Source organism: Flavobacterium tructae (assembly GCF_002217475.1).
Classification (GTDB): domain Bacteria; phylum Bacteroidota; class Bacteroidia; order Flavobacteriales; family Flavobacteriaceae; genus Flavobacterium; species Flavobacterium tructae.
In genome coordinates this window covers 1-57,671 of record NZ_MUHH01000026.1, presented here as the reverse complement: position 1 = coordinate 57,671, position 57,671 = coordinate 1, and the positions used below count along the sequence as shown (strand labels likewise).

Here is a 57,671-nt window from a genome sequence, read left to right as displayed (position 1 = left end):
GACCCCGTATGGAGTCTGAAGATGGCTGGACTTTGTTTATCATGAGGGTTCCTATAAAAAGTAACGATGTTAAGCTTCCTTTTCAAACCATTCCTTTAGGTTTGATTTTTAAAGATGATGTTTGCGTTACGATTAGTTTTTATGAAACCGAGATAGTTTCTGACTTTCTTCAATATACAAGACGAAAAAATATAGTAATCAAAGACAATTTTGATTTAGTGATGAGATTGCTCCTGTCGTCAAGTGTCTGGTATTTGAAATATTTAAAGCAGATCAATCAAAAGATAAAACTGGCCGAAGACAACCTGGAGAAATCGATCAAGAATGAAGAATTACAGGCACTTTTACAGATCGAAAAATGTCTGGTGTTTTTTATTACTTCCTTAAAAGGGAACGATGTTTTATTTCACAGAATAAAAAATTTAAAAGCTCAAAGAGAGCATTTTGATCCGGATTTGCTGGAAGATGTTGATATTGAATTAAGTCAGGCACAGGACACTGCAAATATTTACAGCAATATCTTGACAGGTATGATGGATGCCTATGCTTCAGTAATTTCCAATAACATGAATAATATAATGAAGCAAATGACTTCGATTTCTATTATTTTGATGATTCCTACTTTAATAGCGAGTTTGTATGGAATGAATGTGCCGAATGGTCTGGAAGAAAGCAAATATGGGATTTGGATTCTTCTCTTAGTGTCTGTTATCTTATCATCAGTCGGAGTGTTTCTATTCAAAAGAAGAAGATGGTTTTGATAAAAAACACAATTTCTCATATTAAAGAAAATCCCTTTCGTTTTATCGAAAGGGATTTTTTTATGCGAATATTTTAATAGTCTCCTCTTTTTTTAAATCGGGGATCGTGTTTCGATATAAATTCGGTTCTTCGTTTTGGAGCTTCCTCTTTTGGGAGACTGGCTTCCTCTGTTTTACTGGACGGTGCGATCAAATGATTCAGTTCTTTAATTTCAGCATCGGTTAAATCGCGATAACGACCCACCGGAACATCTAATGAGATGTTGATGATTCGGATACGTTTTAAAGCAGTTACATCGTATCCTAAATATTCACACATTCTACGGATCTGACGGTTCAGACCTTGTGTCAGAATAATTTTGAAGGTGTATTTACTAATTTGTTCTACTTTGCATTTTCGGGTAACCGTGTCCAAAATTGGAACACCATTTCCCATTCGCTGTATAAAACGATCTGTAATAGGTTTGTTAACCGTAACGGTATATTCTTTTTCGTGATTGTTTCGTGCGCGTAGAATTTTGTTGACAATATCACCGTCATTAGTCATGAAAATCAATCCTTCACTCGCTTTGTCCAAACGTCCAATCGGGAAAATACGTTTAGGATAATTGATATAATCTACAATATTATTTCGAACCTCGAGATTGGTCGTGCATTCAATTCCAACAGGTTTGTTGAATGCTAAATAAACCATTTTTTCGTTTTTCTCGACAATCAGCTTTCCATCAATACGTACTTCATCATCCGGTGAAACCTTCGTTCCCATTTCCGGTACGGCACCATTTATTGTTACGCGTCCTTCTTCAATAAGTTTATCGGCTTCACGACGAGAACAATATCCTGTTTCTCCTATAAATTTATTCAGACGTTTTAAATTCTCTTCCATAGTGCAAAAGTAGTCAAAATTTGGACTTCTTAGATTGTTAGATTCTTAGATTTTAACCTTAGAACCTTAGAACCTCAGTATCTCAGAATCTTAGAGCCTTTACTTCGCATGAAAATCTGAACTGTCTACAGGGGTTTCATTGCGGTCAAACATTCCGTAATCCCGAACTACGGCGGCAATTCGTAAGTGATAATCTTTAAAAATTTCTTTACGCCCTCTGGCTTGTGCGTGGCGATGCATTTCTAAATTTCTCCATTGTTGAACGCTTTCTTCGTCCTTCCAAAATGACAATGACAAAACTTTCTCAGGATCACTGAAACTCTGAAAGCGTTCGATTGATATAAAACCTTCTATCTTGTCTAATTCCGGTCGTAAACTTGCGGCAATAGACAGATACTCTTCTTTTTTTCCTTCGTTTGGAATTACTTCAAAAATTACAGCGATCATTTTTTTTAGATTTTTAGATGGTTGGACTTCTTGGATTTTTTAACCTTAGGATCTTAGCATCTTAGAACCTTAGCGCCTTTATTTAGCAGAAAACAAAAACTCAATAACCTTTTGATACAATTCATCGTCATGCATTCCGTGCCCCAAACCTTTAGTTTCGATAAACTGACTGTTTTTCCAATTACTGGCGATTTTTTTGCCCTCCTCAAAAGCAACAATCTTGTCTGAAGTGTCGTGTGCAATTAACCCCGAAACATTAAATTCTGAGGCAAATCGCTGTCCTGAAAAATCCTCTAGTTTAAAATTGAAACGATTCATGAATTTACTTTCCAAAAGCGAAAACATTTTGGTGTTCAGGCTTAACATTGAGATGTAATTGTCAATCAGTGTTTTTAGATCAGAGGGGGCTCCCAGAATGACCATTTTGTTGATGCTGGTGTTAGGGAACAAATACTGATGATAGACACATGCTGCGCCACCGATGGAATGACCAATAATAATGGCAGGCTGGTATTTTTCGACCGCTTTATTGATAAATTCAGCATATAGCGGAACGTTAAACTCTTTACCGCTGCTTTGCCCGTGTGCCGGAGCATCAATCGCAATAATGGTACTGCCTGATTTTTGAAGGTGCGGTAAGGTTTTTTTCCAACGCGAAGCATTACTTTCCCAGCCGTGAACAAGCAATATTTTAGTTTCGTTACCTTTCCAGATATACGTTTGAAAATGATGTTCATTATGATGAAACGTCTCTGTTTCTGTATTTCTTAATACTTTGGGCAGTGCTTCTTTTTTTAGTCTTCCAATTCTGGGTTGGCTAAAAAGAGCATAAGAAAGTTCCATCGCTTTTTGCGGACGAACATAGCTCAAAAAGTTAATATAAGACCCAACCGATTTTAAAGTGATAAAACGGATTCCTTTTTTAATTCCCAAAACTCAAAATTTATTTTAGTAAAGGTAAAAATATGATTTTAAACTTGCTGAAAAAATATTTGCCACAGATTTAAAAGATTAATACAGATTTAAAATCACTTAATGGTGAAATAAAATCCCTTTTGAATCTTTTTAATCTGTGGCCAAAATAAATGCAAAAAAAAGTCCCGATCAGATCGGGACAGTTATTTAGATTTTAGAGAACAATTGTTCCATTTTTTCTTTTTCTTCTTCAGCTAATGCGCTGTCAACCAGAATTCTTCCAGAATGCTCATCAGTGATGATTTTCTTTCTTGAAGCAATTTCCACCTGAGTTTGTGGAGGAATTGTAAAGAATGATCCCGCTGAAGCTCCTCTTTCGATAGATACTACCGCTAAACCATTACGAACACTGCTTCTGATTCTGTTGTAAGCAGCTAATAAACGCTCTTCGATTTGTGAAGCATACTCTGCTGATTTCTCAGTTAAGAAGATTTCTTCTTTTTGAGTTTCAGCCATAATCGCATCCAGTTCAGATTTTTTATGTTTTAAATGCGAACTTTTTGCGTCAAGTTTTTCTTTTAAATTAGAAATAACTTCTTTTTTATGTTCGATAGAAGCTTTCATTTCTTTGATTTGCTTTTCAGCCAATTGAATTTCTAATTCCTGAAATTCAACCTCTTTAGTCAAAGAATTAAATTCTCTGTTATTACGAACTGATTCTTGTTGTTTTGTGTATTTTTTGATCACCTCTTTGTGCTCATCAATGGCAATTTTCTTCCCTTTGATTTGCTCTTCAATCACTTCAAGTTCTCCTTTCAGTTTCTCTGAACGCGTGCTTAAACCAGCAACTTCATCTTCTAAATCTTCTACTTCTAAAGGAAGTTCTCCTCTTACGTTTCTGATTTCGTCAATTCGGGAGTCAATAAGCTGTAAATCGTATATTGCTCTTAACTTGTCCTCAACACTTAATTCTTTCGTATTCGCCATATTCTTATAAGTACTTAACTGGATTTGTATTTTCTTCTGATAAAATGATGGCAAAATTAAGGATTTTTTTTCGAAGATAATCAACAATATAGTTTTTTGTATACCGTTCGCTCTCAAAATGACCAATATCGGCTAAAAGAAGTCGGTTTTCTGCTTCGTAAAATTGATGGTATTTTAAATCGGCAGTTAAAAAAGCATCTGCCCCCGCCTGAATAGCATTTTTTATAGCAAAACTTCCTGAGCCTCCTAAAACAGCGACTTTCTTTATTTTTTTTCCTAAAAAAGCAGAATGACGAATTCCGTCTGCAATCATTTTGTCTTTTACGGAATGTAAAAAGTCTTTTTCATCCATTTCAGTTTCAAATTCACCAACCATTCCCAATCCAATATTTTGATGGGAATTTTTCAGATCATAAATTTCATAAGCTACTTCCTCGTAAATATGGCTGGCAAATAAAGCTTTTAAAATTTTCGACTGTAAGTGTTTTTCAAATATAACTTCGATTTTTATTTCAGTTCCCGTATGTAGTTTTCCTCTTTCACCAATTACAGGATTGCTGTTTTCATTTCCCTGAAAAGTAAAAAAGCCTTCGGTATTAAAGCTGCAGTTGTCATAATTTCCAATCGTACCCGCGCCGGCCTGAAACATGGCATTGCGAACTTTTTCTGAATTATCAGGGGTGGTGTAGGTAACCAACTTTTGAATGAAACTTTGTTTAGGTATTAAAACTTTAGTGTTGATCAGGCCTAAAGCATCACAAAATATTTTATTAACTCCCTGAGAATGGTTGTCTAATGCCGTATGAACGGCATAAATAGCGATGTCGTTTTTGATAGCCTTTAAAATGGCGCGCTCCACGTAGTTTTTACCGGTTATTTTTTTAATTCCCGAAAATAAAATAGGATGAAAGCAAACTACCAGATTACAGTTTTTGGCTATTGCTTCTTCAATTACAGTTTCTAAAGCATCATGGCAAACTAAAACTCCGGTACTTTCCGTTTCGGTATCACCGACTAAGAGTCCAACATTGTCAAAATCTTCGGCATAAGCCAAAGGAGCCATTTCTTCAAGAACAGCTAATATTTCTTTGATTTTCATTTTTTAGTTTTATTTCAGGTTTTAAGTCCTGCCTTGTGGTGTAAACTTGAAACAAATTAACGAAAAATATTATACTTTCGTAGAATGAATGTACTTAGAAAAATACTTTTTCCGTTTGCGATTTTATACGGATGTGTCACTGCAGTGAGAAATTTTCTTTTCGACAAAGGAATTTTAAAATCGACTTCATTTGATATTCCGGTTATTGCGGTTGGAAATCTTAGTGTTGGCGGTACAGGCAAAACACCACAAATAGAATATCTTATCCGATTGTTATCTCAGAAATATAAAGTTGCCACTTTAAGCAGGGGTTACAAAAGAAAATCAGAAGGTTATGTATTGGCGAGTGAGAGTTCTAATGCCGAAATTTTAGGCGATGAACCGTTTCAGTTTTATCAAAAGTTTCCCAATATTCAAGTGGCCGTTGATGCGAACAGAAGAAACGGAATTACACAATTGCTTTCGCAAAAAGAAAAACCCGAAGTGATTTTGTTAGACGACGCCTACCAGCACCGAAAAGTGAAAGCCGGGTTTTATATTCTGTTAAGCTCCTATGACGATTTGTATGCAGATGATTTTATGCTGCCAACCGGAAATCTGCGTGAGAGCAGAAGCGGAGCGGATCGTGCCAATATTGTAATTATAACAAAATGTCCAAAAGAATTGTCTGACGAAAAGCAGGAAGAAATCAGGTTGAAATTAAAGTTAAGGAGCTCCCAGCAGCTGTATTTTACTTTTATTAACTATGATGATTTTATTTATAATGAAGAAGAGCAACTTGCTGTAAAAGATATTAAATCAGAATCAAAATTGCTTTTAGCCGGAATCGCAAAACCTACACCATTTTTTGATTACTTGAAAAATGAAAAAGAGGACTATTTGACTTTTCCTGATCATCATCATTTTTCTGATGTAGATGTGGCAAATATTCTGGAAAAAGCCAATCATAGAAAAATCATTACAACAGAAAAAGACTATGTTCGACTAAAAGATTCCAAATTGATTTCACAATTGTACTATCTGCCAATAAAAAGTACCTTTATCAATAACAGTAAAAATTTCGATGCAACTATTCTGGAGTTCGTACAAAAAAACTTAGTAACTTAAAGCCTTAGCTCCTTAGTACCTTTCTAAAAAAACCGGGCTATAATACTGTAGAATTCGTCCGGAACAAATGGTTTTGTAATCACATCGTTCATTCCGTAAGACAACAGCATGTCTCTGTTTTCGTCTAGTGAAATAGCGGTAAGAGCAATAATCGGAGTGGTTTTGTCAAACTCTCTGATAAGTTTTGTAGCCGTTGTTCCGTTGATTCCCGGTAAGTGCACGTCCATGAGGATCATGTCAAAACGTTTTACTTTTAAAAGCTCAACCGCATCTTCACCATTGTCGATGATTTCGCAGCTGATGTTTTTATTTTCAAGCATTTTTCGAGTAATCATTTGATTGATTTTGTTGTCCTCGATTAACAGAATTGATTTGTTATTTAATTGTACGTCGTTGTATGGTTTTATTTCTTCAATCGTTTTCAATTGTTCTTTGTTGATCTTAAAATTTAGTTTGAATGTAAAAGTTGAACCTTTGCCAACTTCGCTTTTTAGTTTGATTTCTCCTCCTAAGAGCTCAATTAGTTTTTTGACAATCGTAAGTCCAAGGCCGGTTCCGCCATATTTTCTGTTTACTTCTATCGATCCTTGTGAAAAACTTTCAAAAACAGTCTGAAGCTTATCTTCCGGGATGCCAATTCCGGTGTCTACAATCTCGAAGTAGATGGTTGTGTTGTCTTCTTCCAATTCATATAATTTTGCAATTACATTGACATGTCCGTTTTGAGTAAATTTTAAAGCATTATTGATTAAATTCAGGATGATTTGAGACAGTTTTGTAGGGTCCCCAATTATATTATCCGGAATAGCCTCGTCTATTTCAAGGTTAAAGTAGTTTTTGTTGGCGGTAGCCAGTTCCTTTAATGAGCTCTGAATGTTAAAAAGAAGCTCTTTCAGGTTAAAGCTTATGTTTTCTATTTCGACCTTTGTCGAATCAATTTTATTAATTTCCAGAATCTCATTGATAAAAGTAGTCAGGTAATTTCCTGAGAACTTCAAGGACTCTAAATATTTTAGTTGTTTTTTCTTCGGGTTATCTTCCAGTAATAAATGAGTGATTCCGTTAATGGCATTTAAAGGAGTTCGCAGCTCATGACTTACTGTCGATAAAAACTCAGCTCGGGCTTTAGATGCCTTTTCAGCTTTATTTTTGGCTAAAATGAGTTCTTTGTTTTTCTCTCTTAACAGTAAATTATTCTGATTTCTGATAATGTTGTTTTTGTACAATGCTAAGCTCAAAAGAGATAAGATCGAAATAAGAGCAATGGCCAGAATACTTACCAGTTTAGAATATCGGTAGGTTTTTAACTGAATTTTCTCTTCGCTTTCCTTTTTAATACTGGCTTTTAAGGATTCGTTTTTCTTGAATTTTTCGAATTCATCGTGATCCGTTTGAGTGTTTTTTAGCTTTAAGACGTAATTCTCTAACTGATAATGTTCTTCCAGGTACGAGTAAGCAAGGTCAAATTTTTTATTTTGTCTGTAATACTGACTGATGGCCAGAACGATTTTTGATTTTTGGGCCAGATTATTTATTTTGGCATTATAATTTAAAGCGTTTTCAAAATAAACGATAGCCGAATCATTTCGTTTCAGTTGTGTTTCAATTAAGCCTAGTTGATAATACGAATCGGTTTTGGTTTTTAGGATCTCAGTATTGTCCGGCCGTTGTGTTATTTTGTGAAAAGTTTCAGCTGCTAAAGGCAGGTTTTTAGCAGTTTTTAAAGCTATTGCTTTTTGATAGTTTAGTATTTCGGCATGATCCTTAATCTTTAGCTGGTTTAAAAGCTCTTCGGCTTTTCGGTAGTAGATTGCCGCAGTTTCGTAATTGCTTTTTGTGGTATTGGTTAAGCCAATATAGTGCAATGCCAAAACTTTTGTGCAGGTTGGCTTTGTGTTTTCAAACAGAGCAACGCTTTTGTGAAAGTTTTTTAGAGCTTCTGCGTAATTTTTTTGCTGGTAATAAATTTTTCCAAGCTTAAAAGTCTGATTGGCCAGGTTTTCTAATTTATTGTTGGCCTCACAAAAGTCAATTGATTTTTCGGTGTAATAAATTGCCTTTTCGTATTTTTTATTGCTGAGATTGGTGTCCGTTAGTTTGTTATAATAGGAAACGCTATCCGTACTCTTTTTAGATTGAGAGTACAAAAACGAATTTAATAGACAAACAACAATAAAAAGATAGTGTTTCATGTATGGCAATGCTTTTACAATGAATCTTAGGTTTTTCTTATTAGTAAAATTAAATCGATCAATCTTGATGAGTATCCAATTTCGTTATCGTACCAACCCACAACCTTTACCATTTTGTCAATAACCGAAGTTAATTGAGCATCAAACAAACACGAATGTGTGTTGCCAATTACATCAACAGAAACGATTGGATCTTCTGTGTAATCCAGTATTCCTTTTAAATTTGTTTTTGAGGCTTCTTCAAATGCTTTATTTATTTCTTCAATCGTAACAGCACGTTTTACGTTAAACGTTATGTCTGTTAAGGAACCATCGGGAACAGGAACACGAATTCCGCATCCTCCGATTTTATGATGCAAGTTAGGGAAAATTTTTGTTAATGCCTTAGCTGCACCTGTAGTTGTTGGAACAATCGACTGGCTTGCACCTCTCGCACGACGTAAGTCCTTATGTGGTTGGTCATGAAGGCTTTGGTCTGTGGTGTAAGAGTGTATCGTTGTGATATAAGCCTGCTCAATTCCACACAGTTCATCGATGATTTTTATCATTGGAGCCGCATTGTTTGTCGTGCAGCTTGCATTCGAAACAATGTTTTCGCTTCCGTCAAGAATAGCTTCGTTAACTCCTAATACTACTGTTTTGATGGTGTCAACTTCTGATGGAGCCGAAAGGATTACCTTTTTTGCTCCGGCTTCAATATGGGCGTTTAGTTCTTCGTGCGTTTTAAATTTTCCTGTTGATTCAATTACAAAATCTATCTGGTGACTTTTCCAATCCAGATTAGCGATACTTTTTTCATGGAAAAAGAAAAAATGTTTTCCATCAACAATAATTCCTTCCTCGTCATGACTGACTTTAAAAGGTAAGACTCCATGAATACTGTCGTATTTTATCAAATGCGACATGGTTTTGTTGTCAGCAATGTCGTTAATGGCAATTACTTCAATTTCAGGATGGTTTAAAAGTAAGCGAAATAAATTTCGGCCTATTCTTCCAAAACCGTTTATAGCAATTCTTGTTTTCAAGCTTTTCGATTGTTTGTTACATCGTTTAATCGTCGACTGGTTTAACCGTACTTACGATTAAACGATTGAACAAATAAACGGTTAGACTTTTTTATAAAATGTGTTTTTGTGCTTTGTAAGAAGAACGAACCAGTGGTCCGCTTTCTACGTGACGGAAACCTAATTCAAGACCAAATTTTTCATAACGGGCAAATTGATCAGGTGTTATAAATTCTTTTACAGGCAAATGTTTTTTACTTGGTTGAAGGTATTGCCCAATAGTAACCACATCAACATTTGCATTTCGTAAATCAGTCATCGTTTGAAAAACCTCTTCTTCAGTTTCTCCAAGTCCAAGCATAATTCCGGATTTGGTTCTGTTGATTCCTTTTTCTTTCAGGTAACGTAAGACTTCCAGACTACGATCGTATTTTGCCTGAATACGGACTTCACGAGTCAAACGACGAACAGTCTCAACATTGTGTGAAACCACTTCAGGATTGGCTTCAACAATACGATCTATATTTCTTTCGATTCCCTGAAAATCAGGAATCAGGGTTTCAAGAGTCGTATTCGGATTCATTCTTCGGATTGCTTTTACCGTTTCAATCCAGATAATTGAGCCGCCGTCTTTTAAATCATCCCTGTCTACGCTTGTAATTACGGCATGTTTAATGTTCATAATTTTTATAGAGCGGGCTACTTTTTCAGGTTCATCCCAATCTACCGTTTCAGGGCGTCCGGTTTTTACACCGCAGAAACCACAGGAACGGGTACATACATTTCCCAATATCATAAAAGTAGCGGTACCTTCACCCCAGCATTCTCCCATATTTGGGCAGCTTCCGGAAGTACAAATAGTGTTTAGACTATACTTATCAACCAAACCACGAAGTTCAGTGTATTTTTGTCCAATAGGAAGTTTAACCTTTAACCATTTAGGTTTTCCTGTTGGTATATTTTCAGTGACTGTTTCCATATATCAAAATTCAAAGTACAAAGATAAGCAATGTAGTTTATTTGGAGATTCGTTTAAGATTTAATTTGGTACTGACAGACTTGGAGTTTTTATAACGCACTTTTGGTAATAATCGTGTAAGAGTGTTAAAATTTTATTTTTAAAGCATTGATGCGGAATAAAATGCCTCTTTTTTGTTTGCCAATTCGAGTTAGAGTGACGATTTTGTTTGACTGCTCATTTTTACTCATTTAAAATTTATATCTTTATTTGTTAAAAAATTAGTCGAAATGCAATTCAAACGGAATTGGGTTTGTACTACATTTGTTGTTAAATTGTAATCATTATAGAACATGAAAAAGAAATTTATAGTATTGGGAGTTTTGTTTGCCGCTTTTGGTTTTACAAAAATAAATGCGCAGATTAATTTTGGTGAAAAAGCATTGGGTGCTGTTCAAAAAGGAGTTAGCGGTTTTACTTTTAGCAATGCTGATGCCGCTGCTTTATCAAAAGCTGCTGTTGATAAAATGGATGCTGAAAATCAGGTTGCAGCTGCGACTGATCCGTATACTCTAAGATTGAACAGAGTTTTTGGAAAGCATACTGCGGGTGACGGTTACACTTTAAATTATAAAGTTTATAAAGTAAAAGAAGTTAATGCTTTTGCAACTGCTGATGGGAGTGTACGAGTATATTCAGGATTGATGGATATTATGGATGACAATGAATTATTGGCAGTAATTGGTCACGAAATTGGTCACGTAGCGAATCAGGATTCCAGAGACGCAATTAAAGCGGCTTATAGAAAAGAAGCTTTGTTAGAAGGAGCTGCTTCTCAATCAGCTACGATTGCAAGTGTTACCGACAGTCAGTTAGGTAAAATAGGTAGTGCTATTATCGACAGTAAGTTCAGCCGTAAGCAAGAAGCAGAAGCCGATTTGTTTTCTTATGAATTTTTAAAGAAAAACGGTTACAATGTAAATGCTGAAGAATCGGCATTTAGAATTCTGGCTAAGATGAGTGAAGGTAATGAAGCTTCCTTTATCGATCAGATGATGAGTTCACATCCGGATTCAAAACAAAGAGCTGAAGATGCTAAGAAAAGAGCTGAGAAAGATGGTTTGTATAAACCGTATGTACAGCAGAAAATTGTAAATACTGCTCCGGCTAAAAAAGGAACTCCTGCGAAGAAAGCTCCAGCTAAAAAGAAAAAATAATTTTATCTTGAGTCGCGTAAACTAAACCCGACAGGTTTTAAAACCTGTCGGGTTTGTTGTATAAGGTTTAACCTAAAACGTGAAATGCCAGTACTTTTTGTACATCGTACACGTTTACCGATTTGTTAAATTGTTTTACAATGCTTGGTTGTAATTCACTTGCTACCCAGATTTTTAGTTCGGCATCCAAATCAAAAGTTCCTGCTGTTTCTACACTGAAACGTGTAATACTTTTGTAAGCGATAGATTTGTATTCTGTTTTGCTTCCTGTTAATCCTTGTACATCAACCAGAATTAATCTTTTGTTGGTGAAGATAAAAGTATCGCGAAGCAGTTTAAAACCCATTTCGATTTCTTCTCTGTCTGTTAAAAGCTGCCCGTATTTTTTTACTAACTCCTCCTGGCTAACAGAGCCGGCATTACCTAGAATAGCTGAAAATATTCCCATTTTTTAGTTTTTAATTTTAATAGATTTGATTTTTCTCCTAAGGAGCAGTAAAAGTAACTTATTTTGTTATTTTTTTTTACTGCTTAAGGATTTAATTAAGAATGGGGAGGCACTTAATGAAATAAAAAAAGCAGAACCTAAATTCTGCTTTTTCGTTTTTTATTGTTATTCTGTTTTTATTGTGATGGGAAGGTTATAAGCAGTTCGAACAGGTTTTCCGTTTAAAATACCCGGGCTCCATTTTGTTTTTAATGATTTTAATACCCTGATGGCCTCTTTTCCGATTCCGTATCCCGGATCGTTTTTTACCATGATGTCTGTAATGGAACCGTCTTTTTCAATTACAAAAGATACATACACTCTTAAGGTTTTTTCAGCATCCAGTTCCGGTCTGTTGAAATTGTTTCCTACATAAGTATAGAACTTAGTCATTCCTCCCGGAAATTCAGGTAGTTTGTCTAAGATGGCTACATTAACAGGATCTTTACTTTCTCCGGTTAAAGCTGTAGTTTCTACGCCACCGCCACTTGCCGGTAATGCATTTACGGCATTTCCTGTTCCGGTGTTTGCATTGTCAACAACAGGATGATTGTCTGTGTTTACTGCAATAACATCGGGTGTGGCCTGAGTTGCGGCTGTTACAACCGGATTTACCAATTGTGTACTGGTAACGGGTGCTGCAGCGGCAGTCTGCTGAGGTGCTACAGGTGGAGCTGGTGGTTGTGGTTGTGCCGGAATTGGTATGTCTGTAGGTCTTATTGGAACCGAAAAAACAGTTGGTTCTGTTTCTACAGGGCCATGTTTCCCAAACTTATTAATCAACACCGACGCACTTCCTATACCTGCCAATAATAGCAATCCCATAAATAGTGCTGTAACTGTAGTTTTGGAATTTTCCTGGCGTAATTGATAAGCGCCGTACTCTTTGTGCTTGTTTTCGAAAACAAGATCGGTCCAATTGGTTTCGTAGATGTTTGATTTAGTCATGATTTTTGGATTTTAAGGTTAGGTAACGTTAAATCATAGGCAGTACGGTTTTGGTTTTAGCTAACAACGGAGATGTTGTTGTTTTAGTATGTGGATAAATAGGTTTTTTAAGAAAAAATACGTGGATATTTTATTCTTTACCTAAAGATAATAAATTATCTGTTGCGTTCGATGATTTCTGCTAGTAATTTTTTAGCACGAAGTAATTTTACTTTGACATTGCTCAAAGGTTCGTTGATTTTCAGCGCTATTTCCTGATAAGTCATTTCCTGGAAATAACGAAGCTGGATGACTTCCTGGTAGTGAGGTTTTAATTCTTTGATGCATTGAAGCAGGCGCGAAAGATTTTGTTCTTTAATTAAAGCATCTTCGGCAGAAGGAGTAGGGTCGGCAATATTGTAGGCCTGTTGGTCTTCGTTGTCTGTGATTTCTATAAAAAGACTGGTTTTCTTTTTACGTAACAAATCAATATAAACGTTTTTTGCTATAGCAATTAACCAGGTGTTGAATTGAAATTCAGAATTGTAACTGGCTATTTTGTCGAAAGCTTTAGAGAAGGTTTCGATGGTGATATCTTCGGCGATGGTTTCGTTTTCGGTACGCTTCAGCATAAAGCTGTACACTTCATTCCAGAAATAATCTAATAAAAAAGTAAAGGCGATCTGATCGCCTTTTTTAGCTTTTTCTATTTTAGAATTTATTTCCAATATACCGGTTTTGAAAAGATATTAGTTATAAAGATATTAATTTGCGTGAATATAAGAATGATTTCAACAACAGGAAACCAAACTTTCAGGTCATTTTCTTTTAATTTGCCCGCAGAAAATCCTATAACAATCCATGCTACAGTGTAACGTGTTGCTAAAATAGCCAATACAGCGATCCATTGAAACTGAAATGCTAGCAATACAATTGCTGATAAAAAGAAAAATAATTGTGAGGTAAAAAACAGCCCCAATTGCATTTTATCAAAAAATTTGTAATGTTCTGCGGTAGAAACATGTCTTCTTTTTTGAGTAAACCATTCTCTGTAAGTTTCCTTTGGTTTAGAATAAGTGAAACTTTCAGGGTTGTAAGCAATGGTAGTGTTGTTTTTAGTTGCGGCCTGATTGATAAACAAATCATCATCACCTGAACGAATCTGGATGTGCTCGATAAAACCGTTTACATTAAAAAATTCTTCCTTTTTATAGGCTAAATTTCGACCAACACCCATGTAAGGAAGTCCCAGTTTGGCCCATGAAAAATATTGAACAGCCGTTAAAACGGTTTCATAACGTATGATTTTGTTTAATAAAGAACGTTCTACTTTTTCATATCCGCCATAGCCTAAAACAATCGTTTTGTTCATGGTGAATCTTGAAGTCATTGCAGTGATCCATTCTGTTGAGGTTGGATAACAATCGGCATCAGTAAAAAGTAAGTAGTCTTTTTTTGAAGCTTTGATTCCTAAAGTTAATGCATACTTTTTGTTTCCCCAGAAAGCCTCATTGTTTTGCACTTTTACCAGACGAATATTGCTGTATTGTTGTTCGAATTCTTCAAAAACCTCCAGAGTTTCATCACTTGAGGCATCATCAATTAAAACAATTTCAAAATCAGGGTAGTTTTGTTCCGCAAGAAGGGGGATGAACTTTTTTACATTTTCTTCTTCATTTTTTGCGCAAACGATAACAGATACCGGAATTTTCTTTGGAGTTATTTCCTGAGGTTTGCCGAAAGCGAACTTTCCAAAAATCCCTAAGTAATAGAAAATCTGAATGAAAACGATAGCAATAAAGAAGTAAAATAAAGTTATAAGCATCTGATTTTAATGTCTTTTAATTTCTGAATCTTGCGAGTGCAAATGTACTCATGAAATCCTAATTTTCAATACTGAAAACGGATTTACTTTCGGCATTTTGCCATTTCTTTTGCAACAGCAATAGCCTGAGGGTTTTCGGTTTTTTCTAACTCCGAAATTATGTTTTTATAATTGTGATCGTCCCTGTTTTGGGAGAGTTTTTTAGTAGCCTGAATTTCGTCGATCTCAATTTCGAAGCCAAAAATACCTCTGGCTTCCCGCATGGTTTTGGCAGATAAATTTTCAACCCGAACCGGATTCACTGAATTCGCTTCGTATTTGTCGACTAATTTTTTTAGCTGTTCTATGGAAGTGGCTTCGTCGACAATTTTGATTCGGCCATAAACATGTACAGCTATATAATTCCATGTTGGAACATTTTCATGATCGTACCAGGACGATGAAATGTAGCTGTGCGGACCTGTAAAAACAGCTAATACCTGATCGTTTTCGGCAAAACCTTCTGCTTGCGGATTGAGTTTGGAAAGATGGCCTTGTAAAATTTCTTTTCCGTCCGAATTCACTTCAAGTTCTATCGGAATATGTGTGGCACATAATTTTCCGTGTGTCTGATTGATCAGGATGCCAAAACTGTTTTCTCTTAGAAAAGCCCGAATCGATTCCGGATCTTCGTTTTTGTATAAGTCGGGTGTGTACATTTCTTTCTTTTTTAGGTTCAAGGAGACAAAGAAGCAAAGGTTTAGAGGTTCGCCAAAGATACTGAGATACTAAGATTAAAATTAAACATCTAAGCATTTTAGAAGTCTAACCATCCAACAATCTAAAGATCCAATTTTTAAATCACATTTACTTCGGCTTCAATCTGAATTCCAAAAGTATCAAAAACAGTTTTTTGAACATCTTTGGAAACCGCCAGAATTTCTTGTCCAGTGGCATTGCCATAATTGACTAAAACCAGGGCCTGATTTTTGTGAATTCCGGCATCACCAAAACGTTTTCCTTTAAAACCGGCTTGTTCAATCAGCCAGCCCGCCGGAACTTTTACTTCGGTTTCCGAAACCTCGTAATATTTCATTTCAGGAAACTTCTGGTGTATTTTTTCGAAATCAGATTTTAGCAAAATCGGATTTTTAAAGAAGCTTCCACTATTTCCTAATTCTTTCGGATCAGGTAATTTACTTTGTCTAATCGCAATTACAGCATTGCTGACCTCCTTTAAGGTAGGAACAGTGATGTTGTTTTTAGCCAGTTCAGCGGTAATATCTCCGTATGAGATGTTGATTTTATGATTGCGTTTCGTTAGTTTATAAACGACTGAGGTAATGATATATTGGTCTTTTACCTCATTTTTGAAGACACTTTCTCTGTAGCCAAACTTACAGTCGGCATTGGTGAATGTTTTTATTTCCTGAGTGGCAATATTGATCGCTTCGCACGAAACAAAAGTGTCTTTGATTTCCGTTCCGTAAGCACCGATATTTTGTACCGGTGTGGTTCCCACATTTCCGGGAATAAGTGACATGTTTTCTAAACCTCCAAAATTATTGTCGATCGTCCAAAGTACAAAATCGTGCCAGGTTTCACCGGCTTGACTTTCTACCCAGACAAAATCATCGTCTTCTTTGAGGATCGTTTTTCCTTTTAAATCAATATGAATGACCAGAGCGTCGATGTCTTTGGTTAAAAGCATATTGCTTCCTCCGCCTAAAATAAATTTTTGTTCGTCTTTGTTTTCTCCTAAAATAGTTTTCAGTTCAGCAACCGTATGTACGGCAACAAATTGTCTGGCTTTGGCTTCGATGCCAAAAGTATTGTAGTTTTTTAAAGAAAAATTGGATTGGATTTCCATAAATAAAAGGCTTTTTTGAAGAATTAATTCTGACTCCAAAAGTAAGGATTATAATTTATTTGAATTGGATTTCTAAAAAATAACCAATATTAATTAGGATACAAAACAGCTGGGATCTTTTCTCTGATCTTATTTTAGGGCTTGAATAAATCGTTGCATTTCTTTCATGGTGCCTATGGTAATTCGGGTCCATTTGCCGTTTTCTTCGTAAATTCTTGTTCCTGATATGTTGTGGTCTTTCAATTGCTGGAAATAGTCCTTTTTGTAATTTTCTAATGAGAAGTAAATAAAATTAGAATAGGAAGGGATGCAGGTTAAATTAAGAAGATTCAGTTGTGTTATGGTGTATTTTTTTACTTCTTCATTGGAGGTGCGAACTTGGCGAATGAAACTTTCATCGTTTAGAGAGGCAATCGCTGCGGCAATAGAGACAACACTGACGGATAAGTTGGGTGACGATTTCAAAATGCTCAATTCTTCAATCGTGGCAGCATGTGCGAGAGCATAGCCAATACGGGCACCCGCCAGTCCATACATTTTAGAGAAAGTTTTGGTAATAATCAGATTTTTATTGGAGACCACTAAATCACTTAGCGATGGTTCGTCTGTAAAATCGATGTACGCTTCATCTACAAAAACAAGTGTTTTTTGAGTGGCTTCTTTGATGAAAGAAATCAGTTCTTCTCTTTGACATAGCGTTCCCGTCGGGTTGTTTGGGTTGCAGATGTAAACCATTTTGGTGTCATTATCAATGGCTTTTAGCATCGCAGGTAAATCATGTTTTTTATCTTTGGTTAAGGGAACAGCGATTTTTTTTATGCCTAGTTTCTCAGCAGGAGCTGTCCAGTAATCAAAGGTTGTTTCGGGGATTATAAAATTGCCTTTTTGCAATGCGGAATATTGAAGTACTAAATCTAAAATTTCGGTGGAACCGGCACCCAAAAGAATATTGTTTTCTGTAACTGTATTCTTTTTCGCAAGAAGCGAGATTAATTCCGGCGAAAGATTCCAGCCGTATCGATTGCTGATGTTGATACTTTTGGCCATTGCTTCCCGTGCCTTTGGTGACGGACCATAAGGGTTTTCGTTGGAACGCAGCAATATGGGTGAATTATCGGTATAGGATATTATAGGCTCAGTAGTGCCGTTGGCAAAGGTTTCAAAAGGGTAAAGTCCCAGTCCAATAGTTCCTAGTCCAATTTGTTTTAACCAAATTCTTCTGTTACTCATCTTTTTATCAGATTAAATTAAACAATTCAATGAAATAAGTAGGTCGTTTAGAGGTGAGAAAAGTTACGAGTTATTTTTTAGATTTTCTTTTGTAAGTTTGAATGAATTAAAGTGGTATCGTGATGCTCCAATCAATTTCTAAGAATAAAGTTGCAGTTTTTTTAGTTTTATTTTTCTCAATCGTTTCTAATGCTCAAAGTAATTTGTTTGGAGATTGGAGAATTGATAATATTATTGGAATTTCTAATATAAAGGAATATTCTATGGTGAAACAAGAGGAGAATAATCGTTCGGGGGATCTATTGACATTGAATCTGGATGGAACATTCGTAAGTAGAAATTTGCCTCAATGCGGGAATGATACCTCCTTGAGTGTTTTTGGTAATTTTATATTAATTGACGATACTCATATTCGCTTTATTTTGCGACAAACTTCCTCAAGGAATTATAATAAAGTTCATAATTTAGAATCAGATTTGAGTAGGGATTTGGGGATTTTTTATATTTATAAAGATTCAAAATCAGTTCGATTAATTGCAAGTAATGGAGTTTTGGAAGATGATAAAAATAAAGTTTTGTATAATAAACTGATGGATTCTTTTAATTGGTGATTGTATGATTTTGTTTGGAATAATACTAAAGGGAACAACAGGGAAGAAATCGTAAAAGATTGTATTGATTCAGAAAAGCGGATTGATTTTTCTCATTGCAAAGTTGTCTTTTCAAAAAAAGAAAATTATGGCGATGTTATTCTGGTGCAGGAAAACAGCAATTTCCACTTTGTGATTTATGATGACTTTAAAAAGAAGGTTTCTTTGGCTTATCCAAAGTAGATTTTTTTTGTCGTAAAGTCCGCATGGTTTTTTATGGATGTGATTTTACAAACCGCAAAGTTTTATATTGATCTTAGCTTTGTGAATTTTGTGTCTAATTTTTATGAGAATCCAGCAATTCATGATACCTGTCAGAAATAATTTTCATGTTGAGGTTGTAATTTGCATTTTCTTCCACAAATTTTCTATTTCGGATGATAGCCTGATTTCGTAATTCCGAATTTTCAAAAGACCAGATTAGTTCTTCGGCAAGCATTTCGATATGGTCAATTTCAATCAATTGCCCGTTTTTGCGATGTCTGATCCAGCTTTGGTTTCCGGGAATGCCCGAAACTACCGGGTAACAGTTGCAGGCCATGGCTTCAAATAAGGATGCCGATACTCCTTCGGTAATGGGCATGCTGATGTAAATGTTAGATTGCTGTAATAATTTAGGGAGTTCCGTATTGGGAATTCTTCCTGTGAAAATTACTTTATTTTCAATTTGCAATGCTGCGGCTAAGTCCTTCAAAGATTGTAGTCGGGTTCCTTCACCCACAATGGTTAATGAAAAGTCAATTCCTTTTTGATGTAAAATGCCAAAGGCTTTTAAAATGGAATCATGACGGTATTCGGGTTGCAAAGAACGTGTAACAATCGCTTCGATTTTTGTTGAGTTACTGATTGATGGCGTGAAAAGGGATAAATCAATTCCTTTTGGGAGCACTAAAACTTTGCTCATGTCTACACCAATTGCTTTCATCGAAATGGTCATAACAGGTCCCCAGGCGTGTATTAAATCTGCTTTTTTGAAGGCGTGTTTCTGAATGAATTTTTTAAAGGGGAGCAGGAGTGAACCTTCCGGCCACAAATCAGTTCGGCCTTGTTGTGCAATTGCAATAGGATGCATTCCTGAAATTGCTGCCAGAAAACCATAACTGGTGGTTCTTTCGGCAATAATCATGTCCGGTTTTTCCTGTTTTATTTTTTTCCGAATCGAAAGGGGAGAGAAGAGATATTCTAAAATACGTTTGAATCGGCTGAGTTTGGAATGGTTGGGTGTTTGAAGTTCCCAGGTGCAAATTTCAAAACCGCCAAATTCTTCAAGGCCTTTCATCCATGTAATGGCGTCAGCACGATAAGATTCTCCAAGAAAAAGTATTTTTCTTTTTTTCATTCGGCAAACTTAATTTTTTTGCCACAGATTAAAAGATTTTTAATGGATTTTTTAATTTGTATTAATCTCTAAAATCTGTGGCAAAACTTTATCTCGCATTTCTGGGGCACAGCATATCCCTTTTGAAGTTTTTTCGCCACGAATTCACGAATTAATTTAAAAAATTTGTGAATTCGTGGCGGTGTTTTTCTTTAAAATTCCTCAGTGTCTAAAGCGCGATTAAAGAATTCGTTTAAAGGTTTTAAAGCGATGAGTTTTTGGCTCATTTTCGAAATGAAGTCTTTTTGAGTCACTTCGTCGATGTTATATTTTTGGGTAGCGGTAAAGCTTTTTAATTTTAAAAACGCAATGGCAGGATGGTCTTTTTCATACCCTCTTGGCGGGTTTTTGAGAGTGCTGTTTTCGTTGACATCCAGACTGCCAAATTCCTTTTTGAAGTTTTTATCTGCCAGTATCGCTTCCAGATCTTCATGGAAAAAAGCAATTTCTTTGCGTATTTTTTTCAGATCTTCAGCTTCAGGTGAATAAAACCCTCCCGCAATAAAACTGGCTCCTTTTTCAATATGAACATAATATCCGGCTCGGTTGAGGCCTTTGACGGCTGAAGACATCCAGATTCCTAAATGTGCTTTGTATGGCGATTTGTCTTTAGAAAACCGAATATCACGATTGATCCTGAAAGTACAGTTTTTGACTTCTAATAGTTCCAGTGCAGGATCCAGAGGTTTCATCGCATCCAGTAAATCACTAACTAATTGGTGATAATCTTTTTTGAAAATTTCATATCGCTTCTTGTTCTCCAGAAACCAATCCCGATTGTTGTTCTTTTTTAAATCGTCTAAAAATTGCAATGATTCTTTCGTTAACATATCTTCTCTGTTATTGCAGTTGTTTTTTTAAGTCTTCTTCTTTGATGAAGCCGATGTTCTTCCATTTTTCGGCTTTGTTTTCGTACAAAATCATAGTAGGAAGCTGTTCGATTTTCATCTGAGTTGCTAAAGTTTCGTTTTTGTCCACATCAATACGAATGATAACCACTTTGTCCGCCATTTCTTTTTGCATTTTCAAAAGGTACGGTTCCATTTGTTTGCAGGGACCACACCATTCCGCATAAAAATCTACCAGAACTTTTTTGTCTGTCTTTAGCAAATTGTTAAACTCATCCATGGTCATTCCTGCGTTAGCTGTTGAAGGTTTAGAAAATCCTTCTGCATTCCATTTCATGATACCGCCTTCTAATTCATAGATGGTGGTAAAGCCCAATTCATTAAGTTTTGCAGCTGCTTTTTTGCTTCTTCCGCCACTTAAACAATAAACAAAAACAGGTTTCGTTTTATCGTAAGTTGCGACTTTGGTCTCAAAATCATCACCGTTCCAGTTAACATTTACCGCATTGTCAATATGATTAGATTCAAATTCTTCCGGAGTTCGAACATCCAATATTTGAGCGTTTTCGGTTGTTTTAATTTTTTCAGCAAAATCCTTCGGAGTAATTTCTTCAATAATACCGGATTTTTTTTCGTTGCAGGAAATGAATACGACCGAAAGTATAAGGAATAGAATTTTAGTGAACTTCATAAGGTTGTGTTTAAAAAATAGAATTGCTAAAATAATGATTTTTAATTAGTCAATTAGTTAATGAGATAAATCAAAATCATTATTTAATTATCTCATTGACGTAATTGTCTAATTTAAATATTTTGTAACTCTGATGCGTCGATTTTACAATAGCTTCGGTACGTTCAGGATGCGTGTCTGAGATAAAAAGCTGTCCGAAAGTTTCGCTGTTAACCATTTCGATAATTTTAGCCACACGGGTTTCATCTAATTTGTCAAAAATATCATCAAACAACAGCAGCGGTTTTACGCCGCTTTGTTTTTTTAAAAACTCAAATTGAGCCAGTTTCAAAGCAATCAGGAAAGATTTTTGCTGTCCTTGAGATCCGAATTTTTTAATAGGATGTGAATCAATTTCAAAGGAGAGGTCATCTTTGTGGATGCCTACGCTTGTGTACTGTAATGCGCGGTCTTTGTTGATGTTCTCCTTAAGCAGAGTCAATAAGTCTTTTTCGAACAAATTACTTTCGTAAACCAACTGTACGGTTTCTTCTGATCCGGTTATGGCCTGATGGTGTACATTAAATATAGGTATAAATTGTTCCAGGAAATCTTTTCGTTTCTCGAATATCGATTGACCAAAAGTATTCAGCTGTTCGTTGTATATGGATAAAGTATCATTGTCAAAAGTATGGTTCAATGCAAAATATTTCAGCAGTGCGTTACGCTGTACAATTACTTTCTGATATTGAATGAGCTGATGCAAGTAAGTGGAGTCCAATTGCGAAATCACACTGTCCATAAACTTACGGCGCGTTTCGCTTCCTTCCACAATTAAATCACGGTCGGCCGGAGAAATAATAACGAGCGGAATAAACCCGATATGATCAGAGAATTTATCGTAAGCTTTGCCGTTTCTTTTTAAAACCTTTTTCTGTCCTTTTTTTAAACTGCAGACAATCTGTTCGGTCCTGTCGTTTTTTTCTAATTCGGCATCGATTACAAAAAACTCTTCTCCGTGTTTGATATTTTGAACGGCCAAAGGATTGAAGTAACTTTTTCCGTAGGCCAGATGATAAATCGCATCAAGCACATTGGTCTTTCCAATTCCGTTTTTGCCAACAAAACAATTGATCTTGTGGTCGAAATCAAAATTGATTTCGGAGAAGTTTTTATAATTGAATAAAGAAATTTTGTTTAAATACATTTTTTTGGAAACTCTAAGGGAAAAATAGGATGTTTATTAATTAGACCTCGCGTTACTGGTTTCTTCTGCCACAGATTAAATGATTTTTAAAAGATTTCTTTGTTAAATCCAGCATGATAATTTTGTAATCTGTGAGAATCTGTGAAATCTGTGGCAAAAAATCTACCTAATAGCCAAGGAAAATCCTGTTTTTGAACAGCAAAAATTTGAGGGTGCAAATTATCGAAAATTATCGATATAAAAGGCTTTTGATCGGTTTGAAGCGGAATTATTTTCCGCTTGAGGAGGAAGGACTTGCTGTTGATGAAATTATTTTTTTTAAAATAGTGATAAAATTGATTTTTTTTACGTCGGTTTCAATAAAAATTTTATTTTTGCCGTTCACTAAATTAATTTTAAATGGCAACTTACAATAAAAGAGGATATAAAGCACCAAAAGAGAAAGAAGTTAAAGAAGTAAATGAGGAAACACAGGTAGTTATTGACGAGAAAGACAGTACAACAGCAGGTGTTTTTTCAAAGTTAGATGAAACTGCTTCAAAAACTGAGGATTGGGTAGCTAAAAATCAAAAAATCATTATTGGTTTAGTTGCTGGTATTGCAATTGCTACTATAGGATATTTAGCGTATCAGAAATTTGTTGAAAATCCTAAGCAGGATGAGGCTGCAAGCGAAATGTTTGTTGCTCAGCAAAACTTCGAAAAAGCGACTAATGGTGTAGCAAGTGATTCTCTGTACAAATTGGCTTTAAATGGTTCTGAAGGTAAATTCGGTTTCGTTAAAATCGCTGACGAATATTCAGGAACTGACGCCGGAAATTTAGCGAACTATTACGCGGGTATTGCTTCTTTGAACATTGGTAAATACGATGATGCAATTAAATATTTAGGAGAATTTAAATCAAAAGAAGCTATTGTAGGAGCTTTGGCAATTGGCGCTATTGGAGATGCTTATTCTCAAAAGAACCAACAAAAAGAAGCTTTAGACTATTACGTGAAAGCCGCTGAATCTAATAAAAATGATTTCACTACTCCTCGTTTCTTACTAAAAGCAGGTAAAACAGCTTTGGCTTTAGGTCAAAAAGAAGATGCTTTGAAGTACTTAACAGATATCAAAGACAACTACGACGCAACTCCGGAAGCTGCTGCTGTTGATGTATTGATCGGATTAGCACAATAATTTTAATTGCAGAGTTCAGATTTAGATTTTAGATTCGTATTTTAGCAATCTAAAATTTATACTCTAAAATATACAGATGGCTACTCAAAATAAAAATTTATCAGAATACGATAAAAACACAATCCCAAATGCGAAAGATTTTCGATTTGGGATTGTTGTTTCTGAATGGAATGAAACGGTTACCGAAGGACTTTATAATGGCGCTTTTGACGCTCTAACTGATTGTGAAGTTCCGGCTCATCAAATTATCCGCTGGAATGTTCCGGGGAGTTTTGAGCTTGTTTATGGTGCCAAGAAAATGCTGCAAACGCAAAACGTTGATGCGGTAATTGTAATTGGATGTGTGATTCAGGGAGAAACAAAACACTTTGATTTTGTATGTGAAGGTGTTACTCAGGGCATAAAAGATTTGAATGTTCAGACTGATATTCCTGTTATTTTTTGTGTTTTAACAGACAATAACATGCAGCAGTCCATTGACAGAAGTGGAGGAATTCACGGAAACAAAGGAACTGAAGCGGCAATCGCAGCAATCAAAATGGCTTATATTCGCCAACAGGCTTCTATGTCACACCCGTTCAATCAACCATTGTTGTCTTCAGGAGCACTTCAGATCGAAGATAAGCCAAGAAAAATTGAGAACGAATAAAACACAATTGTTTTAATAATACTAAAACCTATACTGTGTAAAATAGTATAGGTTTTTTGTTTTTTTTATGATAGCTGTTGTTTAAAAAGCCAACAGAAATTCATTAAATTTGTACACCTTGGTTTCAAAAACCAGAATTGAAATAATAATATTACCCTGAGATTTTACGGATTATTTTCGATAAAAATCGATGGACAACCTTTAACCCAAATTTTTTAATGTCGAGTATCATTCAATTACTTCCTGATCACGTTGCGAATCAAATTGCTGCCGGAGAGGTGGTTCAAAGACCTGCTTCGGTTGTAAAAGAGCTGTTAGAAAATGCTGTTGATGCGAAAGCAACTGACATTAAATTGATTATTAAAGATGCCGGAAAATCATTAGTTCAGGTTATCGATAATGGAATGGGGATGAGTGTAACTGATGCACGTTTGTGTTTTGCACGTCATGCTACTTCAAAAATACGCCAGGCCGAAGATCTTTTTTCACTTCATACTAAAGGGTTTCGTGGAGAAGCATTGGCTTCTATTGCGGCGATTGCGCACATGGAAATGAAAACGAAACAGGATCAGGAAGAACTGGGGACGCATATTGTAATTGAAGGAAGTAAATTTGTGTCGCAGGAAGAAGCTGTTTTGCCTAAAGGAACTTCTTTTGCGGTTAAAAATTTATTTTTTAATATTCCTGCACGTCGTAATTTCTTAAAATCGGATACGGTGGAATTTCGTCATGTTATGGACGAGTTTCAGCGTGTGGCAATGGCGCATCCTAATATTCATTTTACCTTTTACCACAATGGAAGCGAATTGTATAATTTGCCAGCGGCAGGTTATCGTCAGCGAATTGTGGGAATTATGTCCGGTAAAACCAATGAAAAATTGGTTCCGGTAAGTGAAGATACAGAGATCATTAACGTTCAGGGATTTGTTTGCAAGCCAGAGTTTGCGAAGAAAAGCAGAGGAGAGCAATTCTTTTTTGTAAACGATCGTTTCATTAAAAGCGGGTATCTGCATCATGCAGTAATGGCGGCTTATGACGGACTTTTGAAAGACGGTTCGCAGCCAAGTTACTTTTTATATTTGAAAGTTCCGCCCAATACGATTGATATCAATATTCATCCTACCAAAACAGAAATTAAGTTTGATGATGAGCAGGCCTTGTACGCCATTTTAAGAGCCTCTATAAAACACAGTTTGGGGCAGTTTAATGTCGCACCGGTTTTAGATTTTGAGCGTGACGCCAATTTAGATACTCCGTATCATTATAAAGATTTAGAAGCCGAAACGCCAACGATTCAGGTTGACGGGACTTTTAACCCGTTTACAGATGATAAAACCAATCAGCATTATGCAAAATCGGGATCAGGTTCCGGTTTTAGTTCGGGTTCTGGTTTTAGCTCAGGATCTGGTTCGGGGTCAAATTCAGGTTCAGGTTCAGGCTCAAGTTATAGCTCAGGAGCAAATTCTTATTCCGGTTATTCTAAAAGAGTCGAGCCAACGGCAAGCTGGGAAAGTTTATATACTGGTTTAGAGACAGAAAGTATCGAAAGTTCACCGTTTACCTTCGAAAACGAAGAAGTCACCTCCTCATTATTTAACGATAATGAAATTGAACAAGCGAGTCAGGGAACGTATCAGATTCATAAAAAATATATAGTCTCACCAATTAAGTCCGGAATGGTGATTGTCGATCAGCAAAGAGCACATCAGCGTATTTTGTACGAGCAGTTTTTGTTGAATATGACCGTTAATCAGGCCTCTAGTCAGCAATTATTGTTTCCGTTGAATTTATTTTATTCTTCGGCCGAAATGAAACTGATCGAAGAACTGAAACCTTCTTTAGAAACAACCGGTTTCGTTTTTGATGAAGCTCAAACTGATCATATTGTGATTTCCGGAATTCCGGTAAACATTACCGAAAGCGAAGTCTCTCTGGTTATCGAACAATTATTAAGTGATTTGCAGGACGGAATTCCGGCCAACAGTTACAGTCAGAATGATACTATTGCCAAGTCGATGGCTAAAAGTTTAGCGGTTAAAACCGGATCGTATTTAACCGAAAAAGAACAGGACAATCTGGTTAACGGATTATTTGCCTGCAAAGATCCAAACATTTCACCTTTTCAAAAACCTACCTTCATCACCATGCGTGTAGAAGATATAGATAAAAAGTTTGCCTTATGATGAACAACATGACTCCTGTAGTAAAACAACTGCTTATAATTAATATCATATTTTTTATAGGGGCTCAGTTAGTACCAGTTTCCGAGCAGTTTTTTGCATTATTTTTTCCGGAAAGCGATTTTTTTAAACTCTGGCAGCCCATAACACACATGTTTATGCATGGCGGTATTTTGCATATTGCCTTTAATATGTTTGCGATGGTTTCTTTCGGATCGGCCTTGGAACATTTTTGGGGAGGAAAGAAGTTTATTTTCTTTTACATCTCCTGTGGATTAGGTGCCGCTTTATTGCAAATAGGGGTAAATTATTTGCAATTCCAGGCAGCTTTAGAGCCGGTAAGAAGTTTAGGGTTATCAGATGCGACATTACATCAGATCTTAAATGTAAATTTTAGTGACGGGTCGGGTTTTAGATCCGATTTGTTTTTTGATCAAATTAAGCCAATATTGGAAGGGGTTGGAAAGACCAATCTTACTGAAGAAGGGTTTAAAGGATTATTTAATGCTTCTGTAATTACTCAGGTACCAATGGTAGGAGCTTCCGGAGCTATTTACGGACTTTTGGTGGCTTTTGCTTTTATGTTTCCAAATGCTGAGCTTGCATTGATGTTTATACCAATTCCGATTAAGGCGAAATATTTTGTACCAGGAATTTTAGCAATTGATTTGTTTTTAGGTTTCAAAGGAGATTCTATATTTGGAGGAGGAGGTACAGGAGTCGCTCACTTCGCTCATATTGGAGGTGCGGTCATTGGGTACTTCATGATGTGGTACTGGAAAAAAAATCAGTTTAATAACAATCGTTGGAATTAATTTTTAACTTTAATATTGCAAATAAAAACTAAAGAAAGCTTTTATGAACATTCTGGATGATTTAAAATTACAATATCGATTAGGCGGAATAGCCATGCGTGTTATTTTTTGGAACATTGGTTGTTTCCTGATTTCATTAGTGTTATTCTATAACTTTTCTACAGCTCAGTTTGCTTTTCCGAACTGGCTGGCATTGTCATCAGATCCTGCCGTTTTTATGTTCAAGCCCTGGACATTTTTAACGTATGCTTTTTTTCATTATGGCTTTCTGCATTTATTGTTTAATATGATGGTGTTGAATTTTGCAAGTCAGTTGTTCCTGACTTTCTTCACCCAAAAACAATATCTCGGACTGTATATTTTAGGAGCCATTTTTTCAGGGATTGTTTTTGCACTGAGTTTTTATTTTTTAAATATTTCAGCGCCTATAGTTGGAGCTTCGGCTGCAATCATGGCAATCCTGATGGGTGTTACCACTTATCAGCCATTGATGAATGTGCGTTTACTGCTTATAGGCAATGTAAAGCTTTGGCACATTACAGCTGTGATTTTGGTTCTTGATTTAATGCAGTTTCGTTTAGACAATACCGGAGGACATATCTCGCATTTGGCAGGAGCTTTCTTTGGATTCCTTTTTATCAAGCTGCTTCAAAACGGTACAGATCTTAGTAAAATTGTTTCCAGAACATTAGATTTCTTTGCCAATTTGTTTAAAAAATCTCCATCGACCCCATTCACAAAAGTTCATAAAAATTACAAAAAACCTACTGAAAAAGTGACGTCAAGAATTGTTACGAAAGACAAAACGCAACAACAAATTGATGAAATTTTAGACAAAATCAGCCAGTCCGGCTATGATTGTCTGACAAAAGAAGAAAAAGAGTTTTTATTTAAAGCTGGAAAATAATCGTTTTAGGCCCGCAATATGAAAAACCTTTCATGGTTTAATAAAATAATGTTCTTTTTGAATATAGTGCTAACTGTACTGACCTTTAGTATTTATATTTTACCATTTCTGGCACCAAAGAGTTTTCCGCTTCTATCGGTCTTAACGCTCTTTATGCCGGCTTTCTTCGTTCTCAATGGTTTGTTCTTTGTCTATTGGGGAATTCAGTTTAAAAAACGTCTTATTTTATCCGGTTTGGTATTGTTAACCGGAATTACTTTTATCAGTAAATTTTATAAATTCTCGACAAAAGAATATGTTAGGGACGAGAGAGATTTCTCGGTAATGAGCTATAATGTGCGTCTTTTTAATGTCTTTAAATGGCTCGACCGCGACGATATTCCTTCCAATATAAAAGCTTTTATCGACGAAAAAGATCCGGATATCCTGTGTATTCAGGAGTATTCCAACTCGGCTCATCTGGATTTGAAAGTGTATCCGCATCGTTACATTTTCATCGAGGGAAATAAAATTAAAACCGGTCAGGCGATCTTTTCAAAATTTCCTATTATTAATCAGGGAAATATCATCTTTCCCAACTCAGATAATAACGTAATCTATGCCGATATTAAAAGAGGTAAAGAGGTTATTCGTGTGTACAACATGCACCTGCAGTCTATAAAAATTTCGCCGGATGTAAGTGATATTTCAGATAATATTGATCATGTTAATCAGGAAAAATCGCAGTTAATTTATACCCGAATCAGTAAAGGATTTAGACAACAACAGGAGCAAGCCGAGATCTTTAAAGAAAATATCAAACAATGCAAAAACCCGATTATTATTTGTGGAGACATGAACAATAGTCCGTTTTCATATGTTTACCGAAATATCAAAGGAAAACTCAAAGACGCCTTTGAAGAAGCCGGAGAAGGATTTGGAGCCACCTATAAGTTTCGTTATTATCCGGCACGTATTGATTATATTTTTACGGATAGTAAAATGAAAGTCAAACAATTTGAAAGTTTTTCCGACTTCGAAAACTCAGATCATTATCCTATTATGACGAGGCTTTCTATTGAGTAGCGTTTTTAGGATCGCGTAAGGAGCGAGAATGTTTAACCGCAAAGGACGCGAGGAATTTTTACTTATTAGATTTTATATAAACGCAAGGTTCGCANNTGCGAACCTTGCGTTTATATGTGTAAACTTAGACAAAAAAACTTTGCGTCCCTTGCGGTTAAGCCACAGTAAACTACTTATAGATTCAGTTTTCGGTATTGCAATGGAGAGGTCTGTTTGAGTTCTTTAAACTTTCTGTTGAAATTGGAGATGTTGTTAAAGCCGCATAATTCGGCAATTTCGAGAACCGAAAGTTCACTGTTGTTGGCCAGCAGTTTGGAAGCGTGTTCGATTCGCACTTCGATTAAAAACTGGAAAAAGGACTTGTTGGTCCGGACTTTAAAATACCGGCAGAACGCATTTTTAGTCATATTGGCAATAGAAGCAATCTCATCCAGGTTAATGTTTTTTTGGTAGTTGGTCATAACATGTTCGAATACCGTCTGCATTCGTTTCCCTTCATTATCTGTGATTTTTTTATCGTACAAATGGTTGGAGAGCTGTTCTCTCTCGCTGTTAGAAAGCCACTTTATGATTTCCAGAAACAAAATGAAGCGTTCGTAGTTGTCTGATTTGTTTAGTTTTTTAAAAGATTTGACGATTTTTTTAGGGGGATTGTGGGTGATAAATCCATTTTTGCTGTTTTCTAAAAAAGGCTGGATGTTTTTGAAAGTGGTTAGCGAGAAAAAATCTTTTCCAAATGAGTTTGTGGTAAAGAATAAGGTACGCATAATGGAAGATTCATTATCATATACTTCACTTCTGAAAACATGAGGTAAATTGCTTCCAATCATTAAGATATCGCCTTCGCGGTAATGCGAGATGGTATCTCCGGCAAATATGGCACCCTGTCCTTTTTCGATAAAACTAATTTGTATTTCTTCGTGCTGATGGAGTTTGTCGTAAAACACGATCTCTCTATCCTCTTGATATATAAGAGGATCTTCTCCCGATTTAGGGATTTTAAATGGAAAAACTTTCATGGTTGGTCAAGGTTAGTTCATTCAAATATATTTTATTTTGTCAAAAAAATAGCAATATATTAATTGGTTTTTTGTGTAATCAGTTTATATAGGGTAATATAGTATTGTTTTGAGGTAATTTTTAAGCCTCTTGCTTTGTTCAATATAAATAATTTTGGTTTTAATTAAAATCGATATTATGAGTATTCAATGGAAAGGCGTTATGCCGGCAGTAACAACCAAATTTACTGCAGATGATAAATTAGACTTCGGAATGTTTGAAGTTAACTTAAAAGCACAATTAGAAGCAGGTGTTGAAGGAATAATTCTGGGCGGAACATTAGGAGAAGCCAGTACTCTTTTGGAAGAGGAAAGAAGAGAATTGGTAAAAAATACGGTTAGCCTGGTAAACAATCAGGTACCAGTAATTATGAATATTGCAGAGCAAACTACACGTGCCGCAATTTTAGCAGCCAATAAAGCCGAACAAGATGGAGCAAAAGGTTTAATGATGCTGCCTCCAATGCGTTACAAAGCTTCTGATTTTGAAACGGTAACGTATTTTTCTGAAGTCGCAAAAAATACATCACTTCCAATAATGATATACAATAATCCGGTAGATTATAAAATTGAAGTTACACTGGATATGTTTGAAGAACTGTTGAAGTTTGATAACATTCAGGCAGTAAAAGAATCAACAAGAGATATTTCTAATGTTACCAGAATGATTAACCGTTTCGGTGACCGATTAAAGATTTTATCAGGAGTAGACACTCTGGCTTTAGAAAGTTTATTGATGGGGTCTGACGGATGGGTTTCAGGTCTGGTATGTGCTTTTCCAAAAGAAACTGTTGCAATATACAAATTAGCCAAAGCCGGAAGAATTGATGAGGCTTTGAAAATATACAGATGGTTTCTTCCTTTATTAGAATTAGACATTAATTCATTTTTAGTACAAAATATTAAGCTTGCAGAAGTAGCAACAGGTATCGGGACAGAATATGTTCGCGCACCAAGATTACCGCTTCAGGGAGCTGAAAGAGAAAAAGTTTTAGATATTATTGCCAAATCCTTAGCATCAAGACCAACTTTGCCTGATTATAAAAACTTGTAACAGTAAGTAAGCTGATACAATTGGTTTTACAAATTTCTTCTTTTAAGAATTGTAAAGTATTTATTCAAACAACAAAAAAAGAAATATGATTACAGGAAAAAATTACGTGGGAAGTACACTAAAAGCTGGGGGCAATAAAACATTTAAAACATTTAATCCGCAGCAGAATGTCGAAAATCCCTGGGTTTTTACAGAAGCAACTCATGAAGAAATTGAAGAAGCAGTTGCTTTGGCTCATCAGGCATTTGGAACGTATAAAAAATGTTCCGGTTTAGAAAGAGCCGGTTTTTTGAATGCTATCGCTGACGAAATCGTAGCTTTAGGAAATGATTTGTTAGTTCAGTATTGCAGTGAATCCGGCTTTCCAATGGGCAGAGCGGAGGGGGAGCGCGGAAGAATGGTTGGTCAACTACGCGCGTTTGCCCAAATGCTCATTGAAGGGAGCTGGGTTCAGGCTGCAATTGATACGGCAATAACAGACAGGGTTCCTGCACCAAAAGAAGATTTGCGTAAAATTTTGGTACCCCTTGGCCCGGTGGTGGTTTTTGGGTCCAGTAATTTTCCGTTTGCATTTTCAACAGCTGGTGGAGATACCACTTCAGCATTAGCGGCGGGTTGTCCTGTGATTGTAAAAAGTCATTCGATGCATGTGGGAACAGGCGAAATGGTTGCTTCGGCTATTATAAAAGCAGCACAAAAAACAAATATGCCGGAAGGTGTTTTCTCCAATCTTATTGGTGGGGGAACAACTCTTGGAACTGCATTGGTGAAACATCCGTTGGTAAAAGCAGTTGGTTTTACCGGAAGTATCCGTGCCGGAAGAGCCTTGTTTGATCTGGCAGCACAGCGACCGGAGCCAATTCCGGTTTTTGCCGAGATGGGAAGTGTAAATCCTGTGGTGCTTTTGCCAAATGCTGTAAAGGTAAACAGTCAAAAATGGGCTACAGCTTATGCAGGATCTATCACGCTTGGAGCAGGTCAGTTTTGTACCAATCCAGGATTACTGTTTGGAATTAAAGGAGCTGAGTTAGATAAATTCTCAGAAGAATTAACTCAGGCCATTGAAAAAATAGAAGCATTTTGTATGTTGCATCCTTCAATGAAAGAAGGTTTTGAAGAAGGATCAGCAACTATGCTGGCACAGAAAGGTGTTGCAAAAATTGCAGAATACAAAGGTGACGCGGCACCAAATTACGGAGTACAGAAAGTTTTAACCGTAGACGGGAAAACTTTTTTAGAGAATAAAATCTTAAGTCATGAGGTTTTCGGACCTGTTTCGGTACTGGTGCAATGCGATGATGAACAACAATTGCTGACGATTATCAATCAATTGGACGGGCAGTTGACAGGTACTATTATTGGAGAGCCTGAGGAATTGAAAAATCAGGACGAATTAATTGCAGCGATGCAGAGTAGAGTGGGACGATTGATTTTTAACGGTGTTCCTACAGGAGTTGAAGTTTGTCCTTCAATGATTCACGGAGGGCCTTACCCTGCTTCTTCTGATTCGAGATTTACTGCCGTTGGAATTCATGCGGTTTATCGCTGGGTTCGACCGTTTAGTTATCAGAATTGGCCCAATGAATTATTACCTGCAGAATTGCAAAACGAGAATCCATTACAGATTTTAAGAACCTTAAATAATATTCAAACAAAATCCCAGATAGCATAAATGGTAAAGAAGACTTTTTTTTGTGTAGATGCACACACTTGCGGGAATCCTGTAAGAGTGGTGGCAGGCGGTGGGCCTAATTTGACTGGCGCTAACATGAGCGAAAAACGTCAGCATTTTTTAAAAGAATTTGACTGGATCCGTAAAGGACTAATGTTTGAACCCCGCGGACATGATATGATGAGCGGAAGTATTTTATATCCGCCAAGCGATCCTGCAAATGATTTTGGAATTTTGTTTATCGAAACTTCCGGTTGCCTGCCAATGTGTGGTCACGGAACCATTGGTACCATTACCATTGCCATTGAAGAAGGTTTGATAACCCCAAAAATACCGGGAAAAATAAGAATGGAAGCTCCTGCCGGTCTTGTGAATATTGAGTACCAGCAAACCGGAAACAAAGTCGACTGGGTACGTCTGACCAATGTAAAGTCCTATTTGGCAGCAGAAGGATTAACTATTGATTGTCCTGAACTGGGAGAAATTACTTTTGATGTGGCATACGGAGGGAATTATTATGCGATTGTGGATCCACAGGAAAACTTTTCAGGTATTCAGAATTTTTCGGCAGGTAAAATTATCCAGTTGAGTCAGGAAGTTCGAAAGAGAATTAATGCCAAATATCCGGACTATTTTATCCATCCGGAAAATGATACCATTCGTGATGTGAGTCATATGCTTTGGACGGGAGAGCCTTTAGATCCGACATCGTCAGGTCGAAATGCTGTTTTCTATGGAGACAAAGCCATCGATCGTTCTCCTTGTGGTACCGGAACATCAGCAAGAATTGCACAGCTGCATGCCAAAGGGAAACTTAAAGTAGGAGAAGATTTTATTCACGAAAGTTATATTGGCAGTAAGTTCATTGGAAAAGTGGTGGAGGAAACTTCAATTGGAGAGATTCCTGCGATTGTACCAAGTATTCAGGGCTGGGCAAAAGTATACGGTTACAACACCATCATCATCGATGAAGCAAATGATCCGTATGCTCATGGTTTTCAGGTAATTTAAAAAATATTAAAAATTTAGATTCATTGAAGGAGGATAAGATTCTTCTTCAATGAATTTTTTAATTTCGTACAAATGAAAAGAATAAGTATAGTTGGAGGAGGTATAATAGGCTTGTGTACCGCTTATTATCTGGCTAAAGAAGGATATGAGGTAACTATTTTTGATCAGTCTCCTATGGATGACGGTTGTTCTTATGGAAATGCCGGAATGATTGTTCCGTCGCATATTATTCCGTTGGCACAGCCCGGTATGATTGCTCAGGGAATCAAATGGATGTTCGACAGTCAGAGCCCGTTTTATGTAAAACCGAGATTAGATGCCAATCTGATGAAATGGGGGCTGCAGTTTTACAAACACGCCAATGAGAAACACGTCGCAAATGCAATGCCGGCACTGCGTGATTTGTCACTGTTAAGTAAAGAATTGTATCAGGATTTTGCCAGAGAAAACAATTCGTTTTTCTACGAAGAAAAAGGACTTCTGATGTTGTATAAAACGGATAAAGTAGCACATGAAATGTTTCATGAAGGACGAGAAGCCGAAAAACTGGGTTTAAAAGTAGATTATCTTTCTGCGGCAGCAGTTGCAAAATTAGAGAACGGTACTAAAACCGATATTTTAGGAGGGATACATTATAAAGGCGATGCCCATTTATACCCACAAAAATTCATGCAGTTTATCAAAGAAGAATTAAAACGTTTAAAAGTAGAAATTTACTCCGGTACAACAGTACAGGATTTTACTTTCGATCATCATAAAATTACAAAGGTCGTAACAGATAAAGGTGCATTTAACACAGATGAAGTTGTGTTGGCGGCCGGTTCCTGGAGTCCTTCATTGGCTAAAAAACTCGGGATTTCAGTTTCTATTTTACCGGGAAAAGGATACAGTTTTACACTGAAGGATCAAGATCATAAACCTTCGATTCCTTCGATTCTATGTGAAGGAAAGGTGGCTGTAACCCCTATGAACAATGATATTCGTTTTGGGGGAACTATGGAGATTACCCATACCGGAGATACCAAAATCAATAAGAACAGATTACAGGGAATCATAAACAGTATCAATGAGTTTTATCCCGATATGCAGGTAGGAATGCCTGAAAATAAGGATACCTGGTTTGGTTTCAGACCTTGTACACCTTCGGGAATGCCAATCATTACGCGTGCCAAAAAAGTTGTAAATTTGACTTTCGCCACCGGACATGCGATGATGGGTTTAAGCCTTGCACCAGCCACCGGAAAAATAATCACAGAGATTATTTCAGGCAAAAAAACTTCGGTTGATACTAAAATGTTTCAATTATAAATTATGAGATACGATTCAATTCCGGCTTCTTTATTCGAAAATAACCGTAAGAGGTTTATCGAAAAAATGCAGACTAACAGTTTGGCTATTCTTACTTCAAACGATGTGATGCCCAATAATACAGATGATGTTATGGGGTTTGCGCAAAATAATGATTTGTTTTATCTGTCCGGAATTGAGCAGGACGAAACCATTTTGGTACTTTATCCCGATGCTTTTAAAGAAGAAAACAGAGCTATTTTATTTGTAAAAGAAGTCACTGAACATACATTAATCTGGGATGGAGATTTCTTGACCAAAGAAAAAGTTACGGCGCTTTCCGGAATTAAAAATGTAAAATGGATACACGAATTTGAAAAAGCCCTACAGCTGTTTGCCTTTGAGGCCGATGCCATTTATCTGGGGCACAACGAGCACATTAAAAGAATAACTTCGGAAATGAATACCCGTCAGGATCGAATGATTCAGTGGTGCAAACAAAAATATCCGTTGCATCACTACGAACGTGTAGCCAAAATAACAAGAGAGCTGCGTCCAATAAAATCAGCAGAAGAAATTGCTTTAATTCAAAAAGCAGTGGTAATAAGTATCGAAGGATTCAAAGCATTGTTAAAAGCAGTAAAACCTAATGTAAAAGAATACGAACTGGAAGCTGAGCTGGCGTACCATTACATCAAAAACGGAGGAAATCGTCATGCCTTCAAACCTATTATCGCTTCGGGTAAGAATGCCTGTGCTTTACATTACAATACCAATGATTCGGTTTGTCAGGACGGCGATATGCTTTTGGTCGATTTTGGGGTTTGTTATGGCAATTATAATTCCGATACTACGCGCTGTCTTCCGGTAAACGGAAAATTTTCTCCTCGTCAGAAAGAAGTTTACCAATCCGTTTTGCACTGTTTGAAAGAAGGATCAAAATTTTTAAAACCGGGTGTTTTATCGAAAGAATACGAATTGCAGATGGCAAGTCTGGTGGAAGCCGAACTGGTAAAATTAGGTTTGATTACTTTGGAAGAAATTGAAGCGCAAGACCCCGAAAATCCTGTGTACAAAAAATACTTCATGCACGGAACGGCTCATTTTTTGGGACTGGATGTTCATGATGTGGGATTGTATTCCAAACCTTTTGAAAAAGGAATGGTGCTTACCTGCGAACCCGGAATTTATATTCGGGAAGAAGGAATTGGCTGCCGACTGGAAAATGATTATTTGTTAACCGAAGACGGAAACATTAATTTATCTGAAGGATTGCCTATTGAAATTGAAGAAATAGAACAGCTATTAAATACTAAATAAACCATGATTAAAAAACACTTCTTACTGCTTCTTTTGGTTTGCTCGGGCATTTGGGCTCAAAAGGATATTGATATTAACGAACTAAAGTGGCTGCCCAATTCACATTCGTTTTGGGTAAATTCCGGAAAGGATATTTTGGTGTATGATGTGGATAAACTCAATCAGAATACCACTGTTTTAACCCAACAACAGCTCACAACAGCAGGTTTTAACGGAGAAGTAGAAGAATTAGTCTGGAACCAGAATAAAACTAAAGTTCTGGTGTATACCAACTCAAAAAAAGTATGGAGAGCCAATACAAGAGGCGACTATTGGTTTTTTGACTTGACGACCGGAAAAGGAAGAAAATTGGGAGCCAGTTTAGAAGAGTCTTCTTTAATGTTTGCCAAATTTTCTGCGGATAACGAAAATGTGGCCTACGTTTCAAAACACAATATTTACCTTGAAAATCTGGCGTCAGGAAAGATTACCGCTTTAACGACAGATGGAACTGATAAAGTAATCAATGGAACTTTTGACTGGGTTTACGAAGAAGAATTGGCTGCGCGTGACGGATTTCGCTGGAGTCCTGATGGTAAAAGTATTGCTTTTTGGCGTGTAGATGCTTCGGAGACAAAGTTTCACTTAATGATTAACAATACAGCTGCTCTATACCCATTTGTAGTTCCGGTAGAATATCCAAAAGCTGGAGAAAAACCTTCTGCTGTAAAAATTGGAGTTATTGATATCACTTCTTTAAAAACCAACTGGCTTGATATTCCGGGAGAACCGGATAATAATTATTTGGTTCGTATGGAATGGATAGCTAAAAATGAGGTAATGGCCATACAATTGAATCGAAATCAAAATCAGGTTTCGATTTACAATTGCAATACACAATCCGGAAAGGCAACTTTGGTATATCAGGAAAAGTCAGCAGAATGGATTGATGTTTTTGATATTTCCTCTGGCGTGTACGATGGTTTCCCTTGTCAGTTTGTAGACAATGGTAAATCTTTTTTATGGAGTTCAGATGCCGATGGCTGGATGCACGTGTACAAAATAAGCCGTGACGGAAAAAAGAAAGAACTGATTACAACCGGAAATTTCGATGCTTATTTTAAAGCTTATAATGACAAGACAAAATCAATTTATTATATCGCAAGCCCAAAAGATGCTACGCAGCGTTATCTGTATGAGACGAATATTAATTCACTTAAAACCAAAAGAATAACTCCGGAAGTATTTGAAGGAACTAATGAATATGAGTTTTCGACAGACGGATCGTACGCTAAACACACCAATTCTAATATCAATCGCGATTTTAATGTACGTTTGGTTTCACTTTCCGATCATAAAAAAATACTGCCAAAAGAGGCTGATGTTTTTGTAAAACCAACACGTGACTTTTCATTAGAGAAATTCAAAGTAGCCACTGTCGACGGAGTTGAAATCGATGGAATCATGGCAAAACCTCTTGATTTTGATCCGACAAAAAAATACCCGGTGTTCTTTTATGTTTATGGAGAGCCAATGGCTTCGGTAGCGAATGACATGCCTTATTTTAATGGATTTATTGACTTGTTAATTCCGAAAGGATACATTGGGATTGCCATGGACAACAGAGGAACTCCGGTTTTGAAAGGAAGGAAATGGAGAAAATCAATCTATAAAAATATTGGAATCATCAACACCCGTGATCAGGCTATGGCGGCCAAAGAAGTACTGAAATGGAACTTTATTGATACGAACAGAGTGGCCATACACGGATGGAGCGGAGGAGGAGCTGTAACTTTGAACCTGATGTTTCAGTACCCTGAAATATACAAAACCGGTGTAGCAATTGCAGCAGTTACCGATCAGCATTTTTACGATAATATTTACACCGAACGTTATATGGGATTGCCGGACGAAAATGGAGCCGCCTACATTCAGGCTTCACCCGTAACACACGCAAAGAACTTAAAAGGAAATTTGCTTTACATTCATGGAACCGGCGATGATAATGTGCACTATAAAAATGCAGAAGTTTTGATTGATGAACTGATAAAATACGACAAAGTTTTTAATTTAATGATCTACCCAAATCGTACGCACAGCATTCATGAAGGCGAAGGAACCCGAAAACATTTAGTCGATACTTTTATAAAATTTATTGAAGAAAAGTGTCCTCCGGGAGCGAAATAAAATCATTTTAAAAGCATAAAAAAAGGGAGAATTTCTGTAAAAAGGATTTCTCCCTTTTTTTATGGTCTAAAATCAATTAAAAAAATACAAAAAGTAAGAAAATAAGCACGTATGTTGCGCGAATTTGAAAGGGTAAGATAATACATGTAAAATATTAAATGTGTAACAAAAGGGTAATATAATAGGTTTTTGCGATAATATATTATCATAAAAATTATCAAAAAAGCAAAACATTTGCCAATACTAATTATAAAACCATTTTATGAAATTCAAGTTTTTTCAAAGAAAAACGGTAGTACTTTTTTTTGTACTGCTAGCACAATTTGCGCTCGCACAGGAGCGGGTTGTATCGGGAATTGTTTCAGATAATGCAGGCTTACCTTTACCGGGTGCGAGTGTATTGATCAAAGGAACAAAAACAGGAGCTCAAACTGATTTTGACGGTAAATATTCTATAAAGACAAGTCAAAATGCAGTTTTAATCTTTAATTATATTGGCATGAAGGCTGTAGAGGTAACCGTTACGGGGAACACTGCCAATGTTTCTTTATCCCCTGCTTCAGAGCAGCTGCAGGAAATTGTCGTTACCGCTCTGGGGTTGAAAAGAGAAAAGAAATCTTTGGGATATGCCACTCAGGAAATTAAAGGAGAAGACCTGACCAAAGTAAACAATGGTAACGTTGCCAATGCGATTTCAGGTAAAATTGCCGGTGTACAAATCAGACGTAACAATAATATTGGAGGTTCAACGAATGTGGTGATTCGTGGTACTACTTCTTTAACTGGAAATAATCAGGCGTTATGGATTGTAGACGGTATTCCGTTGAATAATGACAATACCAATAGTGCCGATCAGAAAAGCGGAGGTAACACAGGAGGATACGATTACGGAAATGCCGCTTCGGATATCAATCCTGACGATATCGAAACGATGAACGTACTGAAAGGAGCTGCAGCTTCTGCTTTGTATGGTTCAAGAGCTTCAAACGGGGTGATCCTTGTAACACTAAAAAAAGGAAGTAAATCTAAAGGAGGTTTAGGCGTAAGTTTTAGCTCCGGAGTAACTGTTGGTGTAGTTGATAAAAAAACATTACCGGAGTATCAAAATCAGTACGGTGGTGGATATGGTGACTTCTATGGCACAGTAGATTTAGGAAGTGGAGTACATCCGTATGCTGCAACCGATGATGCTTCATGGGGACCTAAATTTGATCCTAGTTTGTTAGTGTACAACTGGAGTTCTTTCTACCCTGAATTACCGGGTTACGGAAAAGCTACTCCTTGGACAGCAGTAAAGAAAAATCCAAATGATTTTTATCAAAAGAGTTTAACGTTTATTAATAATATCGCTTTTACCGGATCAGGTGAAAAAGGAGATTTCAGATTTGGTTATACGAACTATAACATGAATCAGGGGATTTTGCCAAACAGCAACAATCGTAAAGACAATTTTAACTTCTCAGGAAGCTATAACATTCTGCCTAAAACTAAAATTTCAGCATCGGCCAATTATTTAAAAGCAAATGCGAAAGGAATGAATGAGACTGGTTATGGTGACGGTGGAAATAACTATCTGAGCAGTATCAGACAATGGTACTCTACTAGTGTAGATTTTCAGGATTTAAAAGATGCTTATGACCTTACAGGAAAAAATACAACCTGGAGCGTTGGAGGACCAAATGATTTAACATTGCAGTTTCATGACAATCCATATTTTCAAAGATACAACAACTACAACACTTTAGATCGTGATCGTTTTTTCGGAAACTTTGCTTTGAGTACACAAATCACCGATTGGTTTGATGTTACAGGTAAGGGTGCTGTAGATACCTATAGTCAGTTACAGGAAGAGCGCATTGCTGTGGGATCAAAAAGAACACCAAATGCACTTGGACAGTATACCAGATTTGATAAAACGTTCAGAGAGATCAACTTTGATTTGATCATGAATTTTAAAACCAATATTACAGACGGAATTAAGTTCAACGGAATGCTTGGAGCTAATTCAAGACGTTCAGTGAGTAAGTCAATTTTTGCAGCAACAAATGGCGGACTGGTAGTGCCTGGAATTTATGCTTTGAGTAATTCTATTGATAAAATCAACAGCCCTGGTGAGTCAGAAGTAGCCATCGGTACCAACAGTGTTTATGCTAATGCGAGTTTCAATTTTATGGAAACTTATTTCTTAGAGGGAAGTTATCGTGTAGATAAGTCTTCAACGTTACCATCAAGTAATAGTACTTATACGTACCCTTCGATTACAGGAACTTATATCTTTAGTAACCACATTAAAACAAATTGGTTGTCTTTTGGAAAACTTCGTTTGAATTATGCAGAAACAGGTAATGATGCTCCGTTTGCTGTGATTGCAGCAACTTATCCAAAAGGTGATAATTTTGGACCTGACGGAATTCGTTTCTCTACAGAAAACAATAAAAGTAACTCTAATTTAAAAAGTGAGTTGACAAGAGGTGTTGAAGCCGGTATAGAACTTAAATTGTTCAATAATCGTGTAGGTCTTGATTTCTCTTACTACAAAAGTAATACAACCAACCAGATTCTTTCAGTTGAAACACCTACACAAACCGGATACACCAGAGCCTGGATAAACGGAGGAGATGTTCAGAATAAAGGATATGAGGTGACCTTGTCTGTAATTCCGGTAAAAACAGCCAATTTTAGTTGGGAAGCAAAAGTAAACTGGTCTACCAATAAAAATGAAGTAATTTCATTAGGAGGAGCTGACAGAATTTCGTTAGGATCTTTCCAGGGAGTAGGATATGTTGCTGAGGTTGGAAAACCAATTGGACAGTTGATCGGTTCCGGATTTACTTATTTAAACGGAGAAAAAGTAATTCGTTCAAACGGAAGATATTTGCAAACGGCCGGAGCAACAATTGGGGATATAAACCCGGATTGGATTGGTGGTTTGAACAACGTAATTACGTATAAAAATTTCTCATTGAACTTTTTGATTGATGTGAAAAAAGGAGGAGACGTTTATTCATTAGACCAACGTTTCGGACATACTACAGGTATTTATGAAAGTACGGTTTCGAACAATCATTTAGGAAATCCACAAAGAAATCCGATTGCAAGCGGCGGAGGGATTCTGTTGTCTGGGGTTAAAGAAGACGGAACTCCAAATGATAAAGTGGTAAGTGTAGAAGGAGCAAATGGATATTCATTTTACAATTCCATGCCGGAACAGCAATATGTTTACGATGCTTCTTATGTGAAATTACGTGAATTAGGATTAAGCTACAGATTGCCATCAAAATTCCTTGCAAAGACTTTTATCACTAATATGATTTTGTCAGTTAATGGAAGCAACTTATGGATCATTCATAAAAATTTACCTTATGCTGATCCGGAAGCGGGACTTTCTTCAGGAAATCTTCAGGGCTTTCAAACCGGAGTTTTGCCTACCTCAAAAGAGTATAACTTTAATATGAAAGTTCAATTCTAAAAACAAAAAAAATGAAAATAGTAAAAACGATATTTTTTGCAGGAGCCATTTTACTTTCGGTAGCCTCTTGTGATAACTTAGAAGATTTAAATCAGGATAAAAAAGCATATACCACCGTTTTGCCGGGGGCGCTCATGACCAATGCGCAGGTAAATTATGCGTTCTTCCTGACCAATGCTTCAGTAAACAGCAATAATTTTAGAGGATATGCTCAATATTGGTCTACCACAACCTATACCGATGAGGTGAACTACAATATGGAAAGAAGAAATTTAGGAAGTTCTCTTTCAACGTTGTTATACAGAGACGTTTTGCAGGATTTGGTAAACGCTCAAAAAGACATAAAGAGCAAAGAAGCTTTAGGAGCTGTTGATACTGCAATTAAGAAAAACAAAATCGCAGTACTTGACGTTCAGATTGTGATGGCGTATCAGGCGCTTGTAGATTTATTTGGAAACGTGCCTTACAGTGAAGCTTTGGATATTAATCTATATCCTTATCCAAAATACGATGATGCCAAAACCATTTATTTAGATCTGGCTGCCAGATTAGATGCAGCTATTGCTGCTATGGACAGCAGTAAAGAGAGCTTTGGTAAAGCCGATTTAATTTACAAAGGCGATGTGGCAAAATGGAAAACATTAGCGAATAGTGTGAAATTAAAATTGGGATTACACCTTGCAGACATTGAGCCTGCTAAAGCAAAAGCAATAGTAGAAAGTGCTTACAATTCAGGCGTAATGACCAGTGAAGATCAAACAGCATTGTTCCAGTATTTTTCATCACTTGTAGACATGAATCCGTTGTATGATACGCTGGTAAACGAAAGTCAGACTATCCCGACTGAATATTTTGTGAATCAGTTAAATGGAAAAAATGACCCAAGACGTGATATATTCTTTAATCCAAATTCTAAAAAGCAAGGAAATTATAAAGGAGCTCCTTATGCCAAACAAGTAAGTTATGGTGATTTCTCAAACATGGGATCAAGATTGAAAGAAAAAACAAACCCGGGGGTAATTTTTGACTACACAGAAACCTGTTTCCTTTTGGCAGATGCTGCAAACAGAGGATTTAGCGTAGGAGGAACTTCGGAAGAATATTATAAAAAAGGAATTTTGGCCAGTATGAATTTTTGGGGAGTTTCGAATGCTGATGCGCAAACTTATTTGAGCAGAACCGATGTTGACTTTGCAACTGCTGCCGGAACGACAAAAGAAAAAATCGCTTACCAGCTTTGGATTGCTTATTACAATAGAGGATTTGAAGCCTGGACAGAATACAGAAGATTAGATTTCCCTGTTTTGTTAGCCCCTTCAACTGCTGTTGATGCGGCAAAAGGAAAAGTACCGGTTCGTACTATTTACTCTCTTTTTGATAAAACCTTAAACAAAGAAAATTATGAAGCTGCCTCAGCTGCAATAGGAGGAGATTTAATGACTACAAAAATTTTCTGGGATAAATTTTAATTTGAATTAGTTTTCCTGTTTTTAACCGGGGCCTTTAATTAGGTTCCGGTTTTTTTTGTTTAATCCCATTGTCCGACTGAGCGAAGTCGAAGTGTTTACTCTGAACTACATTGTACGATTGAGCGAAGTCGAAGTGTTTATTGAATCTCATTGTCGGACTGAGTGAGGGTCAGGTCCTATTTATTGAATTACATTGTCCGACTGAGCGAAGCCGAAGTGTTTATTGAATCCCATTGTCAGACTGAGTGAAGGTCAGGTCTTACTTATTGAATTACATTGTCCGACTGAGCGAAGTCGAAGTCTCAGTTTTGTTTTATTTAAAAAACAATCCATTTTGTTTGTGAATGCTTGGTTTATTTGGTTTATTTTTTAATTATGTGTTTTTTTAAAGTTAAAAAGTTGTTAATTATATATTATTTTTAAATAACATAGTATCAGTAAAATAGAAGCTATGCTGGTAAATTTGGTGGCAACAAATTAACCCAAAAAAAATGAAAACAAAACTACTAGTATTAATGCTTGTTTTTTCGATAGGGAAAATGAGCGCGCAGGGACTTCCTTGCCGGACGACAGAAGAAAACGCCAAAGTGTATCGGAATAGCCCCAAATCACTTCAGGAAAAAAAAGATTTTGAAGCCTTTACCAGAACATTTACCCTCCAGCGTAAAAGCAAAACTTCAAAAACAGCAGCAACACCTACTTATGTTATCCCCGTGGTTTTCCATATTTATGGAGACGTTCAAAGCGGAAAAACCATTACCTATGAAAAAATTGTCAATCATTTGGCTCAACTAAATGACGATTTCAATGGCAGGAATGCCGACTACCAAACAGTTGAGCCCTTTTTTCAAGCGAGAAGAGGAACATTAAACATCGAATTTAAACTGGCAAAAAAAGATCCTAATGGCGGATGTACGACAGGAGTTGTTTTCCATGCAGCCAAAAACGGTTACGGAAATGGCGGTGGCTACGATGATCAGATTGCTGCCGATGCCTGGGACAATAAAAAATATATGAACGTTTATATTCAGAACGATTTGTATAACGAAGGAGTTTTTAACAATTCAGGAGTTGCATGGTATCCTGATTCTGGTATGATGGCCAATAATACAGCACGTGTCGTTTTTAATGGAGCTTATCTTTACGACAACTCCTACAGCAAAGAATTTTCAGCAACCCTTACACATGAATTCGGACATTTCTTAAACCTTATTCATACTTTCGAAGGAGGATGCTCCGGCACAGATGAAGTTGCCGACACCCCTGCAGAAGACGGTCAGCACACCTTGGCTTGTACACCGGGAACCAATTGTACAGGAGATAAAGTAAATATAGAAAACTACATGGGGTACAATGGCGCACAAGGCTGTTACAAAATGTACACCCAAGGTCAGATTGACAGAATGCTGGCTGCATTGCAGCATCCGGCAAGGATCACACTCTGGCAGCCTCAAAACTTAATTGACACCGGAGTGAACACGACTGAAAGCAGTTTAGTGGCAACCGGAACTACTTTTAAAGAAGCCATTATCAATGATGGATCTTTTGATACAGCCTCAGTGGTAACTTTAAGCGGAGGAAAAACTTTTGCACTAAGTTCAGGAACTTTGTCAGCCGGAACCCATTTTACACATACTTTTCCAGCCGGAATCACACCGGTTGTTACTGTAAATTCAAATGGTCAGGTGACAGTAACACTTTCAGGAAAAGCGACAAATCACGCGGCAGCGCAAAATACAACTGCCGGAATAACATTCTTACCTGCCGCATTTACAGGAGGAACCACAGGATTGTCTTGTACTGCTTTGTTTTACAATTTAAGATTTACGGATCCTTATGGAATCTTCTTTGTAGACATGCCGGATATTAACATCTCCTCAAATTTAGTCTGGAAGTTTTTTGATATTGCAAAAGGAGACGACACTTCATTCGGAGGCTGGCGTTATGCGGCCAATGCGCTAAAAATTGAAACTTATGGCAAAAGATTAACTTGTGAAAGTGGCAGCCGAAACATTACCTTATTAGCACAAAACACCGCAGTTGGCCCGACAAGTAATATGACCGCTCCGGGAGCATACCCAAATCAATTAGATTTAAGAACAGCGAGTTATACCGCTTGGGATGGAAAATCCGGATATGTAGGTTTTGAATACAAAATCGATGGATTACCTTGCTATGGCTGGTTCAAAATAAGTGTTGCGGCAAATGGAGACGGTTACACCATTTCTGAATATGCCTATAATACACAACCCAATGCACCTATTTATACCGGTGTGACTAACAAAACGGCCGTTGTTCTATCAGAAAGTATACTGTACGAGGCAGAGGCAAATGACGGTGGTGTTACTACGACCAGTACAATTTCGTTATCTACTAACAATGGAACTTTTACAAAAAGCACAGGAACTTTAACAGCCGGAACTGATTATACGATTACAGGAGTTCCTTCAGGATTAACCGCTGTACTGACGCTTCAGGGAAATAATAAAGTAGTGGTTTCCTTTACCGGAAAAGCAACCGCACATCTACCTGCAAATGATGCTGCTGTGACGATTACCTTTAAAGATGCTGCAATCACTGGCGGAATTGCGACTCTTGATATGTCATCAAAAACAATCAATTTGAAATTTGATGCGCCTTACGGAGTTTTCTATGTAAACAATCCTGACTATGTTGCTTCGGCAGCCCAAACCTGGCAGTATTTTGATTTAGGAATTGGAGATAATACGGAGTATGGAGCATGGCAGTTTGCCGCTGCCGCTTTAAAAGTAGAAACTTATGGCAAAAGACTGGTAGGACCTGCAGGTACACGTAACATTAGTTTAATTACAGAGGGAACTACAATTGGTGCTTCAAGTAATTTTGTAACTCCTGGAGCGGCATATCCGGATCAGTTAGATTTAAGAACGGCAAGTTATACAGCCTGGGACAATCAAACAGGTTATATCGGTTTTGAATATAAAAGCAGAGGGCGTACATGTTATGGCTGGATGCATGTTAAAGTAGAAGCGGGTGGAGTTGGTTATTCTGTTTTAGACTATGCTTACAATACGAAACCAAACGAATCCATTCAGGCCGGAACTCAGGTACCTGTAACCGTTTTGGCGCCTTCAAGTCTGACAGCTACAGTGAACAATACCAGTTTACAAGCACAATTGACATGGGTGAACAACGCAACTAACGCGACAAATATTGTAGTAGAAAGAGCAGGAGCAGATAATGTTTTTGCCGAGATCACGACATTAGCAAGTACAGCGGTTACTTATACCAACACAGGTTTGACAGCCGGAAGTACTTATAAATACAGAGTACGTGCAAAAGCAAACAGCATTTACTCCGCCTATTCTAATGAGGTTACAGCTACTCTTACGGCAGGTTCAGCGTATTGTACTGCTCAGGGGAATAATAATTACGAATACATCAATTCAGTAACTATTGGAAGTTTCACCAATACATCCGGTAAAGATGCAGGCGGCTATGCCAATCTTACTTCTAAAACCGTGACCGTAACTCCGGGAACAGCAACAAGTGTAAGTCTGGCAGCAGGTTTCTCAGGAGGATCTTATTTAGAATATTGGGGAGTGTGGATCGATTACAATAAAAACAATGTTTTTGATGCTTCTGAAAAAGTGATTGACGGAATTTCTTCTACCGGAACAGCTACGGGTAGTTTTACACCAATTGCGTTTACCGGAACGACCAGAATGCGTATTGTAATGAAATATTATTCGAACCCGTCAGCTTGTGGAAACATTGGAGATGGTGATGTCGAAGATTATACAGTCGTTGCAGGTACAGCACCTAATCCGACAACTTTACCGACACCAACAAATATTGGGAATTCAGGAGTGTATTCATCCGGATTTTATGCTTCATGGAATACAGTGGCGAATGCTACAAGTTATGAAGTGCAGTTGAATAATGCTGCTACAGGCTGGACCACTTTCGGAACTTCCACAACCTATTATTTATGGGTTCCGAAACAAGGTACACAAACCGTTTATCAGTTTAGAGTTAGAGCTAAAAATGCTACTGATGCAAGTAACTGGAGCGCTCCGTTGACCATTGATTTGCAAAACGGAAGTGCAGGAGCAGATCAGACTGATTTTACAAAATCATTTACGATGTATCCTAATCCGGCGTCGGATGTGGTTAATTTCAATTTCGCTAATTTAAACCTGGCGGATACTAAAATCACCATCTACGACAGTACAGGAAATGTTATTGACATTGTAAAAAACACACTTTCTTATCCGGTAAACCGTCTTAGAAAAGGAGTTTATATAGTGGTAGCTACAGATGGAAGCTTCACAGATACTAAAAAGTTATTGGTTAAATAAATAATTTGGTTTGTAAAGAAGAAAAGGGAAACGATATTGTTTCCCTTTTTTTATGCTTTTTTAAATTAAATACAGCTTAATTGATACCAATGCCAAACGGATTATCAATACTGTGCATTGGAGTAGTGAACCATTTTGGACCCTCAGCGGTCATGTAAAAATGATCTTCATGACGAATCCCGAATTGACCCGGGATGCAAAGCATAGGTTCGTTACTTACTACCATTCCTTCTTGCAGAACAGTAGTATTACCTCTTACCAAATACGGATGTTCGTGAATATCTAATCCTGTTCCGTGACCCACGCGATGAGGTAATCCAGGCAATTCGTAATCGGCACTCAAACCACCTGCTGTAATTACTTTACGTGCGGCATCATCGACCGAACCGCAGGTTGCTCCTAATTGTGCTGCATCAAAAGCGGCTTTTTGTGTAGCCTTTTCTAAATTCCAGATTTTGATGTGTGCTTCCGTTGGGGTTCCGTACACATAAGTTCTGGTGATATCAGACAGGTAACCTTCCAAACGACATCCTGTGTCAATAAGTACAACATCGTTATCTTTTAAATCCTGAGGAGTAGTAACCCCATGAGGATATTGAGAGTCATCGGCAAACAACACAATACAAAAGTGAGAACCTGAAGTAATTCCCGCTTTGATATGTGCCTGATTGATAAAATCGACAACCGTTTCGGCTTTTATACCCGGATACAAAATACGTGCAGCGGCACGTTGAACCACCATCGTAATTTCTTTGGCTAGTTGGATGATCGCAATTTCATTTGCTGATTTCTGAATGCGACAGCCAGTTGTAACCGGTTGGGAATTTTCGAATTCGTAATTTGGATTGGCTTTTACGATAGCATCAACTAAAAAATAACCGGCAGATTCGTCCAGTGCAATTTTACCGTTGTTTATGCCTTTGGTCTCCAGGATCTTTCCAAATAAAACAGATGGCGATTCGTGTTCTTCCCAGCAATTTAAATGCCCTTCAATTTTCATGAATTTTCTAAAAGTACCTTCCTCAAATTTTGGAACAATATATTCCAGACTGCCGTCTTCAAACAATAAGGCTCCAACCATTCTTTCAGAGGGATTCCATTTGGTTCCGGTAAAATAGTATAGATTGGTTCCTGCATTCACGAATAAGGACTTAAAACCTGCTGTTTTCATAAGCGACACCGCTTTCTGAATGCGCATTTGATATTCCTCCGGCTGAATGGGCTTTACATTCAGGGTCATGTTTTGTATTTTTTCTAATTCTGCAATTGCGTTAGATCCGCCAACTCCAATGGTCATATTTGTTGTTTTAAGGTTAATAGTTTTTTGTTGTTTTTCTGGATTAAAAATAAGCCAATATTTTGGGATAGTGGTATTTTAACTTAAAGTAGATAAAATAGAATAATTTAAGGGTAATATACTATTGGATTTTGGGTTGTAATGCCTGTATTTTTAAAAGATCAATTAAAACTTAAAAAATGAAAAGTATACAGCGTTTAGTATTGCTATTGTGCGTCGTTCTGAGTTCGTGTTTTGCTACAGCACAGGATAAGTCAGATTTGTACCAGAAGCTCACAGTACTGTTTCCCAAAGCCGAAATCACAACAATAGAAAATTTAGAAGGTTATGCAGAGTCATACCAATTGATTTTAGACGAACCTTTAGATCATAAAAATCTGCAAAAAGGAACTTTCAAGCATTATGTTTACCTCTCGCATCTGAATTTTAATAATCCAATGGTTATTGAAACTCATGGTTACAATACCAATAATATCAAAAGTGAGGTGAGTAAACTGTTAAACGCAAATCAGATTGCAGTCGAATACCGCTTTTATGGAAAGTCGCGACCGGAACCACTTCCATGGGAATATTTAACAAACGATCAGGCTATCGCCGACTACCACAATCTTGTAACAAAACTGAAGCAGTTGTATACAGGAAAATGGATTTCGACCGGAATAAGTAAAGGTGGTGAAACAGCTTTGATTTACAAATCAAAATATCCGGATGATGTGGATGTGGCAATGCCCTATGTTGCTCCGTTAATTAATACTCAGGAAGATCCCCGAACAGTAGAGCATACTAAAACAGTGGGGACGGCAGAATGCAGGGCTAAAATTACAGCCTTTCAGAGAGCAGTTTTAGAAAATAGAGAAGCCGTTTTAAAGGAGTTTAAACAATATGCAGAAGAGAAGAAAATGACTTTTACCGAAGTTCCTTTCGCTGAAGCATTAGAATATGCAGTTTTAGAATTTCCTTTTTCTTTTTGGCAATGGGGAGGAAAATGCGAGGCCATTCCGTCAGTAACGGCGAGCCCGAAAGAGCTGTTTGCCTATTTGGATGAGGTTTCAGGCGTAAGAACTTATAATGATAAGATGTATTTTCATTACTTGCCGTCCTATTATCAACATTTAAAAGAATTGGGGTACTATGGATTTGATTTTTCTCCGGTTGCCGATTTGCTTCAAGTGGTAAAAAGTACTTCCAATGATCGATTTGCGCCTAAAGGAGTGGTTATAAAATACAATCCGAAATACATTAGAGAAGTACGAAAATATGTAGAAAATAAAGGCAGCAAAATTTTGTACATCTATGGTGGTTACGACACCTGGTACTCGTGCGCTCCAACACCTGATTCCAAATTAGATGCATTAAAAATGGTTCTTCCCGGGGGGAGTCACACTACGAGAGTGAAGGATTTTCCGGAGAGTGATAAGAAGCGAATCATGGAAACATTATCAAGATGGCTCGACTTAAAAGCACTTAACGATAAGGCCGAAATAAATTAAGAAAAAATAGCCACAGATTTCACGGATTGAAAGGATTTTAAAAATCTGTATTAATCTGTGGAATCTGTGGCTAAAAAATCTTTGCGAACTTCGCGTAAACCCTTGCGCGCTTTGCGGTTAAATATTAAACCAGTAGTTTTTGTGTTTTCAAATAATCCATAGCAAATTTACCCTCATTAAAAAGTAAATCCAGAACGCTTAAATTGTTGATAAAACCATGTTTGTCATCAAAAACCTGAGTGTACTTTTCAAATGAATTAAGGTCTTTTTTTCCGTTAGCCAAAACCCTGAAATCGGAGATATTTTCTACCTCATGAAAATATTCTGTGGTTTTACCAAACGCTAATTTCATGCGCAGACATTTAGTGGTGATGTCCAGAACTTCCAGATTCAAATCCATTAAAAAAGTATGCTGCTTTTCAAAAACAGGACGAATATCATCTTCAAAAAATTCAAAAAAAGGAGAGCTTCTATAGGCAGCTTCCAATGATTTGAAGTGCTGTTTTTGCCAGTCAAATTCATTCTCGATGATAACATCTTTTGTTTTCTGATGACCTGATTTCGAATGTTTAACCGGGATATTTAGTAACTGAATTCCGTTCGGGCTATAGATGTAGGTACGGTTTCTGTTAGTTTGTTTCTGAAAATTATCTTCCATTTCAAAAGTAATATTTTCAGATTGTGCCATAACTGCAAAGTGGCTGATCGATGGAAAATAAGTAGGAAGTAATAGAGAGTTCATCTTTAATTGCTTTAAAAGTTTCAGGTTTCAAGTTTCAGGTTGTGAGTGAACCTGAAACTTGAAACCTGAAACAAAAATAACTTTTTTTATTTATGCTTTGTTTTGTTTTCTTTTTTTCCAGAAATATTCTCCAACAAAATAGGCCGCAAGAATAAACAAGAAATACTTAAAGTAAGATTGTGGTTGTCCTTCACCATCAACGGTTGTGAAAACTCTGCTCCAGCGAATTTTGTTGATTCCTTTACCGTTAGTATCCCAACTCATCCAGATGAAAACCGGTTTTCCTACAATATGATTTTCCGGAACGTAACCCCAGTAGCGACTGTCTTCAGAGTTGTGACGGTTGTCTCCCATCATCCAATAGTAATTCTGCTTAAAAGTATAAGTTGTAGCAGGTTTACCGTTGATTAAGAATTTAGAGCCATCCAGCTGCAAAGTATTTCCTTCATAAGTGGTGATAATGTCTTTGTAAAATGGTAATGATTCATTGGTTAAAGCAACTGTTTTTCCAGCTTCCGGAATATAAATCGGACCAAAATTATCTTGATTCCATTTGTTGATGTGCGGGAAAATAGCGTTGTCATTTCCGTGGTCAATTTCTCTTGTAACGGCAGTAATACCAGGCGTATTTTTCAGACGTTCTGCACTTGCCTCAGTCAAAGCTCTGAAATAAAGAGTGTCTCTTTTTTCACTTTTAAATCCTGCTCCGTCTGTAATATCAAGCTCTCTTACTAAAGATTCAAAATCAATAGGAATTTTTGGGTCTATGGCTACGGAATAAGAATATTGAGGTTTTGCTCTTTCCGGTAAAACTAATTTTTTTCCGTTAATGAAAACAAATCCGTCTTTAATTGATAAGCTGTCTCCCGGAATACCTACGCATCTTTTTACGTAATTTGATTTTTTATCAATTGGTTTGATAACCCCCGGTCTTCCTTTTGGTTCATAAAAATAATGAACCGTATCTACCGGCCAGTTGAAAACGACAATATCAGTTCGTTTTATTTTTTCTAAAGCAGGTAATCTGAAATAAGGCAATTGTGGCCATTTCAAATAGGATCTTTGTTTTACAAAAGGAATAGAGTCATGTACCATTGGTAATGCAACCGTAGTCATAGGGACTCTTGGGCCATAATTTACTTTACTTACAAACAGAAAATCCCCAATCAATAAAGATTTTTCTAAAGAAGAAGTAGGAATTGTATAAGGCTGTACTAAATAAGTATGTACCAATGTTGCTACGATAACGGCAAAAAGTAAAGAACTCAGGGTGTCACCTGCTTTATTTTCAGAAGTTAATTTTCTGTCAGCGTTGTACACTAGTTTTTGAGTGTAGCTAACATAATAGATATAGAAACCTAAAGTGAAAATTCCTAAAAGAGTATCTAAAGTTGTTTTTTTGCCAAACGTTCTTAAAGTCTCCACCCAAACTACCGGAAACATAATCAGGTTAATAATAGGAATGAAAAGCAATAAAGTCCACCAGGTTGGACGACTGATTATTTTCATTAAAACGATTGAATTGTATACCGGAATCGCAGCTTCCCAGCTTTTTCTTCCGGCAGCCTGATATAATTTCCAGGTTCCGATAAAATGAATAACCTGAACGGCTAAGAAAAATACAAACCAAAGATATAGTGTCATAATATTTTATTTAAAGTTTTAGGTTCGGGACTTAATTTGAAATTTTACCTAAACCTTCCTAACTGTTTATTTTAAATTTAATACGTCTTTCATAGAATAGATTCCCGTTTTTCCGGCAAGCCACTCTGCTGCGATTACCGCTCCAAGAGCAAATCCTTCGCGGTTGTGTGCAGTGTGTTTTAATTCGATGCTGTCTACAGGTGAGTCATAAGTTACAGTATGGGTTCCTGGTACTTCGCCTATTCTTTTAGCTTCAATATGAATTTCGTTGTTTTTTGCTTCGTCCAGAGTCCAATTGGTGTATTGGCTGTTTTCGATAACTCCTTTGGCTAAAGAAATTGCCGTACCGCTAGGAGCATCCAGTTTTTGTGTATGATGAATTTCTTCCATCGTAACTTTATACGAATCCAGTTGAGACATGATTTTAGCTAAGTATTCGTTCAGTTCGAAGAAAATATTAACCCCTAAACTAAAGTTAGAGCTCGAAATAAAAGCACCCTTCTTTTCGTTGCAAAGCGATATCATTTCGTCATAGTGTTCTAGCCATCCTGTAGTTCCTGAAACCACAGGTACATTAGCATGAAAGCAATTGGAGATATTGTCAACGGCAGCATTAGGGACGCTGAAATCGATCGCGACATCGGCTGTTGAAAGTCCGTCGTAAGTACTGAATTCGTCTTTTTTCAAAACAATTTCATGACCTCTTTCTAAAGCAATTCGCTCGATTACTTTTCCCATTTTTCCGTATCCTAAAAGCGCAATTTTCATTTCGTGTATTTTTTTTAAAATTCAAGTAACCGGAGTTATTTAAAAGTGGTAATTAAAAGTTAGTCCAACATTTGGTTTGAAAGTTACAGCGTCAGGGTAAATTTCCGGGCGCAATGATAATCTTTCGTTTACGTTAAACTGAATCAGTGCAGCGTCAACATTGGCGTCGATAATGTTTAAGGCATAAAAACCAACGACAAATAATAGTGATAAATCTCTGTTTCGCTGATAAAATTTCTGACCGGCAATAAGTCTGCTGTCGTCCAGGAATTTATATTTATCGTCATTGTAGCCTTCCAGTCTTCGTTTGTAGGCTTCGCGATAATCGTGGTATTTTTTGTTATTGTCAAGATAGAAGTATAAACTCGTACCAATCGCTCCGTAGACCAAAGGGATTTTCCAGTACTTTTTATTGTATGCCTGACCTAAACCCGGTAAAATTGCCGAGTAGAATGCTGCTTTTGCAGGTGTAAGAGGATCGATTTCCTGCAATTTGCTAGTGTCTTTAACAACCAAAACCGTGTCTTTTTTTACCTGAGCAAAAAGAGAAACGGTTCCTATGAGAAAGAACAATAGACTTATGGGGACAATTTTATTCACTATCCGTTTATTAATTTTATTATTCTGTTAAAGTCGGCTTCAGAATCAAATGGAATGGTGATTTTTCCTTTACCCGTGCCGGCGACTTTTATATCAACTTTCGAACCAAAATAATCGTTGAAAGTGTTTTTTTGTGTTTCTCTAACTACAAAAGAAGATTCTGTTTTAGGTTTTCCTTCTGCTTTTGGTTTTAAACTTTCGTGATAGTTTTTTACCAGAGTCTCAGTTTCACGAACAGATAAATTCTGACTTACTATTTTTTGGTAGATATCAGTCTGAATGTCTAAGTCTTCAATATTAATGATTGCTCTACCGTGTCCCATACTGATAAAACCGTCACGGATACCTGTTTGAATGATCGGATCCAGTTTTAAAAGACGTAAATAATTGGCAATTGTAGAGCGTTTTTTTCCAACACGCTCGCTCATTTGCTCCTGTGTCAGTTGAATTTCGTCAATCAGACGTTGATAGGAAAGTGCAATTTCAATCGGATCTAAGTCATGACGCTGGATGTTCTCAACCAAAGCCATAACCAATGATTCGTTGTCATTGGCAATACGAATATAGGCAGGAACATGCGTTAAGCCTACTAAAGTCGAAGCACGTAAACGACGCTCTCCTGAGATGAGCTGATATTTGTTGAAATCTAATTTACGAACAGTAATAGGTTGAATTACACCAAGTTCTTTAATAGAGGTGGCTAATTCGCGTAACGATTCTTCATTAAAATTGCTTCGGGGCTGAAATGGATTTATTTCGATAGCACTTATTTCAAGCTCAATGATATTTCCAACAACCTTGTCAGCATTTTTGTCTTCTACTGATGTAATGTCGTTTTCCGGATCTTTTAATAACGCTGATAATCCTCTTCCTAAGGCTTGTTTTTTAATTGCTTTTGTCATAAAAACTATTTGCTGTTTTTCTTTATAATCTCCTGAGCTAAATTAATGTAATTAACGGCTCCTTTACTGGTTGCGTCATAATTAATGATGCTTTCTCCAAAACTTGGTGCCTCGCTCAGTTTAACATTTCGTTGAATAACGGTATCAAAAACCATATCATTAAAGTGTTTTTGAACTTCTTCTACAACCTGATTAGACAAACGTAATCTTGAATCGTACATGGTTAGTAACAATCCTTCTATGTCAAGATCCGGGTTGTGTATTTTTTGAATACTTTTTATGGTGTTCAATAATTTTCCTAATCCTTCAAGTGCAAAATATTCGCATTGGATTGGGATAACCACAGAATCAGCAGCTGTTAAAGCATTCAGGGTTAATAAACCTAGAGAAGGCGCACAGTCGATAATGATAAAGTCATATTCGTCTCTTACACTTTCTAATGCTTTTTTAAGCATGTACTCTCTGTTTTCTTTGTCAACCAATTCGATTTCGATGGCAACAAGGTCAATGTGTGCAGGTATCACATCGACATTTGGAGATGTACATTTTAATACAGCTTCTTTTGGTGTTATACTGTGTTCCAGGATTTGATAAGTTCCGGCTTCAACTGATTCTACGTCAATCCCAAGGCCAGATGTAGCATTGGCTTGTGGATCAGCATCGATCAATAATACTTTTTTTTCTAAAACACCTAATGAGGCTGCAAGATTTACAGATGTTGTAGTCTTTCCAACGCCTCCTTTTTGATTAGCAATCGCAATGATTTTGCCCATTTATTTTCTGAATTTTGAACCGTAAAAATACAATTATTTATGGTTTCTGAAAATCTATTTTGTTAACATTTGTGAATCTTCGGTTAATCGTTGTATGGTGCGTCTTTTCTGGAATTGATTTTAACGATAATGAAAAAACAGGAACGAAATTTCGTTCTATTTTTCGATTTCTTTTAGTCTAAAAAGAACAAAATCTTACTTTAGTCAGAAAAAGGGAATTAAAAGTGGGTGTAAATTTTACTGCTCATTTTTCTTTTTCAAATCTTTTACAAGGCGGGTTGTGAAAAATAAAAGAATAGCACCTCCAAACAAAATGCAATGCGAAAAATATTTCTTTCGCATTGAAGGGGAGATGTATTTAAATAAAGTGAAATCCCTTCATTAAATAAGTTCAGAACTTACGAGACTATGTGTTAAAATGAAGTATATGTAAAGGACTGAATCGTTGTGATATTTTAATCTGAGGGTATATTTATATTTTTTTTGTGCTAATTGAAAAGTGAAGTGTTTGATATTCTATATTTTGAAGTTATTTTGAAAATAAAAAAACGGATATTTTTAAAATTGTTGTTGGATAAGTAAAAAATAGTTCTATCTTTGCACCCGCTTACGGGGTGTAGCGTAGCCCGGTTATCGCGCCTGCTTTGGGAGCAGGAGGCCGCAGGTTCGAATCCTGCCACCCCGACAAAAGTCTTTTCATTTTTTGGAAAGACTTTTTTTTTGTTTTAAACTGAAATCCTATAGCTAGAACTGTTATCGCGTCCCGATTAGAATCGGGAAGGCTGCAGGTTCGAATCGGGGCACCCCGACAAAAGTCTTTTCATTTTTTGGAAAGACTTTTTTTTTGCTTTAAACTGAAATCCTAATAGCTGAACTGTTATTGCGTCCCGATTGGAATCGGGAAGGCCGCAGGTTCGAATCGGGGCAACCCGACAAAAGTCTTTTCATTTTTTGGAAAGACTTTTTTTTTGTTTTAAACTGAAATCCTATAGCTAGAACTGTTATCGCGTCCCGATTGGAATCGGGAAGGCCGCAGGTTCGAATCCTGCCACCCCGACAAAAGTCTTTTCATATTTGGAAAGACTTTTTTTTTGCTTTAAACTGAAATCCTATAGTTGAACTGTTATCGAGTCCCGATTGGAATCAGGAAGGCCGCAGGTTCGAATCGGG

47 protein-coding genes and 1 tRNA gene (1 of these 48 running past the window's edge) are annotated in these 57,671 nt (G+C 36.8%); 21 read left to right on the top strand and 27 right to left on the bottom strand.

The genetic code is table 11. The annotated features are described in order from the left end of the window. On the top strand, positions 1–761 hold the 3' portion of the coding sequence (locus tag B0A80_RS12680; RefSeq protein WP_017494877.1) for a magnesium transporter CorA family protein. It extends 166 nt beyond the left edge of the window; only the last 761 of its 927 coding nucleotides appear in the window; its start codon lies beyond the left edge, outside the window; the stop codon is at positions 759–761. Positions 762–834: 73 nt separating this feature from the next. On the opposite strand, the gene rluF is transcribed toward B0A80_RS12680, so the two are convergent. From rluF to B0A80_RS12655, 5 genes are all read right to left on the bottom strand, one after another. Further along, complete coding sequence (gene rluF, locus B0A80_RS12675; protein ID WP_017494876.1) at positions 835–1,647, bottom strand: 23S rRNA pseudouridine(2604) synthase RluF; 813 nt, start codon at positions 1,645–1,647, stop codon at positions 835–837. 99 nt (positions 1,648–1,746) lie between these two features. Beyond that, positions 1,747–2,094 (bottom strand): antibiotic biosynthesis monooxygenase family protein, encoded by a 348-nt coding sequence (locus tag B0A80_RS12670; RefSeq protein ID WP_089077501.1) that lies wholly within the window; start codon positions 2,092–2,094, stop codon positions 1,747–1,749. Between the two features lie 78 nt (positions 2,095–2,172). Beyond that, a complete protein-coding gene (locus B0A80_RS12665) occupies positions 2,173–3,027 on the bottom strand; it encodes an alpha/beta fold hydrolase (protein WP_089077500.1) in 855 nt (284 codons plus the stop codon). Between the two features lie 189 nt (positions 3,028–3,216). Further along, positions 3,217–3,996 (bottom strand): zinc ribbon domain-containing protein, encoded by a 780-nt coding sequence (locus B0A80_RS12660; protein ID WP_070907959.1) that lies wholly within the window; start codon positions 3,994–3,996, stop codon positions 3,217–3,219. 4 nt (positions 3,997–4,000) lie between these two features. Continuing rightward, the gene (locus tag B0A80_RS12655; protein WP_089077499.1) at positions 4,001–5,095 is read right to left on the bottom strand and encodes a Nif3-like dinuclear metal center hexameric protein; all 1,095 of its coding nucleotides are present in this window, start codon (positions 5,093–5,095) and stop codon (positions 4,001–4,003) included. Positions 5,096–5,179: 84 nt separating this feature from the next. Here B0A80_RS12655 and lpxK point away from each other — a divergent pair, with 84 nt between their 5' ends. Next, positions 5,180–6,202: a tetraacyldisaccharide 4'-kinase gene (gene lpxK / locus B0A80_RS12650; protein WP_089077498.1), complete on the top strand. Its 1,023-nt coding sequence runs from the start codon at positions 5,180–5,182 to the stop codon at positions 6,200–6,202. Positions 6,203–6,225: 23 nt separating this feature from the next. Here lpxK and B0A80_RS12645 read toward each other — a convergent pair whose 3' ends face one another. From B0A80_RS12645 to lipA, 3 genes are all read right to left on the bottom strand, one after another. Continuing rightward, entirely contained in the window at positions 6,226–8,394 is a 2,169-nt protein-coding gene (locus B0A80_RS12645; protein ID WP_089077497.1) for a tetratricopeptide repeat-containing hybrid sensor histidine kinase/response regulator, read from the bottom strand. 26 nt (positions 8,395–8,420) lie between these two features. Further along, the gene (gap, locus tag B0A80_RS12640; protein WP_017494869.1) at positions 8,421–9,419 is read right to left on the bottom strand and encodes a type I glyceraldehyde-3-phosphate dehydrogenase; all 999 of its coding nucleotides are present in this window, start codon (positions 9,417–9,419) and stop codon (positions 8,421–8,423) included. Between the two features lie 91 nt (positions 9,420–9,510). Next, entirely contained in the window at positions 9,511–10,377 is an 867-nt protein-coding gene (lipA, locus tag B0A80_RS12635; RefSeq protein WP_070907788.1) for a lipoyl synthase, read from the bottom strand. Positions 10,378–10,709: 332 nt separating this feature from the next. Between lipA and B0A80_RS12630 the strand changes: the two genes are divergently transcribed. Further along, a complete protein-coding gene (locus B0A80_RS12630; protein ID WP_017494867.1) occupies positions 10,710–11,573 on the top strand; it encodes a M48 family metalloprotease in 864 nt (287 codons plus the stop codon). Between the two features lie 67 nt (positions 11,574–11,640). Here B0A80_RS12630 and B0A80_RS12625 read toward each other — a convergent pair whose 3' ends face one another. From B0A80_RS12625 to hisC, 7 genes are all read right to left on the bottom strand, one after another. Next, the gene (locus B0A80_RS12625) at positions 11,641–12,021 is read right to left on the bottom strand and encodes a PH domain-containing protein (protein WP_017494866.1); all 381 of its coding nucleotides are present in this window, start codon (positions 12,019–12,021) and stop codon (positions 11,641–11,643) included. Positions 12,022–12,186: 165 nt separating this feature from the next. Continuing rightward, a complete protein-coding gene (locus tag B0A80_RS12620) occupies positions 12,187–13,008 on the bottom strand; it encodes an energy transducer TonB (protein WP_089077496.1) in 822 nt (273 codons plus the stop codon). Between the two features lie 155 nt (positions 13,009–13,163). Continuing rightward, positions 13,164–13,715 carry an RNA polymerase sigma factor gene (locus B0A80_RS12615; RefSeq protein ID WP_017494864.1) on the bottom strand — a complete coding sequence of 184 codons (552 nt, stop codon included), beginning with the start codon at positions 13,713–13,715 and terminating at the stop codon, positions 13,164–13,166. Beyond that, on the bottom strand, positions 13,706–14,812 hold the full coding sequence (locus B0A80_RS12610) for a glycosyltransferase (protein ID WP_017494863.1): 1,107 nt from the start codon (positions 14,810–14,812) through the stop codon (positions 13,706–13,708). The genes B0A80_RS12615 and B0A80_RS12610 overlap by 10 nt, the downstream gene beginning before the upstream one ends. 83 nt (positions 14,813–14,895) lie before the next feature. After that, positions 14,896–15,510, bottom strand: coding sequence for an FMN-binding negative transcriptional regulator (locus B0A80_RS12605; RefSeq protein ID WP_089077495.1), 615 nt, complete (start codon positions 15,508–15,510; stop codon positions 14,896–14,898). Positions 15,511–15,647: 137 nt separating this feature from the next. Next, positions 15,648–16,661: a UDP-N-acetylmuramate dehydrogenase gene (gene murB / locus B0A80_RS12600; protein ID WP_089077494.1), complete on the bottom strand. Its 1,014-nt coding sequence runs from the start codon at positions 16,659–16,661 to the stop codon at positions 15,648–15,650. A 129-nt stretch (positions 16,662–16,790) separates the two neighbouring features. Beyond that, a complete protein-coding gene (hisC, locus tag B0A80_RS12595) occupies positions 16,791–17,891 on the bottom strand; it encodes a histidinol-phosphate transaminase (RefSeq protein ID WP_089077493.1) in 1,101 nt (366 codons plus the stop codon). A 122-nt stretch (positions 17,892–18,013) separates the two neighbouring features. Here hisC and B0A80_RS12590 point away from each other — a divergent pair, with 122 nt between their 5' ends. Next, positions 18,014–18,502, top strand: a complete 489-nt coding sequence (locus B0A80_RS12590) for a hypothetical protein (protein WP_089077492.1) — start codon at positions 18,014–18,016, stop codon at positions 18,500–18,502. A 316-nt stretch (positions 18,503–18,818) separates the two neighbouring features. Here B0A80_RS12590 and B0A80_RS12580 read toward each other — a convergent pair whose 3' ends face one another. The 4 genes from B0A80_RS12580 to recF form a co-directional block, all read right to left on the bottom strand. Beyond that, entirely contained in the window at positions 18,819–19,880 is a 1,062-nt protein-coding gene (locus tag B0A80_RS12580; protein ID WP_089077490.1) for a glycosyltransferase, read from the bottom strand. Between the two features lie 191 nt (positions 19,881–20,071). Then, on the bottom strand, positions 20,072–20,749 hold the full coding sequence (locus B0A80_RS12575) for a DUF2461 domain-containing protein (protein WP_089077489.1): 678 nt from the start codon (positions 20,747–20,749) through the stop codon (positions 20,072–20,074). A gap of 10 nt (positions 20,750–20,759) precedes the next feature. Then, positions 20,760–21,458 carry a thioredoxin domain-containing protein gene (locus B0A80_RS12570; protein WP_089077488.1) on the bottom strand — a complete coding sequence of 233 codons (699 nt, stop codon included), beginning with the start codon at positions 21,456–21,458 and terminating at the stop codon, positions 20,760–20,762. A gap of 79 nt (positions 21,459–21,537) precedes the next feature. Further along, positions 21,538–22,644 carry a DNA replication/repair protein RecF gene (gene recF, locus B0A80_RS12565; protein ID WP_089077487.1) on the bottom strand — a complete coding sequence of 369 codons (1,107 nt, stop codon included), beginning with the start codon at positions 22,642–22,644 and terminating at the stop codon, positions 21,538–21,540. Positions 22,645–23,043: 399 nt separating this feature from the next. Here recF and B0A80_RS12560 point away from each other — a divergent pair, with 399 nt between their 5' ends. The 6 genes from B0A80_RS12560 to B0A80_RS12535 all read left to right on the top strand — a co-directional run bounded on the left by B0A80_RS12560 (position 23,044) and on the right by B0A80_RS12535 (position 29,439). Continuing rightward, positions 23,044–23,823 carry a tetratricopeptide repeat protein gene (locus tag B0A80_RS12560; RefSeq protein ID WP_017494854.1) on the top strand — a complete coding sequence of 260 codons (780 nt, stop codon included), beginning with the start codon at positions 23,044–23,046 and terminating at the stop codon, positions 23,821–23,823. 76 nt (positions 23,824–23,899) lie between these two features. Beyond that, positions 23,900–24,472, top strand: a complete 573-nt coding sequence (gene ribH, locus B0A80_RS12555; protein WP_017494853.1) for a 6,7-dimethyl-8-ribityllumazine synthase — start codon at positions 23,900–23,902, stop codon at positions 24,470–24,472. A 218-nt stretch (positions 24,473–24,690) separates the two neighbouring features. Then, on the top strand, positions 24,691–26,655 hold the full coding sequence (gene mutL, locus B0A80_RS12550) for a DNA mismatch repair endonuclease MutL (protein ID WP_089077486.1): 1,965 nt from the start codon (positions 24,691–24,693) through the stop codon (positions 26,653–26,655). Further along, positions 26,655–27,467, top strand: coding sequence for a rhomboid family intramembrane serine protease (locus tag B0A80_RS12545; protein WP_026109805.1), 813 nt, complete (start codon positions 26,655–26,657; stop codon positions 27,465–27,467). The genes mutL and B0A80_RS12545 overlap by 1 nt, the downstream gene beginning before the upstream one ends. Before the next feature lie 43 nt (positions 27,468–27,510). Further along, entirely contained in the window at positions 27,511–28,374 is an 864-nt protein-coding gene (locus tag B0A80_RS12540) for a rhomboid family intramembrane serine protease (protein WP_017494850.1), read from the top strand. 48 nt (positions 28,375–28,422) lie between these two features. Next, on the top strand, positions 28,423–29,439 hold the full coding sequence (locus B0A80_RS12535; protein ID WP_089059949.1) for an endonuclease/exonuclease/phosphatase family protein: 1,017 nt from the start codon (positions 28,423–28,425) through the stop codon (positions 29,437–29,439). Positions 29,440–29,612: 173 nt separating this feature from the next. On the opposite strand, the gene B0A80_RS12530 is transcribed toward B0A80_RS12535, so the two are convergent. Continuing rightward, positions 29,613–30,458, bottom strand: coding sequence for an AraC family transcriptional regulator (locus B0A80_RS12530; protein ID WP_017494848.1), 846 nt, complete (start codon positions 30,456–30,458; stop codon positions 29,613–29,615). 178 nt (positions 30,459–30,636) lie between these two features. Here B0A80_RS12530 and B0A80_RS12525 point away from each other — a divergent pair, with 178 nt between their 5' ends. From B0A80_RS12525 to B0A80_RS12485, 9 genes are all read left to right on the top strand, one after another. Then, complete coding sequence (locus B0A80_RS12525; protein ID WP_070907957.1) at positions 30,637–31,551, top strand: dihydrodipicolinate synthase family protein; 915 nt, start codon at positions 30,637–30,639, stop codon at positions 31,549–31,551. A gap of 85 nt (positions 31,552–31,636) precedes the next feature. Next, positions 31,637–33,223: an aldehyde dehydrogenase (NADP(+)) gene (locus B0A80_RS12520; RefSeq protein ID WP_089077485.1), complete on the top strand. Its 1,587-nt coding sequence runs from the start codon at positions 31,637–31,639 to the stop codon at positions 33,221–33,223. Next, positions 33,224–34,234, top strand: a complete 1,011-nt coding sequence (locus tag B0A80_RS12515; RefSeq protein WP_017494845.1) for a 4-hydroxyproline epimerase — start codon at positions 33,224–33,226, stop codon at positions 34,232–34,234. A 72-nt stretch (positions 34,235–34,306) separates the two neighbouring features. Next, positions 34,307–35,542, top strand: a complete 1,236-nt coding sequence (locus B0A80_RS12510; protein WP_089077484.1) for an NAD(P)/FAD-dependent oxidoreductase — start codon at positions 34,307–34,309, stop codon at positions 35,540–35,542. A 3-nt stretch (positions 35,543–35,545) separates the two neighbouring features. Continuing rightward, positions 35,546–36,841 (top strand): aminopeptidase P family protein, encoded by a 1,296-nt coding sequence (locus tag B0A80_RS12505; protein WP_070907771.1) that lies wholly within the window; start codon positions 35,546–35,548, stop codon positions 36,839–36,841. Between the two features lie 3 nt (positions 36,842–36,844). Further along, the gene (locus B0A80_RS12500; RefSeq protein ID WP_089077483.1) at positions 36,845–39,007 is read left to right on the top strand and encodes a S9 family peptidase; all 2,163 of its coding nucleotides are present in this window, start codon (positions 36,845–36,847) and stop codon (positions 39,005–39,007) included. A 262-nt stretch (positions 39,008–39,269) separates the two neighbouring features. Continuing rightward, a complete protein-coding gene (locus B0A80_RS12495) occupies positions 39,270–42,476 on the top strand; it encodes a SusC/RagA family TonB-linked outer membrane protein (RefSeq protein WP_070907769.1) in 3,207 nt (1,068 codons plus the stop codon). Between the two features lie 11 nt (positions 42,477–42,487). Next, on the top strand, positions 42,488–43,945 hold the full coding sequence (locus B0A80_RS12490) for a SusD/RagB family nutrient-binding outer membrane lipoprotein (protein ID WP_089077482.1): 1,458 nt from the start codon (positions 42,488–42,490) through the stop codon (positions 43,943–43,945). A gap of 491 nt (positions 43,946–44,436) precedes the next feature. After that, a complete protein-coding gene (locus B0A80_RS12485; RefSeq protein ID WP_089077481.1) occupies positions 44,437–48,285 on the top strand; it encodes a M43 family zinc metalloprotease in 3,849 nt (1,282 codons plus the stop codon). Positions 48,286–48,361: 76 nt separating this feature from the next. Here the strand turns inward: B0A80_RS12485 and B0A80_RS12480 are convergent, their stop codons facing one another. Further along, positions 48,362–49,582, bottom strand: coding sequence for a M24 family metallopeptidase (locus B0A80_RS12480; RefSeq protein WP_089077480.1), 1,221 nt, complete (start codon positions 49,580–49,582; stop codon positions 48,362–48,364). A 179-nt stretch (positions 49,583–49,761) separates the two neighbouring features. Between B0A80_RS12480 and B0A80_RS12475 the strand changes: the two genes are divergently transcribed. After that, a complete protein-coding gene (locus B0A80_RS12475) occupies positions 49,762–51,072 on the top strand; it encodes a S28 family serine protease (RefSeq protein WP_089077479.1) in 1,311 nt (436 codons plus the stop codon). Positions 51,073–51,196: 124 nt separating this feature from the next. Here the strand turns inward: B0A80_RS12475 and B0A80_RS12470 are convergent, their stop codons facing one another. The 6 genes from B0A80_RS12470 to B0A80_RS12445 all read right to left on the bottom strand — a co-directional run bounded on the left by B0A80_RS12470 (position 51,197) and on the right by B0A80_RS12445 (position 56,501). After that, positions 51,197–51,814 (bottom strand): WbqC family protein, encoded by a 618-nt coding sequence (locus B0A80_RS12470; protein WP_070907764.1) that lies wholly within the window; start codon positions 51,812–51,814, stop codon positions 51,197–51,199. 90 nt (positions 51,815–51,904) lie between these two features. Next, positions 51,905–53,458, bottom strand: coding sequence for a signal peptidase I (lepB, locus tag B0A80_RS12465; RefSeq protein ID WP_070907763.1), 1,554 nt, complete (start codon positions 53,456–53,458; stop codon positions 51,905–51,907). Positions 53,459–53,524: 66 nt separating this feature from the next. Continuing rightward, complete coding sequence (gene dapB, locus B0A80_RS12460; protein ID WP_089077478.1) at positions 53,525–54,226, bottom strand: 4-hydroxy-tetrahydrodipicolinate reductase; 702 nt, start codon at positions 54,224–54,226, stop codon at positions 53,525–53,527. Between the two features lie 39 nt (positions 54,227–54,265). After that, complete coding sequence (locus B0A80_RS12455) at positions 54,266–54,826, bottom strand: DUF5683 domain-containing protein (protein ID WP_051041425.1); 561 nt, start codon at positions 54,824–54,826, stop codon at positions 54,266–54,268. After that, the gene (locus B0A80_RS12450; RefSeq protein WP_089077477.1) at positions 54,826–55,728 is read right to left on the bottom strand and encodes a ParB/RepB/Spo0J family partition protein; all 903 of its coding nucleotides are present in this window, start codon (positions 55,726–55,728) and stop codon (positions 54,826–54,828) included. Before B0A80_RS12450 ends, B0A80_RS12455 begins: the two co-directional genes overlap by 1 nt. Positions 55,729–55,733: 5 nt before the next feature. Then, a complete protein-coding gene (locus B0A80_RS12445) occupies positions 55,734–56,501 on the bottom strand; it encodes a ParA family protein (protein ID WP_017494829.1) in 768 nt (255 codons plus the stop codon). Between the two features lie 610 nt (positions 56,502–57,111). Between B0A80_RS12445 and B0A80_RS12440 the strand changes: the two genes are divergently transcribed. After that, positions 57,112–57,186: transfer RNA gene (locus B0A80_RS12440), tRNA-Pro, on the top strand. The last annotated feature ends 485 nt before the right edge of the window (positions 57,187–57,671 follow it).

Coding starts and splice junctions, on each gene's coding strand:
- rluF (WP_017494876.1), bottom strand. CDS start 1,647: ATGGAAGAGAATTTAAAACGTCTGAATAAATTTATAGGAGAAACAGGA.
- B0A80_RS12670 (WP_089077501.1), bottom strand. CDS start 2,094: ATGATCGCTGTAATTTTTGAAGTAATTCCAAACGAAGGAAAAAAAGAA.
- B0A80_RS12660 (WP_070907959.1), bottom strand. CDS start 3,996: ATGGCGAATACGAAAGAATTAAGTGTTGAGGACAAGTTAAGAGCAATA.
- B0A80_RS12655 (WP_089077499.1), bottom strand. CDS start 5,095: ATGAAAATCAAAGAAATATTAGCTGTTCTTGAAGAAATGGCTCCTTTG.
- lpxK (WP_089077498.1), top strand. CDS start 5,180: ATGAATGTACTTAGAAAAATACTTTTTCCGTTTGCGATTTTATACGGA.
- B0A80_RS12645 (WP_089077497.1), bottom strand. CDS start 8,394: ATGAAACACTATCTTTTTATTGTTGTTTGTCTATTAAATTCGTTTTTG.
- lipA (WP_070907788.1), bottom strand. CDS start 10,377: ATGGAAACAGTCACTGAAAATATACCAACAGGAAAACCTAAATGGTTA.
- B0A80_RS12630 (WP_017494867.1), top strand. CDS start 10,710: ATGAAAAAGAAATTTATAGTATTGGGAGTTTTGTTTGCCGCTTTTGGT.
- B0A80_RS12625 (WP_017494866.1), bottom strand. CDS start 12,021: ATGGGAATATTTTCAGCTATTCTAGGTAATGCCGGCTCTGTTAGCCAG.
- B0A80_RS12620 (WP_089077496.1), bottom strand. CDS start 13,008: ATGACTAAATCAAACATCTACGAAACCAATTGGACCGATCTTGTTTTC.
- B0A80_RS12610 (WP_017494863.1), bottom strand. CDS start 14,812: ATGCTTATAACTTTATTTTACTTCTTTATTGCTATCGTTTTCATTCAG.
- B0A80_RS12605 (WP_089077495.1), bottom strand. CDS start 15,510: ATGTACACACCCGACTTATACAAAAACGAAGATCCGGAATCGATTCGG.
- murB (WP_089077494.1), bottom strand. CDS start 16,661: ATGGAAATCCAATCCAATTTTTCTTTAAAAAACTACAATACTTTTGGC.
- hisC (WP_089077493.1), bottom strand. CDS start 17,891: ATGAGTAACAGAAGAATTTGGTTAAAACAAATTGGACTAGGAACTATT.
- B0A80_RS12590 (WP_089077492.1), top strand. CDS start 18,014: ATGCTCCAATCAATTTCTAAGAATAAAGTTGCAGTTTTTTTAGTTTTA.
- B0A80_RS12580 (WP_089077490.1), bottom strand. CDS start 19,880: ATGAAAAAAAGAAAAATACTTTTTCTTGGAGAATCTTATCGTGCTGAC.
- B0A80_RS12575 (WP_089077489.1), bottom strand. CDS start 20,749: ATGTTAACGAAAGAATCATTGCAATTTTTAGACGATTTAAAAAAGAAC.
- B0A80_RS12570 (WP_089077488.1), bottom strand. CDS start 21,458: ATGAAGTTCACTAAAATTCTATTCCTTATACTTTCGGTCGTATTCATT.
- recF (WP_089077487.1), bottom strand. CDS start 22,644: ATGTATTTAAACAAAATTTCTTTATTCAATTATAAAAACTTCTCCGAA.
- B0A80_RS12560 (WP_017494854.1), top strand. CDS start 23,044: ATGGCAACTTACAATAAAAGAGGATATAAAGCACCAAAAGAGAAAGAA.
- ribH (WP_017494853.1), top strand. CDS start 23,900: ATGGCTACTCAAAATAAAAATTTATCAGAATACGATAAAAACACAATC.
- mutL (WP_089077486.1), top strand. CDS start 24,691: ATGTCGAGTATCATTCAATTACTTCCTGATCACGTTGCGAATCAAATT.
- B0A80_RS12545 (WP_026109805.1), top strand. CDS start 26,655: ATGAACAACATGACTCCTGTAGTAAAACAACTGCTTATAATTAATATC.
- B0A80_RS12540 (WP_017494850.1), top strand. CDS start 27,511: ATGAACATTCTGGATGATTTAAAATTACAATATCGATTAGGCGGAATA.
- B0A80_RS12535 (WP_089059949.1), top strand. CDS start 28,423: ATGTTCTTTTTGAATATAGTGCTAACTGTACTGACCTTTAGTATTTAT.
- B0A80_RS12530 (WP_017494848.1), bottom strand. CDS start 30,458: ATGAAAGTTTTTCCATTTAAAATCCCTAAATCGGGAGAAGATCCTCTT.
- B0A80_RS12525 (WP_070907957.1), top strand. CDS start 30,637: ATGAGTATTCAATGGAAAGGCGTTATGCCGGCAGTAACAACCAAATTT.
- B0A80_RS12520 (WP_089077485.1), top strand. CDS start 31,637: ATGATTACAGGAAAAAATTACGTGGGAAGTACACTAAAAGCTGGGGGC.
- B0A80_RS12515 (WP_017494845.1), top strand. CDS start 33,224: ATGGTAAAGAAGACTTTTTTTTGTGTAGATGCACACACTTGCGGGAAT.
- B0A80_RS12510 (WP_089077484.1), top strand. CDS start 34,307: ATGAAAAGAATAAGTATAGTTGGAGGAGGTATAATAGGCTTGTGTACC.
- B0A80_RS12505 (WP_070907771.1), top strand. CDS start 35,546: ATGAGATACGATTCAATTCCGGCTTCTTTATTCGAAAATAACCGTAAG.
- B0A80_RS12500 (WP_089077483.1), top strand. CDS start 36,845: ATGATTAAAAAACACTTCTTACTGCTTCTTTTGGTTTGCTCGGGCATT.
- B0A80_RS12495 (WP_070907769.1), top strand. CDS start 39,270: ATGAAATTCAAGTTTTTTCAAAGAAAAACGGTAGTACTTTTTTTTGTA.
- B0A80_RS12490 (WP_089077482.1), top strand. CDS start 42,488: ATGAAAATAGTAAAAACGATATTTTTTGCAGGAGCCATTTTACTTTCG.
- B0A80_RS12485 (WP_089077481.1), top strand. CDS start 44,437: ATGAAAACAAAACTACTAGTATTAATGCTTGTTTTTTCGATAGGGAAA.
- B0A80_RS12480 (WP_089077480.1), bottom strand. CDS start 49,582: ATGACCATTGGAGTTGGCGGATCTAACGCAATTGCAGAATTAGAAAAA.
- B0A80_RS12475 (WP_089077479.1), top strand. CDS start 49,762: ATGAAAAGTATACAGCGTTTAGTATTGCTATTGTGCGTCGTTCTGAGT.
- B0A80_RS12470 (WP_070907764.1), bottom strand. CDS start 51,814: ATGAACTCTCTATTACTTCCTACTTATTTTCCATCGATCAGCCACTTT.
- lepB (WP_070907763.1), bottom strand. CDS start 53,458: ATGACACTATATCTTTGGTTTGTATTTTTCTTAGCCGTTCAGGTTATT.
- dapB (WP_089077478.1), bottom strand. CDS start 54,226: ATGAAAATTGCGCTTTTAGGATACGGAAAAATGGGAAAAGTAATCGAG.
- B0A80_RS12450 (WP_089077477.1), bottom strand. CDS start 55,728: ATGACAAAAGCAATTAAAAAACAAGCCTTAGGAAGAGGATTATCAGCG.
- B0A80_RS12445 (WP_017494829.1), bottom strand. CDS start 56,501: ATGGGCAAAATCATTGCGATTGCTAATCAAAAAGGAGGCGTTGGAAAG.